The sequence below is a fragment of the Streptomyces sp. NPDC057950 genome (genome assembly GCF_042887295.1).
Lineage (GTDB): Bacteria > Actinomycetota > Actinomycetes > Streptomycetales > Streptomycetaceae > Streptomyces > Streptomyces kaempferi.
Genome location: NZ_JBHVPP010000014.1, coordinates 56,653 through 114,323, shown reverse-complemented (window position 1 = coordinate 114,323; position 57,671 = coordinate 56,653). Strand labels below are relative to the sequence as shown.

Sequence of the window (57,671 nt, the reverse complement as noted above, 5' to 3'; positions counted from 1 at the left end):
GCTATCTGCGGCGGTCGTACCATCCCTCGCAGGAGGGCTCGCTGCGCAGGGCCGCCGAGTATCTGGCGCAGTCGCCCGCGGCGCGGGCGGCGGCGGGGGCGATCGGGCGCGCGGCCGCCTCGTGACGGCCCGGGAGGCCGGGAAGGCAGGGAGCGGTGAGCGACGAGCCGGTCGGTGCCGTGTACCGCATCGAGGACCTGGCGCACCACAGCGGCGCCACGGTCCGGACGATCCGTGCCTACCAGGACCGCGGACTGCTCCCCCGCCCCGAGCGGCGGGGCCGCGCCAACGTGTACGCGGACGCGCATCTGGCCAGGCTGCGGCAGATCGCCGACCTCCTGGACCGCGGCTACACCCTGGCGTCCATCAAGGAGCTCCTGGAGGCGTGGGACACGGGCCGGGGTCTGGGCGGCATCCTCGGGCTGGTCGCGGAGGTCGACGGGCCGTGGACCGACGAGCGGGCGGTACGGATCTCCCGGGCCGAGCTGGACGAGCGTTTCGGGGGCAGGCCGGACGACGCGGCGGTGGCGGACGCCGTGGAGCTGGGTGTGCTGGAGCGGGTGCCCGGCAGCGCGGACTCGTTCCTCGTGCCGAGTCCCCAGGAGCTGTCCGTGGCGGTCGAGTTGTACGCGGCGGGAGTTCCGCTGTCCGCGATCTCCGGCCATCTGCGGGAGTTGAGGGTCAAGGTCGAGCACATCGCTGCGCGTTTCCTGGAGTTCACGACCGAGCACGTCTTCGCGCGCTATCTGGGTGAGCACCCGCCGACCGACGCCGGGACGGCCGAGGCGGCCTCGCTCGTACGTCGGCTGCGGCCGCTCGCGCAGCAGACCGTGGACGCCGAACTGGCCCGTGCCATGCGCCTGTTCGCCACCCGGCGACTGCGTGAACACTTCGACCCGGAGCATCCCCTGGAGCAGCGCGAGGAGACGCGCCCCGTGGAGTTGCCGGCCGCCACAACGCGGGCCGTGGAGCGCTTGGTCGGGACGGAACAGGTCGCGGCCTTCGTCACGGCGGCGGCCGAACGGGAGCTTCGGGCAAGGACTTTGGACCAACTCGCCGCAAATCACGTCGCAAGTGGCATGGTTGACGAAACACCGTAAACGGACGCTCAGTTGTCCACAGATTCGTCAATTCCCCTGTGGATAACCACACTTGGCTGTGGATCAAACCTCCGAACCAAAATCAAATGCGTGATCAGTGTCTCGCCAGGCACCCTGGTCGGATGAATGAAGAGATGAAGGTAGGAATGGATGAAAGACGCACCGTGAAGGTGTCGAAGTACCTCTCGAAGCATCTGCGGCATCAGCCCGAGCGGATCGGGCTCACGCTCGGCGAGGGGGGCTGGGTCGAGATCGACACGCTGATCACGGCGGCCGCGTCGCACGGATTCCGCTTCAGCCGCGCGGAGCTCGACCACGTGGTGGCCACGAACGACAAACGGCGCTTCGCCGTGGAGGGCACCCGCATCCGCGCCAGCCAGGGCCACTCCGTCGAGGTCGACCTGGGGCTGCCCGTCGCGACCCCGCCGTCGCACCTCTACCACGGGACGGTGGCGCGCAGCCTGGACGCGATCCGCGCCGAGGGCCTGCGGCCCATGAACCGGCACGACGTCCACCTGTCGCCGGACCGGGAGACCGCCACCCGGGTCGGCGCCCGCCGCGGCCGCCCGGTCGTGCTCGGCGTGGACGCCGGCGCCATGCACCGCGACGGCCATGTCTTCCGGGTCAGCGCGAACGGGGTGTGGCTCACCGAGGCCGTACCCCCGGCGTATCTGCGGTTCCCCGGCCCGCACTGAGAGGGGACCGCCCCCGGAGTGATCGCACGACGGCGGTCACCACCACCCCCTCCGGCCGGCCACGCGACCTCGGTCCGCTCTCGTCCGCCCGGCACGCGCCCGGCCCCACGGCACACCGGCCGCCCGCACCTCCACGGCTATACTCACGGCCGCATTCGACATGGTGAGAGGAAGTCCAGGTGACGGGTCCGACTGCGCTGAACTCGGTGATCGACGGCAAGGAGGTCCCCGGAAGCGGTGTCACCTACGCCTCCCGCAACCCGGCGCGGCTGAGCGACATGGTCGCCGAGGTCGGGCTGGCCGACGCGGGACAGCTGCGGGACGCCTGTGCGACGGCCCGGCGGGCACAGCGCGAGTGGGCGCGGGTACCCGCCCCGGTGCGCGGACAAGTGGTGGGGGCGTTCGGCCGACTCGTGGAGGCGAACAAGGAGAGCCTCGCCCGACTGGTCACCCGCGAGGTGGGCAAGCCGTACGCCGAGGCCCTGGGCGAGGTCCAGGAGATCATCGACACCTGTGACTTCTTCCTCGGCGAGGGCCGGCGCCTGTACGGGCAGACAGTTCCGTCCGAGATGCCCGACAAGCAGCTGTTCACCTACCGGATGCCCGTCGGGGTGGCGGTCATCGTGACCGCGGGGAACTTCCCGGTGGCGGTTCCGGCCTGGTACCTGGCCCCGGCCCTGCTGTGCGGCAACGCGGTCGTGTGGAAGCCCGCCGAGTACGCCGCGGCGACCGCGCGCGCCCTGGCCGAACTCGCCTGGCGGGCGGGTGTGCCGGCCGGAGTCCTCAACCTGGTCTACGCCGACGGCGAGACGACGTTCGAGGGGCTGGGCACCGCGCTGGAGGACGGCCTGGTGGACAAGGTCGGGTTCACGGGCTCGACCCTGGTCGGCCGGCGGATCGGTGAGCTGTGCGGCCGTCACCTGCAGACCCCGTGCCTCGAACTGGGCGGCAAGAACCCGATGGTCATCGCGCCCGACGCGGATCTGGACCTGGCCGTGGAGGCCGCGCTGTTCTCCGGGTACGGCACGGCGGGGCAGCGCTGCACCTCGCTGGGCACCGTCATCGCGCACGAAGAGGTGCACGACGAGTTCCTGCGCCGGTTCGCTGAGGCGGTGCGGGACGCACCGGTGGGTGACCCCGCGTCCTCCGCCGTCGTCTACGGCCCGCTGCTGGACGAGAAGTTCGCGCACTCCTACGAGACCGCGCTGAGCTGGATCGACGCCCACCACACGGTGCTCGGTTCGAGCGCCGTCGGCAGAATCACGGCCGAGTCGCCCAGGGCGGGGTTCGTCGGTGACCCGTCGGACGGCCTGTACTACCACCCGGTGCTGGTGGACGGTGTCCGCCCCACGGACAAGATCTTCCTGGAGGAGACGTTCGGTCCCCTCGTCGGGGTCACGACCTACCGGACGCTCGACGAGGCGATCGAGCTCGCCAACGCTCCGGGCTACGGACTCTCCGCCGCGGTCTGGACCCGTGACCCGGCCACCGCGTTCCGCTTCCGGCAGGGGATCGGCGCCGGGATGATCAGCGTGAACAACTCCACCTCCGGTGCCGAGGCCCACCTCCCGTTCGGAGGGAACGGCAAGTCCGGGAACGGAAGTCGCCAGTCCGGTGTCTGGGTCCTCGACCAGTTCACCCGGTGGCAGTCGGTGAACTGGGACTTCTCCGGCACCCTGCAGAAGGCGCAGATGGACGTGACGACCGTCGAGTCCGACCTGGACTACCGACTGCCGGCCGCTTGGACCGACGAGGCCTGAGAATGCCTTCGGCGCCGACGGCGGTGATCGTGACCACCTCCGTCGGCGCCACAGCGGCACCCGACCCGTTCAGGACCGGTGGTCCGCCCAGGTGCGCTGGACGACCGTCCTCGCGTGGCCCATCGTCCAGTCCGGCAGGGCCGCCAGGGCCCGGTCGGCGTCCTTCCCGGTCCGCAGGAACACCTGGTCGACCTGGATCTTGACGGGACCCGAGCGTTCGACGGTCACCGTGTGGCCGTCGAAGCGGCCGACGACGTCGACCACCGCCTCGCCGCCCTCGAAGGGCCGGCCGCCGACGGAGAGGCCGGGGCCGGTCACCGTGACCCTGACCAGCTCCGCACGGTTCGCGCCGATGGCGATCCGGACGGGGGCGGTCGGACCGGCGGTGTCGAAGGAGACGGTCCCCTCCGGCACGGACACCTTGCGCGCGGCGAGCCCGCCGTCGCGGACCCGCAGCCCGGTGTCGTGTGCGACCTGGCCGACGATGCCCAGCTTCTGCGGGGTGAGGTAGTCGCGGCCCTCCAGCACGATCCGCGCGCCCTGTCCGTCGGTCTGCTCCTGGAAGAGGCTCACCAGCTTGGGGTGCGCGCTGTCGTACGGCGAGATGAGGCCGACGACCAGCAGCCCGCAGGCGGTGAACGCCGCCAGGACGAGGCCGGAGCGGCGCGGCGGCCGGCCGGCGTGCACGGCGAACGGCGCGAGAATCAGCGCCAGCGGGACCCCGACCAGGGCACAGGCCACGGCGACGGCCGCGTCCATGGGGACGGCGGTCGGCAGCCGGCCCATCATCGGCACCGCCAGCTCGAACAGGTTCCGGGCGAACTGGGCGATCAGCACGAACAGCACGAACGTGCCCACCAGCAGCGGCACCGCCCGCCAGCGGCCGGGCAGCAGCAGGAATCCGCCGATCGACACGACCAGCAGGGCGGAGGCGATCCACAGCAGGTAGCCGAGTCCGACACCGCACCAGGCGGTGAGCGCGCCGAGGACGACGACCGCCCAGGTGTTGCCCAGCAGGGCGGCGCGGGCCCCCGGCCGCCGGCCGCCGTCCGGGGTACGGCGACGGCGCCTGCGCTCCAGCAGCAGTTGGGGGGCCAGCGCGCCGAGAACGATGAGGGGCAGCGTCACCAGGTAGACCAGCCACGGGTGCGCGAACCAGGCGTGCGGGCCCGCCAAGGACTGGGCCACGCCCACCACGACGCCCGTGAGCACGGCCGCCGGGAGGCCCAGCAGGGCGGCACCCGCGGTGGCGGCCACCCCGCCGGGCCGGATGTCCCAGACCCGGCAGGCACGCCAGGTCAGCCCGGCCAGGGCCAGCAGCAGGGCGAGCATGCCGGCCTTCGTGAGCAGCGGGTCGAGGGTCACCCACCACCGCGAGAGCACGTCGAAGTAGTAGGGGGCGGGCTTCCGGTCGCTCAGGTCGGCGGACCCGGTCACGTCGGAGGCGAACCGGACGGTCAGGTCGGTGACCGCCTGCGCCGAACCGGAGCCGATCCCGGCGACCCGGTCGTCCGGCGTGTGGTACCGGTAGCCGTCCTCGAAGAGGGCGTAGTCGAGGCCCGACCAGCCCCGGGCGCGCCACACCCGGCTGTCGGTGTCGGAGTTGATGAGGCCCGCCTGGAACAGCCACTGGCCCAGGACCGAGCCGTAGGGCCGCGCGGTGTCGCCCGCCAGGTCGACCAGCCCGCCGTCGTCCTTGCCGGCCTGGAACAGGATCGGCAGTCCGCCCGACCCGACGGCCTCCAGGTTGAGGAACCAGCGGACGTGCGACGCCCACGGGTGCCTGGTGAACGCGTCCGCCCCGGTGAGGCCGACCTCCTCGCCGCCGTTGAACAGGTAGATGACCGTGCGGTGGTGATCCTGTCCGGCCAGTTGCCGAGCGGCCTGGAGCACCGCGCCGACGTTGATGCCGTCGTCGGCGGCGCCGGGCCCTTCCATCGCCGAGTCGACGTGGACGTTGACCAGCAGGGCGTCGTCGGTGTCGCCCCGCTGGCGGGCGATCACGTTCTCGACGCCGTAGTCGACGGCGCGGTCGTGGAAGCGGTACGAGCCCGAGGCGCGCTGGCGTTCCACCTCCAGGCCCGGAATCGCCTTCAGGTCGCGGGAGACGAGGTCCAGCGCGCCGGCGAGCTGGGGGCTCGCGGCGACGTGCGTGCCGAAGCCCTCCAGCTGCCGGGCGGTGGCCAGCGCCCCCCGGCCGGCCTCCCGGTCGGGGGACGGGCGGGTCGCCCAGTACGCCAGCGAGAAGGACAGGGCCAGGAGCAGGACCAGGACCCCCCAGGTGCGGACGAACCGCCTGGTGTCGGGCCTGGAGGGCCCCGCGCCCACCGCACGCGGTACGGACGACGGCGCGTTCACCGCACGCGGCCGGGACTTCAGCATGCTCACCGCACAGACCTTTCCCTGGTCATTCTCCGGTCCTCCCCATGTCCCGCAGCCACGAGCGCAGTTCACGCTCGACCGTCCGCGGGTGTTCGAGCGTGAGGGCGTGCGCGGCGTCCGGGACCCTTACGAGCGAGGCCTGCGGGCAGGCGCGCTCCAGCTCCTGGGCCATGGCCCGCATGCCGACGGTGTCCGCGTCGCCCACCAGCACCCGGACCGGGCAGCCGAGCTCCGCCAGGCGGCCGGCCGCGGGCTCGGTCTTCACGAAGTCCGGGGTGTCGCGCTGCTGGGCGTAGTTGAGCCGCGACATCTCGGCGACCGCCTCGCGTACGGCAGCGCGCGCGGGCACCGGTTCACGGCCCGGCCCGTCGACGAACAGCCGTACCTCGTGCGCGATGAGTTCCTCGACCGACCAGGCGTCCTCGGCCGCCTCGATCGCGTCGAACAGCGGGCGTTCGTCGTCCGTGACCGGGGTGTCGAAACCCGAGATGTCGGGCGCGAGCAGAAACAGCCCGTCGACCCGCTCGGGATGGGCCAGCGCGAAGTCGATCGCCAGCCGCGCCCCCCGCGACTCCCCCACCAGAACCGCGGACTCGAGTCCGTAGGCGTCCAGTACGTTCCCGAGATCGGCGAGGTCGGAGAACTCGCCGTCCAGCGTCGTCGTGGACCGGCCGAAGCAGCGGCAGTCATAGGCGACGCCGAACACCTCGTCGTCCAGCGCCCGCATCAGCGGGGACCACATCTGCGCGTGGGCTATGCCGGAATGGACCAGGACGACGGCGGGGTTGCCCGGTGTGCCGATGTTGTCGGCCCGGAGCGACCCGCCGGGGACTGTGATGGTGCGCGTTTCCATGTTTCTCCTCCGATCGACTGCAGATGGCAGCCGACCACGAATTCGGCGACTTCTTCGACATGGCTCAGCAGGTACATGTGACCGCCCTGCCACATCCGGGTCGGACAGCCGCCCTGGGACTGCTCCGCCCAGGCCGCGAGGCCCTCGGCGGGCACTCCGGGGTCGTCGGTGCCCCCCAGGGCGAACACCCGCGCCGAGAGCCTCGCGCCCTCCCGGTACCGATAGCCCATCGCCATCCGGTAGTCGGCGCGGATGCCCGGCATGACGAGCTCCAACAGCTCGGGCTGCTGGAAGAACGACGCCGGCGTCGCACCGTGCGCGCGAAGGCCGTCGAGGATCTCGGCGTCCGTGGGCGCGGGCCTGGGGGGCAGGGTCTGCGGCGCCGGCATCCCGGAGGCGACCAGGCAGCGGACCGGGAGCGAGCGCCGTTGGAGCCGACGGGACAGTTCGAACGCGACCAGCGCGCCGAAACTGTGCCCGAACAGGCTGGTCGGCCGCTCGTCCGCGGACAGCTCGTCGGCCAGGGTGCCGACGAGCAGCTCCATGTCCTCCACGGGCGCCTCGAGCATCCGCTGTTCGCGGGCGGGCAGCGAGGGTGCCCACAGCTCCACCTCGGAGGGGAGCCATCTGGTCCAGCTCTCGTAGACCGTCCCGTTGCCGCCCGCGTAGGGCAGGCAGACGATCCGGCTGGTTCCGTCACCGGCGCTGAGCCGTCTGAGCCATGTCATGACGAGTGGTCAGCCCCGCACGCGGCGCGGACGCATGTCGGTCCACACCGTCTCTATGTGGTCCAGGCATTCGTCCTTGCTGCGGGCCGGTCCGTCGGCCAGCCAGCCGGCCGGCAGCTCGCGGTCGCTGCGCCAGATCGAGTACTGCTCCTCGTCGTTGACGACGACGACGTATCCGGTCTCTGCGGTGGTCACGGTCATTGCGTTACCTCTTCGAGTGTCAGGGGTGCGGTGAGGATGGGTTCGGAAGCCGTCGGCAGCCGTCGGCTGAAGATCCCGAAGGCGGTGCTGATCGCGATGCAGGAGAGCGCGATCACGGCCAGGGTCACGGAGCCGGAGGTCGCCTCCAGGGCGATGCCGGCCACCAGAACGGACAGGGGTTTCAGGCTGAACGCCGCGACCTGCGCGGTCGTGGTCACCCGGCCGAGGAGTTCGTCCGGGGTGAGCCGCGCCCGGAGGGTGCTGTAGAGGATCGCGGAGAGGGACTCTCCCCCGCCCGCGAGCAGGACGACGCCGAGGGCCAGCGGCAGCGACGCGGTGCCGCTCAGGACGAGCAGCCCGACGCCGCCGAGGACCGTGCCGGCGCACATCACCGCGATGGACGCCTCCTTGATCCGGGAGGCGAGCACGGCGCCGGCGATCGCGCCGACCGCGTAGACCGCGATGATCGACCCGAGGACGCCGGGCGACCAGCCGAGATCCTCACGGATGAAGTACGTGGCACAGATGATGACCGGCGAGGTGAAGAACGTGATCGCCGCCCAGTAGAGCAACGCCGCCCGCAGCAGCCGGTGCCCGGCGATGAACCGGAAGCCCTCCAGGACCTGCCCGCGCATCGGAACGGGCGCATGCTCCCGCGGGGCCTGCAGCGGGCGGCGGATCAGCATCAGGGTGGCCGCCGACGCCGCGAAGGTCAGCGCGTCGGCCCCCAGGGTGCCGGCTCCGCCCACGCCCGTCACCAGCAGACCTGCCAGCGCCGGCCCGACGATGTAGCCGAGCGCGTTGCCGATCGACAGCAGCGAGTTGGCCTCGCCGAGCCGTTCCCGGCCGACCAGCGACGGCACGCAGGACAGGCACGCCGCCTCGAAGACGGCGAACAGCGCGCCGACCGGCACGGCGATCGCGTACAGCACCGGCAGTACGGGCACGCCGAGCACCGCGGCCAGCGGGACCGCGCCGACCAGCAGCGTGCGTCCGACGTCCGCCCAGAGCATCATCCGCCGCCGGTCGAAGCGGTCGGCCCAGGCGCCCGCGGCGACGCCCAGCACCACCATGGGCAGCGCCGACAGCATGGCGATCAGGCCCATGTGCAGTCCGGAACCGGTGAGGGCCAGGACCAGCAGCGGAAGGGCGGTCTTGCTCAGCGCGTCGCCGAGTGCCGAGGCGCCCTGCCCGCCCGCGAACAGCAGGAAGTCGCGGTCCTTCAGCAGGTGGGGGCCCACGGGGGCGGAGGTGCTCGCAGGGGTGCTCACCGTCAGGCCCAGTCGTCCCAGTCCTTGGCGCCGGTCACGTTGCGCAGACCGCCCTGGGACTTGAAGTACATCTGGGCCAGGTAGCGCTCGGGGATGCAGGTCAGCCAGCCGAGGGCGTTGTCCTCTCCGACGATCTGGTGGCTGTAGGAGATCGAGGTGTCCATGGCCTCGATGGCGTGCCAGTAGCCGCTGGGGACGTACAGCGTCTCGCCCGGGTGCAGGACGGTCTCCTCCACGACCACGTCACGGAAGCGCGGGTGGCGCGTCAGGTCGGGGCGGCGGTAGTCGACCTGCGCCATGCCGAACTGGCGGCGGAACGAGCGCGGGTACAGCTTCTCGTGCTGGTCGGGGGAGACGAAGTAGCAGCGCTTGCGGCCGACGACCTGGCTGAGGTAGGCCGCGGTCTGCATGCCGTCGCTGTGGAAGGGAGTGACGGTGCCCTTGCTGCCGACGAACATCACCGCCGCGACGCGCGAGGACACGGTCGCCCGTGGAGCGGGCTTGTCGCTGCCGCGGTTGAGGAAGGTCTTGGCGAGGTACAGCCCGAGCAGCCTGGCCGGGTTGGCCGTGCCGGTCCTCCAGTCCGCCTTGAAGCGGATGTCGGCCCAGTTCGGCGCCAGGTCGGGGAGGTCGTAGTCCTCCGCGAGCCGCGGGTAGTGCTCCAGCATCCGGTGGACGGGGTAGGCGCGCAGGTAGAAGGCGCGGCCGGGGTCGGTGTTCTTCTCTATCTCGTCGAGCAGGGCGGCCAGCTTCATTCCGCGGAAGCCGCCGACGTTGCCGAGGATCAGCTCGTTGTCGAGCCGCTGGAGGTTGGCGTGGATGTCCAGGTCGCCGAGGTGCTCGCGGAAGTAGTCCAGGTTCCAGCGCTCCATGGCCGGCCAGGAGTCCATCAGGCCGGTGATGACGGCGGGCTTGCGCTTGTAGACGTACTCGCGCTTGAACTCCTCGGGGGAGGGCGCGTGGATCCGGTCGATCGCGTCGGTCCTCACCGTGGCCTCGGAGAAGATCGTGCCGGCGACGGTCGCGTCCTGCTCGGCCGGGTTGATGGTCATGACGGTTCCTGTTCCTCTGTCCTGTGGGATGGGGATGTCGGGAGTGTCGGGAGGGTGGGCGGCGTCAGCGGGACAGCGCCGTGAGCAGGGCCTCGTGGATCAGCTCGCAGCCGCGGCGGAGCACGTCGGGCTCCATGGTCAGCGCGGGCAGCAGCTTGAGGACGGCCTTGTCACGACCGGTCGACTCCACGATCAGACCGCGCGCGAAGCAGTGGGCCACCACGTCGTCCGCGGCCCGGCGGCCGCCCGCGTGGGTCAGGTCGATGCCGATCGCGTGGCCCTCGGAGCGCACCTCGACACCGGGCAGCGGGTGGTCCTCCCAGAAGGTGCGCAGCAGTTCGGCGCCGCCGCGGGCCCGGTCCAGGAATGCCTGGTTGCGCCACAGGTCGAGGGCGGCGCAGGCGGCGACGAACGCCAGCTGGTTGCCGCGGAAGGTGCCCGGGTGGTCACCGGCCTCCCACGAGTCGAAGCCTTCGCGGATGAGCAGGAGCGACATCGGCAGGCCCAGGCCGCTGATGGACTTGGAGACGGTGATGAGGTCGGGGACGACCCCGGCCTGCTCGAAGGAGAAGAAGCCGCCGGTCCGGCCGCAGCCGGCCTGGATCTCGTCGGCGATCAGCACGATGCCGTACCGGTCGCAGAGGTCGCGCAGATGCCGCAGGTCCGCGTCGGGGATCCGGTAGACGCCGCCCTCCATCTGGACGACCTCGAGGATCACCGCGGCGGGCACGTCGACCCCGGACAGGTCGTCGGTGAGGTACTGCTCCAGGAGGTCCATGGTCGGGAACGAGCCGCGCGGGCCGACCGGGAAGGGCAGGTGGGTGACCTCGCCGAGGGCCGTCCCGGCCACCTTGCGCAGCGACAGGTCGGCGGTCGCGGCGAGGCTGCCGCGGCTGACGCCGTGGTAGGCGCCGGAGAAGGCGATGACCTGGGACCGGCCGGTGTGCTTGCGGGCCAGCTTCAGCGCGGCCTCGACGGCGTCGGTGCCGGTGCTGCCGCAGAACTGGACCCGGTGGCGCAGGCCGCGCGGCTCCAGGATCTCCCGGCCGAAGCGCTCCAGGAACTCGCGCTTGGCCGCCGTGTGGAAGTCGAGCGCGTGCAGCAGACCGTCGCCCTCCAGGTGCGCGACGACCTGGCGCTTGATGTGGTCGTGGTTGTGGCCGTAGTTGAGTGCGCCGGCGCCGGAGAAGAAGTCGGTGTACTCCGTGCCGTCCTCGGCGACCAGCGTGGTGCCGCGGCCCGAGGTGAGAAGGGTGGGGAACGCGCGGCAGTACGACCGGACAGCGGACTCTCTGGTCTCGAACACCTGGGTGGACGTGGCGAGATCTGCCAGAACCGTCATCGGGGTTCTCCAATCGGAAGGTGGGAGAGCGGGAGTACCTGGCCGACGGTGGCGGCAGGTGTACGGGCGACGGCGGCGAGCAGCGCGAGATAGTCGTCGAGCAGCTGCCGGGCGTCGGCGTCGGCGATGCGGTCGCCGTAGTACGACAGGGCGACACGGGGTTCGGCGTCGTCGGTGATGTCCAGGCGGAGCGCGTACTCGGTCTGGTTGCGGGTGCCGTCGCTCTCGGCACCCCGCTGCACGCTCGCGGACTGCTGCGCGCGCAGCGCCGAGGACACGGGGTAGTTGGCGACGACGACGACCGAGTCGAACAGCGGTCCGTCGTCCGCCCCCATCCGCTGGAGCGTGCCGGTGGGGACCGAGGTGTGCTCGGCGCCCTCGACCCGGGCCAGCTGGAAGCGGTCGAACAGGGCGGTCAGGGTCTCGTCCCGGGTCACCTGGACCCGGACCGGCAGGGCGGCGATGAACAGGCCGACCGCGCGTTCCAGGCCGTCGACGGCCCGGTCGCGGCCCGCCGAGACCACGCCGACCGTGACATCGGCGCGCCCCAGGCGTGAGGCGGCCAGCAGGGCCCAGCCCGCGCAGGCCAGGGTCGAGAAGGTGTGCCCGTGCCCGGCGCCCCGCTCGCGCAGCGCGTCGGCGATCGCCGGGTCCACCCGGTCCGCCACCCGGCTGAAGCGGGAGGGACCCAGCCGGCCCCGCTCCGCGGCCAGCCGCGACGGGAGCGCCCCGGCCAGCTGGTCCTGCCAGAAGGCGCGGTCCGCCTCGGGGTCGGTGTCCTCGGCCGTGTCGAGTTCGGGGACCGGCGGGAGGTCGGCCGCACGGCCTTCGAGAGCGGCGAGGTAGAGCGCGAGGAGTTCGTCGAGCAGCACCAGGTTCGACCAGCCGTCGGCCAGCAGATAGCTCTGGACCTGCCCCAGCCACCAGGTGGACGGCCCGCGCACCAGCCACACCCGCCACAGGGGCGGTGCGGACACGTCGAAGGGCGTGACGCGTTCGGCCTCCAGCAGGTCGATCAGCTCGTCGGCGACCGCGTCGGGCTCGTGGCCGCTCCAGTCCAGCACCTCGATCACCGGGTCGAGCCGGTCGGCGACGACCGGGGTCCAGGTGCCGTCGCCGTCGCGCCGGAAGCCGGTGCGCAGAGCGGGGTGGCGGGCGTTGAGCTGGTGCCAGGCGGCCCGGAAGAGGTCGGGGTCGATCTCGAAGGGCAGCTCGGTCGTGGACTGCATCTGGTACAGGCCCGGCACCCAGGCGCTCTCCAGCACGTCGAGCATGTGGTGCTGACCGGGCGTCACCGCGGGTTCGGCGGACCGGGACCGGCCTCCCCGGGCGGTGGCAGCGAAGGCGCCCCCCTCGTCGACGGCCTTCGCGAGGGCCTCGATCGTCTGGTGGGCGAACACCATCCGCGGCGTCATCTCGAGACCCGCGCGGCGGGCGGCGCTCACCATGCGGATGACCGCGATGGAGTTGCCGCCCAGGGCGAAGAAGCCGATGTCGACCGGGACGTCGTCGCGGCCGAGCGCCTCGCGCCACAGCGCCGCCAGAGCCTGCTCGGTCCCGGTGCTCGCGGCGCGCCCCGTGACGGCCGTTACCGCGGGCGCCGGCAGCTCACGGCGGTTGACCTTGCCGTTGTGGGTGAGCGGGAAGGACTCCATGCGGACGAAGGAGGCCGGCACCATGTGCTGGGGCAGCCGGGCCGACAGCTGCCGCTTGAGCTCGGCGTCGCCCGGGATCTCCCCGCCCGAAGGCGCCACCAGGTAGGCCACCAGCGTCTTGGCGCCGTCGCGCGGGCCGTGCGCCGCGACCAGGCAGGAGCCGCCGCCGATCACCGTCCGCAGGGCCGCCTCGATCTCCCCGGTCTCGACCCGGTAGCCGTTGATCTTGACCTGGAAGTCGATGCGCCCGAGCAGTTCGAGATTGCCGTCCGGCATCCAGCGGGCACGGTCGCCGGTGCGGTACATGCGGGCCCCGGGCACCGCGCTGAACGGATCGGGCAGGAAGCGCTCACCGGTCAGCCGGGCCCGGTAGTGGTAACCCCAGCCGACACCGACGCCGCCGAGGTACAGCTCGCCGGGCACGCCGACGGGCAGCGGGGACAGCGACGCGTCGAGGACGTACGAGGTCTGGTTGGCCATCGGGGCGCCGTAGGGGATGCTGCGCTGCTCCGGCAGGACCTCCCCGATCAGGTGGATCGTCGAGTCCATGGAGACCTCGGTGGCCCCGCCCATGCTCACCAGCTGCGCCGAGGCGATCAGCTGCGCGGCGGCCCGCTGCGGGAGCGCCAGCGGGATCCAGTCGCCGCCTAGCAGCGCCAGCCGGATCGGCAGCCGCCCCCCGCCGCGGATCTCGCACTCCTCGACCAGCAGCCCGAACAGCGCCGGTACCGAGTGCCACACGGTGACGGACTCGCGCTCGATCGTCTCGATCCAGCGGTGCGGGGAGCGTTCGTCCTCGGGCGCCGGGAACACCACGGTCGCGCCCGCCATGAGCGTGCCGAACACGTCGTACGCGCTCATGTCGAAGGCCAGTGCCGAGACGCCGAAGACCTTGTCCCCGGGGCCGACCTGGAAGCGCCGGTTGAAGTCGGAGAAGTTGTTGACGCGGCCCCGGTGGTCGAGCAGCACGCCCTTGGGCAGACCGGTCGATCCCGAGGTGTAGATCAGGTACAGCAGGTCGTCCGGGCGGACGTCCCGTTCCGGCCGGGTCGCGGGGAAGGCCCCGGCACCGGCGGGGTCGACGGCCGCGACGCCGTCGCCGGCCAGCCGGTCGTCACGGGTGACGACCACCCGGGCGCCGGAGTCCGACAGCATCCACTGGAGGCGCTCGGCCGGGTAGCCCGGGTCGAGCGGGACGTAGCCCGCGCCCGTCTTGGCGATGGCGAGCTGGGTGACGACCAGGTCGATGCCGCGTTCCAGGCAGACACCGACGCGCTCGTGGCGGCCGCAGCCCTGTTCGATCAGCAGGTGGGCGAGCCGGTTGGCGCGCTCGTCGAGTTCGGCGTAACCGACCCCCTCGTCGCCGCAGACCACCGCGACGGCGTCCGGCTCCAGGTCCGCCCGCTGCTCGAACAGCCCGTGCGCGGTGGCGTGTTCGGGATACTCCTCGCCCGTACGGTTCCACTCCTCGACGACCAGTTCCCGCTCGGCCGGGGTGAGCAGGTCCGCGTTGTCGACGTGGACGTCCGGGGTCTCGCAGAGGCCGGTGAGCAGCCGTCGGTAGTGGCCCAGCAGGCGTTCGGCGGCGGCGGCGTCGAGCACCGACTCGTCGAACTCCAGCGACACCATGACCTCGCCGTCCGTCACCGCGCAGGACAGGTCCAGGGGGAACTTGGCCGTACCGGAGTGCAGATGGGTGGGGGTCAGGGACAGGTCCCGCAGCCGCAGCTCGTGGCCGGGGCCGTTGTTGAAGACGAACATGGCCTCGAACAGCGGGCTCTCGGCCAGCGTGCGCTGCGGCGCGACCTTGTCGACCAGCACGTCGAAGGGGATCTGGTGCTCCTGCGCCCACAGCGACTCCCGGGTGATCCCCGCCAGCACGTCCCGCAGGCTGCCGCCCCCGTGGGACAGGTCGGCCACCACGGGGACGGTGTTCGCGAAGTAGCCGACCAGGCGCTCGGTCTGCCGGTTCCGGTTGGCCATGACCGTGCCGACGGCGAACCGGGAGGTGCCCGTGTACCGGTTCAGCAGCACCGCGAACGCGGTGAGCATCACGTTGAAGACGGTCGTACGGTGTGCCTCCGCGGTCCGCTGGAGCTCGCGGCCGAACTGCCCGTCCCACTGGCACCGGATGCGCCGGCCGGTGCGGGCCGTGCCCCGGTCCCCGTTCGGCGACAGCCCGAGCGGCTGGGCCCAGGCCAGCTGCTCGCGCCACTGCGCGGTCAGCCAGCCGTAGTCGTCGGGCTCCTGGGCCCGCTCGTGGGCGGCCGCGTCGGCGTAGTCGATGCCGAGCTCGGGCAGCCGGGACGGACGGCCCTCGCGGGCCGCGTCGTACAGCTCGGCGAGGTCCTCCAGCAGGACGCCCACCGACCAGGCGTCGGTCGCGATGTGGTGCACGATCAGCGCCAGCAGGTGGTCGTCGGCGGCGATCCGGAACAGCCGTCCGTGGATCACGGGGCCGGCCGCCAGGTCGATCGGCCGGGCCGCCTCTTGTTGCGCGGCGGCCACGGCGGCCTCCTCGTCACCGGCCTCCTCGACCGGCAGCGCCACCGGCTCGGCCGGCAGCACCACCTGCTCCAGGCCGCCGTCCGGCCGCTGCCGGTAGACGGTCCGCAGGACGGAGTGCCGGGCGACGAGCCCGTCGAGCGCGGCCCGCAGCGCGGTGACGTCGAGCGCACCGCGCAGCCGCACCCCGTAGGGGACGTTGTACAGCGGCCGGCCGTCCGCGAGGGACTCGGCGACCCAGAGCTGCTCCTGGCCGCGGGAGAGCAGGCAGGGCTTCGCGGGATCGCGGCGGCGGACGGTGCGGGCCGCGGCCCGCTGCCTGCCGCGGGCCAGCAGGAGCGAGGCCATCAGCTCCCGCTTGGCCGCGGACAGGCTCTCGAATGCCTCCCGCTCGGTGGCGGTCTCCCGGATCATGCGTCCCTCTCCTCGCCGGCCGCGAGAAGCTCGCGCGCCTGGTCGTCGGTCACACCGTCGAGCAGCACCTCGAGTTCGAGGAGCTCGGACTCGCTCAGCCCGGCCATCTGGAGCTCCTCCAGGGCCTGTGCGACGCCTCGCACGGTGGGCTGCTCGAAGACCGTGCGCAGCGGCAGTTCGATGTCCGTCTGCGCGGCCAGCTCGGCCACCAGGCGGGTGGCGAGCAGCGAGTGGCCGCCCAGGGTGAAGAAGTCGTCCAGCGCGCCGACCGCCGGGGTGCCGAGGAGTTCCTCGAACACCGAGGCGACGAGCCGTTCGGTCGGGCCGGACAGCTCCTCGAAGCGCCGGCGGACCCGCTCGACGATCACGTCGTCCCGCTGCAGCGCGGCCCGGTCGACCTTGCCGTTGGGGGTGCGCGGCAGCCGGTCGGCGAACACGTAGCCGGTGGGGACCATGTAGCGCGGCAGCCGGGTGCCGACCGCGGCGGCCAGGACGGCCGGGTCGCGTTCGGTGCCGACGACGCAGGCGACCAGGGTGGGTTCGCCGTCGCAGTCGCGCAGGACGACCGCCGCCTCCCGCACGGCCGGCAGTTCGCACAGGGCCGTCTCGACCTCGCCCGCCTCGATGCGGAAGCCGCGGATCTTGAGCTGGTCGTCGAGCCGGCCGAGGAACTCCAGCCGGCCGTCGGCGTGCAGCCTCACCCGGTCGCCGGTGAGGTACAGCCGCGCACCGGGGACCGCCGCGTACGGGTCGGGGACGAACCGCCTCGCGGTGGCCCTCGGGTCACCGAGGTAGCCGCGGCCCACCACGGGCCCGCCGATGGCGAGCTCGCCCGGCACGCCGAACGGCACGCGCCGTCCCTGCGCGTCGAGGACGTAGGAGGTCACTCCGGCGACGGGGCTGCCGAGCGGGACCGCGCGGTCGGTCGGCGGCGGTGTGGTCAGCACCGCGAGGTGGGTGTCGTCCGAGCATTCCGCGGGGCCGTAGGCGTTGACCATCGGGATCCCGGGGAAGCGGCGCAGCCAGTCGGCGGCGAGGTCCGGCGGCAGCGCCTCGCCGGTGGCGATCAGGAAGCGCAGGCTCGCCAGGTCGCCCGCGTCGGCTCCCTCCCAGCCCGCCCGGCCCGCGTGTTCCAGCAGCGCCCTGATCATGCCGGGCACCAGCTGCAGCACGGTGACGCCACGGTCCCGGACGAGGGCGAGCAGCGCCTCGCTGTCCCGGCTGGTGGCGTCGTCGCTGACCACGGTGGCCGCGCCGCGCGTCACCGCGACGAGCATCTGCCAGACGGAGATGTCGAAGGACTGCGAGGCCGTCTGCGCGATGACGTCGCCCGAGGACAGTTCCAGGTCGTGGGCCATCAGCTCCAGGTGGTTGAGGAGTCCGCCCTGTTCGATCTCCACGCCCTTGGGCTCACCGGTCGTACCGGAGGTGAAGATGACGTAGGCGCGCTGGGCCGGGTGCGTCGTGCGCGCGTCGAGCGGACGGTCCGCCGAGGCGGAGTCGTCCAGCACGAGGTGGGTGCCGCGGGCCTCGCCGAGCAGGGCGGCGACGCGGGCCGCCTGCTCGTCGTCGGTGACCGCGACGACCTCGCCCAGCCGGTCCAGCATGGCGGCGATCCGCCGGTCCGGGACGGCCGGGCTGACCGGCACATAGGTCGCGCCGACCGCTCCGCAGGCGAGGGCGGCGGCGATGTGCCGGGCCGAGCGCCCGGCGCACACCACCACGGCCGGCTCCGGGCCCGTGGTCGCCGTGGACAGCCGCTCGGCGAGTGCCGCCACCCGGTCCCGCAGTTCGCGGTACGTCCACACGGTGCTGCCGTCGATGACGGCGGGGGCGTCCGGGGTGTGCCGCGCCCAGTGCTCCAGCGCCTCGGCCGTGGTCCGCGGCGTGAAGGCCGGCGGACCGGCGCTCAGGGCGTCCTGAGCCGCGGCCTCGGCGGCCGGGCGCAGTTCCAGGTCGGCCACGGCCCGCCGCGGGGCGGCGACGATGCTGCCGAGCAGGACCTCGAAGTGGTCCAGGAGCTGCTCACCGGTCGCCTCGTCGAACAGGTCGCCGTTGAGCTCGAGCGTCGCGTGCAGCCCGTCCTTCTCCTCGGCCAGGTCCAGGCTGAGGTCGAACTTGGCGGTGCCGGCCGGCGCGTGCAGCCGCTCCAGCCTGAGATCGCCGAGGTCGATCTCCGAGTAGGGCGCGTTGTGCAGGGTGAACATGACCTGGAACAGCGGGCTCATGCTCAGGTTCCGGCTCGGCTGGAGCGCGTCCACCACGCGGTCGAAGGGGACGTCCTGGTTGGCGTAGGCGGCCAGCGTGGTGGACCGGACGCGTTCGAGCAGTTCGGTGAAGGACTCCTCCGTGGAGAGTTTGTTGCGGAAGACGATCGTGTTCACGAAGAACCCGACCACGTCCTCGATCTCGACCGAGCGGGTGGACACCGGGGTGGCGACCGCGATGTCCGCGGCGCCGCTGTAGCGGTGCAGCTGGCAGTTGAACGCCGCCAGCAGGGTCATGAACAGGGTCGCGTTGTGCTCGCGGCCCACCTGCCGGACGCCGCCCACCAGTTCGGCGTCGATCAGCCGGCGGACCGTCAGGCCGCGGTTGGTCATCGCCGCGGGCCTCGGCCGCTGCGCGGGGAACTCCAGCAGCGGCGCCGGCTCGGCCAGCGTCTCGCACCAGAAGTCGAGCTGCGCCTGATGGTCGCCGCCTTCGACGCGGTCGCGTTGCCAGCTCGACCAGTCGGCGTACTGCACCTCCAGTTCGGGCAGCGGGGAGGCCGTGCCCTGGCGGTGCGCCCGGTACAGGGCCGCGAAGTCGCGGACCACGATCTGCAGGCCCCAGCCGTCGGCGACGACGTGGTGCACGGTGAGGACGAAGACGTGGTCCTCGGCGGAGAGCCGGATCAGGGTCGCCTGTTCCAGCGGGGCCACGGCCAGGTCGAAGCGGTGCCGCGCGGCTTCGTCGACGAGTCGTGGCCAGCGCTGCTCGGCGCTCTCCGGCGGCTCGCCGCTCAGGTCGACGAGCGCGAGCGGCATGGTGACCTCGCCGACCGGCTCGACGATCTGGCTCACCCTGCCGTCGTCCATGACCAGCCGGGTGCGCAGCACCTCGTGCCGGGCGACCAGCTCGTCCAGTGTCGCGGACAGGGCCTCGGTGTCCAGCGGGCCGCGCATGCGCACGACCGTGGCGCTGTTGTACGCGCCGGTGTCGCCCTCCAACTGGTCGAGGAACCAAAGGCGTTCCTGGCCGTAGGAAGCGGGCAGCGGGCCGGTGCGGGGCAGGGCGACGACCGGTTCCGCGATGCTGCCGCCGCCGGCGACGCCGTCGATGTACGCGGCGAGTTCCCGCACGGTCTGCTTCTCGAACAGCGTGCGCAGCGCGATCTCGCAGCCGAACACCCGGCGGATCCGCGACACGACCTGGGTCGCCATCAGGGAGTGGCCGCCGAGGTTGAAGAAGTTGCCCTCGGGACCCACCTTGGGTGCGCCGAGCACGTCCTGCCACAGGCCGGCCACCAGTTCCTCGGTGGGGGTCAGCGGCGAGCGCGGTCCGTCCTCGTGGCCGCCGGTCACCGAGGAGGGCTCGGGCAGCGCCGCCCGGTCGATCTTGCGGTTCGGGGTCAGCGGGAAGGCGTCCAGCGCGACGACGGACGCCGGGACCATGTAGTCCGGCAGCCGGTCACGGACGAAGGCCCTCACCTCGTTGCCGGCCACCTTGGCGCCGGGCCGCGCCACCACGTACGCGACCAGCGAGTTCTCGCCACTCGCGTCCGCTCGCGCCATGACCAGGGCGTCCTGGACGTCCGGCGCGGCACAGATCACGTGCTGCACCTCGTCGGTCTCAACGCGGTAGCCACGGATCTTGACCTGGTTGTCGGCTCGGCCGAGCGGGGTGACGGAGCCGTCGGGCAGATAGCGGCCGAGGTCGCCGGTGCGGTACATGCGGTCGTCCTCGGCGTCGCCGAACGGGACCCGCACGAACTTGGCGGCGGTGAGCGGCTCGTCGTGGGCGTAGCCCAGCGAGAGGTGCGGGGAGCGGATGACGATCTCGCCCGGCTCGCCGATGCCGGCCTGCTGCCCCGCCTCGTTGAGGACCAGCAGCTGGACGTCCTTCATGCCGCGGCCGAGCGGATAGGTGACACCGGGGTCGGTGTCGGCGGTCCCGTGGGCCGCGGGTACCACGTAGTAGCCGACCGCGCGCTGCGTCTCGGTCGAGCCGTACAGGTTGACGCAGGTCGCCGAGCCCGCCATGCGGGTGATGGCCCGCACGTCACGGCTGGTCAGTGTGTCGCCGAGGAAGAACACCCGCTCCAGCAGCGGCAGTGTGCCCGGAGCGACCGACAGCTGGTCGAACAGCCGCGCCATCGGGGGCGTGAGGTGGCTGACCGAGACCTGGGCGGTGCGGTACCACTGTGCCAGCCGGCCCGGGGTCTCCACGTCGAGCCGGTCGGGCACGCAGATCGTGGCGCCCGTGACCAGCGGTGTGAACACCTCGCGGTGCAGCGGGTCGTGGCTGATGCCGGAGAGCAGGCTGTAGCGGTCGGTCTCACGCAGCCCGAACGTCTCCACCATCCAGGGCACGAAGTGCGTGAGGGACCCGTGCGCGCCCCGGATGCCCTTCGGCCTGCCGGTGGAACCGGAGGTGAACGCGATGTACGCGCAGTCCTGCGGCCCGACCTGGACCGCGTCCGCCGGCTCCGCCCCCTGCGGCACCAGGTGCCGGGCGTTCTCCAGCCCGGACGGCAGCTCGAAGCGGCAGCGCAACGAGAGTTCCTGGAGGGCGCTGTCCACCGCCAGCGGCACGGCCCCGGCACCCTCCAGCTGGAGGAACGCCCTCGGGCGGGCCACCGCGAGGCAGTCGGCGATGCGGTCGGCCGGATAGCTCGGGTCGAGGATGGCGAACGAGGCACCGGCGCGCAGCACGGACAGGATCGCCCAGACCAGCGACGCGCTGCGCTCGCCGTAGATGGCGACCACGTCGCCCTTGGCGACGCCCTGCTGGGTCAGCAGGCCGGACAGCGCCGCCGTCGCCCAGGCCAGGTCGCCGTAGGTGAGTTCCTGGCCCGGCTCGCTGATCGCGATCCGTCGCGGTTCACGGGCGGCCCGCCGCTCGAACTGCTCGACCACCGACCCGTACCAGGTCGTGTCCAGTGGCGCGGCCGGGTCGGGCAGCTCGCGGCGCGCCTGCGGCGTGTCGAGCCGCAGCGAGTCGATCGGGCTGCCGCTGTCGGCGACCACCTGCTCGATGACCCTGCTCCACTGGGCGAGCAGTTCGTGCATCGTCGCCTCGTCGAACCGGTCGGCGGCGTACATGAGATCGAGTGACAGACCCGGCTGCGCGGGGTCGACGTAGAAGGTCAGGTCGAACTTCGCGCCCAGGTCCGGGACGGCGAAGGTGTCGACCGTGAGGCCCGGCAGCTCGGCCTGGTGCGGCGGGATGTTGAGCAGGTTCAGATAGACCTGGAACAGCGGTGTGGTGGTCAGGTCGCGCTCGGGGGCGAGCTTGCCGACCAGCGTCTCGAACGGGACGTCCTGGTGCTCGTACGCGTCGAGGGTGGTGGTGCGGACCCGCTCCAGCAGCTCGGCGAAGGTCGGGTCGCCCGAGAGGTCGGCGCGCAGCACCAGCGAGTTGATGAAGAAGCCGATGAGGTCCTCCACCTCGCGGTGCCGGCGGCCCGCGATGGGTACGCCGATCGCGAAGTCCCGCTGGCCGGCCAGGCGTCCGAGGGTGAGCTGGAGGGTCGCCGCCAGCACCATGAACAGGGTCGCCCCGGACTCGTTGGCGAGCCGCTCCATCGCCTCGCGCAGCTCCGGCGTGACAGACGCCCGCACCCGGTGGCCCCGGGTGGCCGCGGGCTCGGAGCCGCCGCGCGAGATCGGCAGGGTGAGCGGGGGCAGCGCGTCGAGCTGCTCGCACCAGTACGCGACGGAGGCGTCGAGTCCGCCGGAGTCGAGCTCGTGGCGCTGCCAGCGGGAGAACTGCTCGTAGGTGGCCTTGAGCGGGGGCAGCGGGGTGCTCGGCTCGTGGCCGGTCTCCTCGACGTAGAAGTGCGTCAGGTCCCGCTTGAGGATCTCCATCGACCAGCCGTCGCCGACGATGTGGTGCAGGGTCAGCACCAGCACCGCGTCGTCGTGGCCCAGCTGGAGCAGCCGGACCCGCAGCAGCGGGCCGGTGGAAAGGTCCATCGGCTCCGCCGCCTCGCGTTCCACGAGGGCGAGGGCCTCGGCCACCCGCTCCTCGGCGGTCGCGCCGGTGGGCTCGGTGGGCGCCAGCGTGACGTCGGCGCTCCCCAGGACGGTCTGCGTCAGCACGCCCTCGTGGTGGGAGACCACCGTGCGCAGTGTGGTGTGCCGGTCCACCAGGCGGGTGACGGCCCGCTGGAGGGCGGCCTCGTCGAGCTCGCCGGTGAGCCGGATCGCGCCGGCCAGGTGGTAGCGCCCGGTGGTGGCGTTCCGGCCGGAGCCGTTCTCGATCTCCTCCAGCAGCCACAGCCGCTCCTGCATCACCGACAGCGGGGCGCCGCTCCCGGTGGAGGCGTGCGCCACGATCCCGCGGGAGGTGTCCCGGGCCGCCGCGGCGTCGCACAGCGCGGCGTAGTCCCGGAGCACGGGTGCCTCGAACAGGGCCCGCAGCGGGACCTCCCGGCCGAGCTCCTCGCCCACCTGGGAGGTGATCACGGTCGCGAGCAGGGAGTGGCCGCCGATGGTGAAGAAGTCGTCGTCGGCGCCGACCACGTCGACGTCCAGCACCTGCGCCCAGACCCGGCCGACGATCCGCTCGGTCTCCGTCTCCGGTTCGGCGAAGTCGGCGTGCGCGAAGTCGGCGCGGCGCGGGCGCTCGAGGCGGCCCGGGTCGATCTTGCCGCCGGGCAGCCGCGGCAGTTCCCCGCGGACCACGAAGGCGGCCGGAACCATGTGCGGCGGCAGCTCGGCCGCGCACAGTTTCGCCAGTGACTGCGGGGTCAGCTCCGGTTCGGTGGCCTCGACATGGGCCACCAGCACCCCGTCGGCGCCCCTCACCACGGCCTGCGTCACACCGGCCAGGGCCAGCAGCACCGACTCGATCTCGGCCGGCTCGATCCGGTAGCCGCGCAGCTTGATCTGGCTGTCGCGACGTCCGCAGTAGTCCAGGGTCCCGTCGGCGCGCAGCCGGACGAGGTCGCCCGTGCGGTACATCCTGGCGCCGGGAACACCGGAGAACGGGTCGGGCAGGAAGTGGTCGGCGGTCAGCGCGGGCCGGTCGTGGTAGCCGAGGGCCAGGCCCGCGCCCCCGACGTACAGTTCGCCGACCGCGCCGGTGACCACCGGCCGCAGTTCCGCGTCCAGGATGTACGCCGTCCCGCCCGGCAGCACCGCGCCCAGTGAGGCGGGCCGCCCCGGCTCGCACTCGGCGGCCGTGATGACGACGGTGCACTCGGTGGGCCCGTACGCGTTGACGAAGCGCCGGCCCGGCTGCCACTGCTCGACCAGCTCGGCGCGGCACGCCTCGCCGCCCGACACCAGGGTCTTGAGCCGGGGCAGTTCACGGACGGGCAGGGACGCGATCACCGACGGCGGCAGCAGGCACACGCTGACGGCGCGCTCGGCGAGGACGCCGGCCAGTGCCTCGCCGACCAGCGCGTGCTCACGGCCGACGACACACAGGGTGCCGCCCGCGGCGAGCGTGGAGAAGATCTCCCAGACGGAGGCGTCGAAGCTCAGGCTCGCGAACTGGAGCATGCGCGAGTCGGCGTCGATCCCGAAGACACGCGCCTGGGTCGCCGTGAGGTTGGCGAGCGCGCGGTGGGAGACCAGCACGCCCTTGGGCCGGCCGGTGGAGCCCGAGGTGTACATGAGGTAGGCGGGGGCGTCCGGATCGGCCTGCGGCAGCACCTCGTCCTCGGTCCGGGCGGGTGCCTCGCGCAGCGCCTCCTCGACGAGGTCGCGGGTCACCAGACCACGCGCCCCCGAGTCGGCCAGCATGAAGTCCTTGCGCTCGGCCGGGTAGGCGGGGTCGATCGGCAGGTACGCCGCTCCGCAGCGCTGCGCCGCCAGTACGGCGACGACCGCCTCGACGGACGGTTCGACGCCCACGGCGACGACGTCCCCCGGGCGCACGGCGAACCGCCGCGCGACGACCCGGGCGACCTGGTCCACCCGCGTGCGCAGCTCTCCGTAGGTGAGCGCCCGCTCGGTGCCTTCCAGCGCGACCGTGTCGGGGCGGCTGTCGGCGATCCGCTCGAACTGCGCCCAGAAGGTGTCGGGCTGCCGTTCGGCGTCCGGCTCGGACGGCCAGTGGTCGAGGGCGGCCGCCGAGAGGGTCTCGACGCGCTCGTCCGGCCGCCGCGCCATCGCGCGGGCCGTCTCGCCGAAGAGGCGGGCGATGAGCTGCGCGGTCTCGGGCCGGAACAGGTCCGAGTTGAACTCGAGCCAGCCCGTCAGCGGGCCGCCGTCGTCGGTGATCTCGAAGGTCAGGTCGGTCTTGGCGGTGCCGGTGTAGAGCGGCGCCGTCTCGACCCGCAGGCCGGGCAGCGCCGGCGAGGGCAGCGCGCCGCTGCGGACGTCGAGGATCGCCTGGAAGAGCGGGCTGCGGCTCGGGTCCCGGTCCTGCCCGCTCGCCTCCACGATCGCGGAGAACGGGATCCACTTGAACGGCATCGCCTCCAGCGTGGTGGTCCGGGCGCGGTCGACGAGGCCACGGCCGGTGGCACCGCCCGGCACCTCGAAGCAGAAGGGGACGGTGTTCACGAAGAACCCGACGACGTCGTCGTACGCGCCGTCGGCGGTGCGGTTGGCGTCGGGCACGCCGATGACCACCCGCTCCTGACCGGTCAGGCGGGAAAGGGTCGAGGACATGCAGGCGGCCAGCGTCATGAAGACGGTCGCCCGCTGGTCCCGGGCGAGGGAGCGCAGCAGGTCCGAGTCGGCCTGGCTCAGCGTCAGCGGCACGCGCATGCCGTCGAAGGTCTGCACGGCCGGCCGGGGCCGGTCGAAGGGCAGGTCGAGGGCGAGCGGCGCACCACTGAGGTGCCCGGTCCAGAACTCCAGGCCGCGCCGGCCCTCCGCAGACGCCAGCCGGGCGCTCTCGTCGACCGCCCATCGGGCGTACTCGTGGACGACCGCGGGCGGTTCGCCGTCACCGGCACCCGAGCCGTGCGCGTACAGCTCGGCCAGCTCACCGGCGATGATCTCCATGGAGCGGCCGTCGGAGACGATGTGGTGGAAGGCCAGGAGCAGGGCGTGCTCGTCGGGCCCGAACTCCACCAGGGCCGCCCGCAGCAGCGGCGGCTCGTCCAGGGCGAAGGGCCGCCGGACGTGGCTGTCGACGAGTCCGGCCAGTTCCGCCTCGCGCCGTGCGGGCGTGACCGCGGTCCGGTCGAGCACCTCGAAGGGGCAGGCCAGGCCGGTCCCCACGAAGGGCGCAGGCCGGCCGCCCTCGTCCTTGAACCCGGTGCGCAGCGCGGGGTGCCGCTCGACGATCGCGTCCAGCGCGCCGCGCAGGACGGCCTGGTCGAGCTCCCCGTACAGCCGCAGCACACCCGGCACGACGTAGGCGCAGGAGCCCGGGGCGAACTTCTCCAGGAACCACAGCCGGCGCTGGCCCAGCGACAGGGCGGGTTCGACCGCGGCGGGCGCGGCGTCCGCGGGGACGTCGGCCGGTGCGGTGGCGAGGAGCTCGGCGATGCGCGCCGCCTGGGCCCGTACGGTGACGGACTCGAAGAACATCCGCAGCGGCGGCTGTACGCTGAACTCCCGGCGCACCCGGGTGCTGAGGTCCGCCGCGCGCAGCGAGTGGCCGCCGCGGGCGAAGAAGTCCTCGTCGGGACCGACCCCGGCGACCTCGAGCACCTCGCACCAGATGGCCGCGAGCCTGCTCTCCACCGGCGACATGGCCGCCGTCCCGGCCGAGCGGGACGCCTCCAGGGCGAGTTCACGCAGCGCGTGCGCGTCCACCTTGCCGTTCGAGGTGAGCGGGATGCGGTCCAGGACCAGCAGCCGGCTCGGGATCATGTAGCTCGGCAGTTCACGGTTCAGCCAGTCGCGCAGTCCGTCGGGGCTGATGCCTTCCCCGGTGACGGCGGCGATCAGCTCCGTCTCGCCCGCGCCGCGGGAGGCGACCACGGCCGCCTCGGCGACCTCGGGATGACGACGCAGCGCCACGTCGACCTCACCGAGTTCGATGCGGTAGCCGCGTACCTTGACCTGCTGGTCGGCGCGGCCGACGTAGCGCAGCTCGCCGTCGGCGGAGCGGCGCACCAGGTCCCCGGTGGCGTACAGCCGCCGGCCCGGCTCGGTCGCGAACGGGTCCGGGACGAACCGCTCGGCGGTCTTGCGCGGCGCCGACGCGTAGCCGCGTCCGACACCCACGCCGCCTATGTAAGCCTCCCCCACGAGGCCGTCGGCGACGGGCCGCAGCTCGGCGTCGAGGACGTGGATCACCGCGTCGGTCATGTCGGCGCCGATGGACACGTCCCGGGCGCGGGAGACCTGGCCCGACTCCGGGCCGAGGCGGGCGACGGTCGAGCACACCGTGGTCTCGGTGGTGCCCCAGCGGTTGTACAGCTCGACGTGGCCGCGGTCGGACGCGAACCACTGCGCGAGCTTGTCGGGGTGCGCGGCCTCGCCGCCGATGAGGATCGAGCGCAGCGTCGACGGCACCTGGGCACCGGCCTCCAGCGCGGTGACCAGCACGTGGAAGAAGGCCGTGGGAATGTCGAGCAGGGTGAGCCGCTGCTCCTCGCACCAGGCCCAGAACCGCTCCGGCGAGCCAAGCACCGACTCGTCGCGCTGCACCAGGGTCGCGCCCCGGGTCCAGGCGGAGAAGATCTCCTCCAGGCAGGGGTCGAAGGTGAGCGGCGCGAACTGCAGCACCCGGTCGCCCTCCTCGACGTCGAACGCGTCGAGGAAGGACAGCAGGTAGCTCAGCAGCGACCGGTGCTCGATCTGCACGCCCTTGGGGCGGCCGGTCGAACCCGAGGTGAAGATGACGTACGCCAGGCTGTCGCCGGTGGTGAGGAGCGCGGGGCGGTCCTCGGGAAGGCCGGCGCCGGGCTCCTCCTCGACCCGGATCGCGGCACCCAGGGAGCCCGCGAGGTCCGCGGTCGCGGCATGGCACAGGATCCGCGCGCACCGCGCGTCGCCGACCATGTCGGCCAGACGGGTCCGTGGCAGCGTCGGGTCCAGGGGCACGAACGCGGCCCCCGACTTCATGACCGCGAGCATCGCGACGATCAGCTCGGGGGAGCGCTCCAGGCACAGGCCGACGGTGTCCTCGGGCCCGAGGCCGTCCTGCCTCAGCCGGTGGGCGAGGCGGTTCGCCGCGCGTTCCACCTGGGCGTACGTCAGCTCCGCGGCACCGGCCGCGAGGGCGATCGCGTCGGGGGTGCGGTCGGCCGTCGCCTCGAACAGCTCGTGCACGGAGGTGATGCCCGGCAGGGTGCGGGCCGGGACGTCGGCCCGGCTGAGGGACTCGGTGGTGCCGGCCAGCCGCAGCGCGGAGACCGGGGACTCGCCGTGCGCGACGATCTGCTCGAGCAGATCAAGGAACTGCCGCCCCAGCTGGCCGGCCAGGGCCTCGTCGAAGCGGTCCGAGCGCACCAGCATGTGCGCGAGCAGGCCGCCGTCGGCCGGAATGGCGTGCAGGGTGATGTCGAACTGGGTGGCCAGTTCACCGGCCGGGAACTGCTCCAGCCCGAGGTCCCCCAGCACCGCGTGGTCGCGGCCCGCTCCGAAGAGCACCGAGGTCACGTCGTCGGCGATCGCGTTGTGCGGCCGTTCGAAGACGACCGCCGTGTTGATGGCCGCCGAGGTGTTGCCCTGGGCGCGCAGCAGCTCGACGAGCCGGCTGACCGGGAAGTGCTGGTGCCCCAGCGACTGCCGCAGCTGCTGCCCGGTGCTGCGGATCAGCTCGGTGACACTCGTGTGGGCGCCGGGCTCGGCGCGTACCGGAATGGTGTTGGCGAAGTAGCCGAGGGTGTTGCGGAAACGTGCCTGCGGACGGCCGGCCGTGGTGGCGCCGACGACGAAGTCACGCGCGCCGCTGTGTGCCGCGACGAGGATCTCGAACGCCGCCATCAGCACCGAGAACACCGTCGTGCCGCTGTCGCCGGCGACCCGCTCCAGCTCGGCGAGCAGCTCGGCGCGCACCGTGACCCGGTGGCTCGCGATGCCCTTGTCCGGCTGCGGACGCTCCCGCACCGGAAGCGTCGGCGCCTGTACGTCACCGGCCAGCAGGTCGAGCCAGTAGCGCTCGTCGGCCTGCCACTGCGCGGAGCGCTCGTAGTCCTGCTGCCAGCGCACGAACTCCTCGTAGTCGACGGGTTCCGGAAGCTCGGAGGTCCGGTCGTGCAGCAGGTCGCCGTAGACGGTGGCCAGCTCGTCGAGCAGGGTCACCACCGACCAGAAGTCCGTGATGGCGTGATGCTGCGCGAGTGCCAAGACCGGTGCGCCGCAGCCGGTGAACAGCTTCGCGCGGGCGACGTCGCCGTGCTCGATGTCGAAGGGGGCGAGGGCACACTCGTCAACCCTGGCGCGGAGCACCGGCTCCGTCTCGCCCGTCAGGTCGACGACGTCCAGCTCGAACGGAACGGCGGGGTCGATCAGATGTGCGCGCCGGCTGCCGTCGGTGCCGAAGCTGGAGGTCAGGATGGGGTGGCGGGTACCGATCCGGCGCACTGCGGCGGACAGCACCGCGACGTCGACCGGCTCCCGCAGCCGGACCGCCACCGAGACGTTCTGCCGGCAGTCCGGGCCTTCGAGCTCCCGCATGAACAGCAGCGACTGCTGACCGGCCGACAGCGGTACGGCACCGCCGCGCTGTCCGGCGTCCTGCCGGTCCCGCCGTACCGGTGCCTCGGGGAAGGTGCGCGTCCGCTCCTCGATCGCCGCGGCCACCTCGCGCAGGCTCGTCGGCTGGAGCAGCAGGCTCGGGTCGGTGACCGCACCGAGCTGCTCCTCGATCCGGAAGGCGAGGTCGACGGCCGCCAGCGAGTCGAGGTCGAGCTCGGCGACCATGGTGGCGGGCGTGTCGCCCTCACCCCGGCCGAACAGGCTCAGAGCGCGTTCGATCTCGTCGACGCGCCGCTCGCGGGAGAGCGTCAGCAGTTCGGCGCGCGGCGGGAACGTGAGCTGTCGCTGTCCGCGGCGGGCCGGGGCGGCCGTGGCACGGCGGTACAGCTCACCCTCGACCTCTCCGGCCGTGTACGCCGTCCGGCCGGCCAGGCGCTGGATCTTGCCGCTGGAGGTCTTCGCCAGGCTGCGGGCGCTGAGCAGGACCACGTCGAACAGAGCGATGCCGTGCTCGTGCTGGACGGCCGCGGCGATCGCGTCGGCGATCCGCGGGAGTTCCTCCTCGGGAGTGGCGGCCGCGACCTCGTGCAGGATCACGCACTCCTCGCCGTTCCCGGTCTCCACCGAGAACGCCGCGCCACAACCGGGGCGGGCCCACTTCGACGCCGCTACGGCGGTCCCCTCCAGGTCGTGCGCGTAGAGGTTGCGGCCGCGCACGACCATCATTTCCTTCAGGCGGCCGGTGACGTAGACCTGGTCGTCCAGGACGAAACCGAGGTCGCCGGTGCGCAGGTAGGGCCGCGGGTCGTCCGCCAGCCGGGCACCGAAGGTCGCGTCGGTCGCGGCCTCGTCCTCCCAGTAGCCCGAGGCGACGGAGGTACCGCGCACCCACAACTCGCCCACGCCGCCGGGAGCGACGCGTTCACCGGACCCCGGGTCGACGACGGTGAGTTCGTGCCCGACCGCCACACCGCCGGAGGACACCACACGGTCCCCGTCCGCGAGCGGCTCGGCGCGGCCCTGCTCCAGCGCCGCGCGGTCGATCCGGGTGCTGTGCGCGCCACTGCCGCGGCCGGCCCCCGCCACGAACAGGGTGGCCTCGGCGAGGCCGTAGCAGGGCAGCAGCGCGGACCGGTCGAAGCCACTGCCGGCGAACGCCTCGGCGAAGCGCTCCAGCGTGCGGTGGTGGACCGGTTCGGCTCCGCAGAAGGCGACCCGCCAGGAGGACAGGTCGAGGTTCTCCCGCTCGGCGGGGGTGCTCTTGTTGACGCAGAGGTCGAAGGCGAAGTTCGGGCCGCCGCTGACGGTCGCCCCGCGGGAGGCGATGGCCTCCAGCCAGCGCAGGGGCCGCCGCATGAACTCCAGCGGGGACATCAGGACGTTGGACATGCCGGAGAGCATCGGCTGCAGCACGCCGCCCAGCAGGCCCATGTCGTGGTAGAAGGGCAGCCACGAAACGGTCAGGTCGTCCGTGGAGAGGCCGAAGTTGTGGGCGATGGCGGAGCCGTTGGACAACAGGTTCTGGTGCGTCACCACGACACCGCGCGGCGTGCCGGTGGAGCCCGACGTGTACTGGAGCAGGGCGATCGAGTCGGAGGTGAGGGCGGGCCGCCGCCAGTCGTCGGCGCCCTCCAGCATCGCCTCCTCGGTGACCACCCAGGGCAGCCGGGCCAACTCGGGTGCCTGGTCGAACAGTTCGTGGGTGAAGGCCTGCACCAGGCTGTCCGAGAGGACGATCTCGGCACGGGAGCTGCGCACCACCGCGCGCAGCCGGGGCAGCGTACGGGCCACCCGCATGGGGTCCGGCGGGTACACGGGGACCGCGACCATGCCGGCGTAGAGCGTGGCCACGAAGCCCACGACGAAATGCTCGCCCGGTGGATACAGCAGCATGACCCGCGCACCCGGCTTCGCCCGCTCCAGCAGGGAGACGGCTATCGCCCGCGCACGCCTGTCGATCTCGATCATGCTGAGCTCGGTGTCGACTCCGCCGGCGTCGGCGAGGAATTCGTAGCTTACGGCGGCACCGCGCTCGGAGACATTGCGGCGGATGACATCAACGACAGAGTTGTTTGCGTACATAGACCGTTCTCGCATCGGCGTGGAGTTCTGGAGCCCGGACGGGGTCGAGCAGGCTTGCGGGCACACCGCGGAGACGGAGCCGACGGCACGGAGAGGGCCGTCGGGTCCGCCCGGGGGAATCGCGGTCAGTAGCCGGCGATGGGCCGGCGGTGGCAGATGGCGCGGACCCGCTCCTGCACACGTGCCTGTACGGCGGGGTCGAGCGCGTACGTGGTGTTGGACGTGTTCTCGGTGGTGGTCAGCACCTCGATGACGAGGTCGGCGACCTCCGCGACGTCGGCGGCGTCCAAGCCGCGGGCCGCCATGCTGTTGCTGCCGAACCGCACGCCCGACGTCACCATGGCGGAGTGGGCGTCGCCGACGATCCGGTTCTTGTTGACGAGAACGCCGCACTGTTCGAGCGCCTTCTCGGCATTGACGCCGGTGATGCCGAACGACGTCAGGACGTCGGCCACGACGATGTGGTTGTCGGTGCCGCCGGAGATGACCCGGACGCCCCGGCCCACGAGGTGCTCGGCGAGGGCGGCCGCGAGGGAACGCACCCGGTGGATCGTCTCGGTGAAGGCCGGCGTGGTCGCCGCCCCCAGGGCGTAGGCCTTGGCCGCGATGCTGTTCACCACCGGCGCGCCCTGGATCAGCGGGAAGAGTCCGCTCTGCAGGGTCTGCCGGAGCGTGCGGCCGTTCGGGAGCACGGTGTCGGCCGAGTCGCCGAGCAGGATCAGGCCGCCGCGCGGACCGTAGAGCTGCTTGTGCGTGCAGGTGGTCACGACATGGGCGTGGGCCAGCGGCGACGGGTGCAGGCCGGCCACCACCAGACCGGCGATGTGGGTGATGTCGGCGAGCAGATACGCGCCCACCTCGTCGGCGATGGCACGGAACGCGGCCCAGTCGAGCGTGCGGGGGTAGGCGGTGGTCCCCGCGATGATCAGACGCGGCCGGTGCAGATGGGCCTGTGCCCGGACCTCTTCGTAGTCGATCAGTCCGTCGGGCCCGAGGCCGTAGCTGTGCGCCTCGAAGATCCGGCCCGAGATGTTGACCGACGCACCGTGGCTGAGGTGGCCGCCGGCGTCCAGGTCGAGGCCCAGGATCGGGTCGCCGGGCTTCAGCAGCGAGTTCATGACCACCTGGTTGGCGGTGCTCGCCGAGTGGGGCTGGACGTTCGCGTAGCGGGCGCCGAATGCCTGCTTGGCACGCTCGACCGCGAGCTCCTCGACCTTGTCGACGTTCACGCAGCCGGCGTGGAACCTCCGGCCCGGGTACCCCTCGGCCGTGACGTTGGCGAAGAAGCTCCCTTCGGCGAGCAGCGCCGCGGGGGTCACCGGGCTGCACGAGGCGACCAGGGCGAGGGTCTCGTGCTGTCGGTGGAGCTCGTCGTCCAGCAGCCCGTACAGGGCCGGGTCCCCGAGTTCCATGGCGTGCAGGGCGTTTTCGTAGAAGGACGACAGCGGAGCGGTCGGGGCGGTGAGCGTGGGCAGACCGACGGCCTGGGTCATGGAGTCGAATCCAAACTGTGAGAGTGGCGGTCGACAGGCGACAGGGGAGGGGTCGTTCAGAAGTTCGGCGTCGAGAGCATCGCCGCGACCTTGCGGTCCGGGTCCTCGAAGCCGCGCCGGCCGTGCATCACGCGCTTGTTGTCGATCATGACGATGTCGCCGGCCTCCCACTGGAGGTCGACCCGCACCTCCTCGGTGGCGTCGAGCGCGTCCCAGCGGCAGTGCTGCGGGATGGTCGACCCGTCCTCGAAGGACACGATCGCGCCGGAGCCCAGGTAGCTGTTGCACAGCGTGGGCGCGTCCACGTAGGGCGCCTGCGGGACCGCGGAGACGGTCCACTTCCAATCGAGGTTCCCGGCGTCGTCGAAGTCGTACTCGAAGTCGTCGAACGTGGCGAACAACGCCTCCAGCTCGGCGCGGTCGGCCGTGCCGAACACGCGCTCCTGGTGTTCCGGGGCGGTCGGGAACGGGAGGCGCCAGGTCAGCCGGAGCTTGTCGAACAGGTCCCGGGTCTCCTTCGCGAGCCGCTTGTACGCCTCGACACCGTCGTAGACCGTCGTCTCGCCGTCCTCGTCGGCCGGCCGCACGCAGTAGAACCACTGGAGGTCCGGGTGCAGCGGGCAGTAGCTCATCTCGGAGTGCGCCGGAATGGGATTCCGGTGTGCGTCGACCAGCAGCACCGCGCCGTCGTCGGAAATCGTCTCGCGGTTGGGATTCTGATGGAAGAAAAGCTTCGACGAAAACCTCTGCACGAGTTCGCGGAAATCGTCGGAGGTGGCGCCGAAACCGCGGAACATCAGCGTTCCGTGCTGCTTGAAGAGATCAGCGATCTCGGAGTGCGGGAGTTCGGCGAGAGGGAGATCTGCGCTCTCGATCACCAGACCGTGGTGATCGGAAAGGGGAGTGGTTTTGAAGGGGGTTGTCGTCATGAGATTCCTACGTTGGGAGGGGCCCTGACTTTCGATCACGACCATGACGCTAGACGGGCTCCAAGCCGGTGAGCAATATCGGGATCATGGACGGATCCGGTCAATGAAGGGGTCACGTAATTCCGTCCATGGATTGCTCCGCGCACTGTCCCCTGAACAGGTGTCACGGCTTTCGGGGGCGTGTGTCCGCGGCGTACCGCCGTGAACATGGGAGGCCGGCTGGTACACGCGGTACCTCTCCGTTCCCGGCATGGAAGGCAATGCGGTGAAGGATGACCTCGGGCTCGACGCCATACGCGGCCGGCTCGCAGAGATCTGGTGCGAGGCGCTCGCCATGGACCACGTCGGGGACGACACGGACTTCTTCGTCGCCGGCGGCCGCTCCCTGCTCGCGGTCCAGGTCTGCGCGCGGGCGGCCGATGCCTTCGGGGTCGAGGTGAGAAGCAGCGACCTGGCCCTCGACGCCCTGTTCGGCTCCATGGTGGAGCGCGTCGGAGAATCTCTGCCCTCGGCCACGGGGAGAGCACGTGCTGCTTGACGCGCCCCCGGTGGTCCCGGTGCTCGGTCCGGCCGACTGCCACATCTGGTGGGCCGATCCGGCCACGGTCACCGACGACTGCGTGGCCCTGCTCGACGGGGCCGAACAGGAGCGGATCCCGCAGCAGCGCAGGGCGGAGGACCGCCGGCGGTTCATCGCCGGCCGGGCCCTGCTGCGTACCGCCGCGGCTGGCTATCTCGGCCTTCCGCCGCGGCTGCTGGAGGTGGTCGCCCGCTGCCCCGACTGTTCCAGGAACCACGGCAAGCCCGAACTCCCGGGCACCGGGCTCCAGGTGTCGGTGTCGCACTCGGGCGCCCGGGTGGCCGTCGCCGTCACCCGGGCGGGTGCGGTAGGGATCGACGTGGAGGAGATCGGCACGTCGGTGTCGCCCGCGGAACTGCTCCCCCATGTCATCGGACCGACCGAACCCCGTACCCCCGCCCACGCCACCGCGAGCGGCTTCCACCGGATGTGGACCCGGAAGGAGGCCGTGCTCAAGGCGACGGGCCAGGGACTGCGGGTGCCGTTGTCCGACGTCGGGGTGTCGGCTCCGGAGGAGGCCCCGAGGGTGCTGTTCCTGAGAGGTCCGGGGGCCGGGCCGACCGAGGACTTCGTACTGGCCGACCTGGAGGCGGGTGCGGGCTGTGCGGCCGCGGTCGCGGTGATCGGCGGCGGCCCGCTGGTCTTCACCGCCTACTCCCGGAGCCGTCCCTCGGCCGCCGCCTTCAGTACGGGGCCGCCGCGGGCCGCGGCGACCGGGCGCTGAGCGGCCTCATGTCCGTCCACACCCGCCGGACGTCATGTCTCCACCTGCTGTCGTGCTCGGGACTCGGGATGCGCGGACTCAGAGCGCGACGTGGTCAGGGCGGCGCGGACCAGCTGCGCCTTGTTGTGCGCGCCCAGCTTGGAGCGGATGCGCTTCACGTAGGTGTCGACCGTGTGCTGGCTGATGCCGATCCGCCGGGCCGCCTGGTCATGGGTGCAGCCCTCGACGAGATGCCCGAGCACCTCCCGCTCCCGGGGGGAGAGGGTGGCGACACCCTGTCGGACGACGGCCCCGGTCCTGGTCCCGGCCCCGGCCGGCCCCGGTCCCGGGCCGGCCACCCGCCGGATGGCGTCCACCAGCAGCAGGGGCGCGTCGTCGAACGGATGCGTCTCGCCCGCCCGGTCCGGGCTCCGTTCCCGGCGGGCGGCCGCCCCGTCGGCGGTCAGCAGGACCGTCCGGGCGGCGGGCACCCCGGCCGTCCCCCGCGCCGGCTCGGGCAGCTCGTCGACCAGGTCCAGGTCCAGGACCAGACAGTCGACCGTGCCGGCCGGCACCTCGAAGGGGGCGCCCGTGGCGAACGCGACCTCGATGTCGGCCTCCGCGTCGAGCAGACAGCGGATGCCCAGCAGGGCGAGCTGGTTCCGGATGAAGATCCCGGCACGAACCATGTCGACTCCCCGTCTGCGCTGGTCCCGGTCCACTCCGGCGGTACGAGGCCAATCTCCATGATCGGCGCACCGACCGGAAGGTCGCTCCGGTGGCCCGTTGGGGCCCTGGACACAAGGGGACATCCGGGTTCCGGCGCGGACCGGCCGAGGGCGGGGTACGGCGGGACGACCGGCGCACGACGGGACGACCCGGGTACGACGACGAGACGCGGCCGCGTGCGGACACCGACACCGCGGGGCGCGCGAACCGCCGGCGGCCGTCCCGGGCGAAGGCGGGCGGCTCGGTCGCGGCAGGCCGTCGAGCCGGAAGCGGGCGGCTCGCGCACGGGCGGGTCGTACCGCCGGAGGCGGGCAGTTCGGTCGCGGCAGGCCGTCCCGCCGGAGGCAGGCGGCTCGGGCACAGGCGGGTCGTTCGACCGGAGGCAGCCGGCTCGGTCGCGGCAGGCCGTCGAGCCGGAAGCGGGCGGCTCGCGCACGGGCGGGTCGTACTGCCGGAGGCGGGCAGTTCGGTCGCGGCAGGCCGTCCCGCCGGAGGCAGGCGGCTCGCGCACGGGCGGGTCGTTCGGCCGGAGGACGGGAAGAGGGGCTGTCCGCGGCGCGGACGACGGTTCAGCGGTGCTCCGAGAGCCAGCCGTTCTGCACCGCTCGAACGCCCGCCTCGAACCGGCTGCGCGCTCCGAGCCGGGTCATCAGCTCGGAGGCCAGCCGCCGCGCGGTACGCGGCGACACCCCGAGCCGCTTGGCGATGGTCTCGTCCGTGTGCCCCTCGGCCAGCAGGATCACGACCATGGCCTGCTGGTCGGTGAGCCCCTGGTCGTCGGCCCTGCTCTCCTCGTTCAGCGGCCGGGCGCCGTTCCAGACGCTGTCGAACAGCGCGCACAGCGCGGTCAGCGTGCCGTGGCCGGTCAGCACCACCGCGCCCTCGGCACTGTTGTTGCTGTTCACGGGCATGACGGCCGCCTTGCGGTCGACGACGATCATCCGGGTCGGCAGGGTCGGCACCGTACGCACCTCGCCGCCCAGCTTGGACAGCCAGCTCACGTACTGGAGGGTGTGCGGGCTGTTGCAGGCGCTGTTGAGGTAGACCGTCCGCATCCGGACACCGCGCTCCAGCAGCTCCCGGTTGAGCGGCTTCGCTGCCTCGATGTGCTCCGGCCGCTGGGGCCCGTCCGGGGCGAAGGTCATGACCTCCTCCCGCGTCTCCCGGGTGAGTGCCGCGAGCCGGTCGCGGATCTGGTCGATCCCGGTCAGGCGCTCGCTGTGCGGGCCGGTGTCGGCCGGTCGTGCCTCCGCGTACTCCGCGATCAGCCGGGCCGCGGCCGCCCGCGACTCCTCCAGCTGTTTCTGATGCGCCGCGAGCTCGGCCTGCTGACGCGCCATCAGCACCTGGAGACCGACCTCGGGCGACACGGGCCACAGCTCGCCCTCCCGGTCGTAGGAGGGTCTCAGCAGGGCCAGTTCGCTGAGCGTGTCCAGTCCGTGGCGGGCCTGCTCGGGAGTGAGTCCCAGTCGCTCGGCGAGATCCGCCACGCCGTCACGCGGCCGTGCAAGGAGACCTCGGTAGACGGCCTCGGCAATGGAATCGAGACCAAGCGACTTCAGCACGGCACATCTCCCCCCGGAGGTCTTGCTGCAAAGACACCTACATCATCACACGTGTGGCGCGGTTTCCACAGAAGGCCACCTGGACTGTACCGGCCATTGCCGGAATGGGACTTCTGGTGCTCTTCTCCCGTGTTCGCCCTTTTGGGAAAATGCGAGGCGTGTATCTCGTTCACACCGAACTCCTTAACAGGAAGGCGGACTCTTGCATCCCCCAGAACCTCGCGGATCTCCTTCACGCCCTGGCGCACCCCGACGACGGCGTGGAACATGTGGTCATTCATCCCCATCCGGGACATGGGCTGACGGTGGGCGTCTACCTGCTGGCTGACCACCTCCGGAGTGCGGAGGAGACAGCGGCGAGACTCTGCCGACACGCGGTGGCCGAGATCGGACCACTGCCGGGATGGCAGGTCGGGCGCTCCGAGGTACCGCTGCTGGCCCCCTACGGCCTCGACGACCTCATCGACTGAGCCCTGCGATGCGGCCCGCTGACCTCTTCGGTCCAGGGCCCGTTCCGTCCACCAGAACTCTCTTCCGAAGGTCTTTCTGCTTGGCGAAGCTTTGTCGCACAGAAGGAACAACTCACCGACTTCGGAAGGGATTCCTACGTTGCTGCGCTTTCATCCCGCCCGCTGGGCTGCGATTCTCCTGACGGCCTTCGCTCTCCTGACCCCGGTGTTCGAAGTGTCCGGCGACACCACGGAGTCCGTGGTCGCCGGCGCCCCCGCGCCGGACGACATGATCTGGGGCTGACACCGCCTCGACGCCGCGGCGTCGACCGGTGGCGCGGGATGCGGGTGCCCGAGGCGCCCTTTCCAGAATGTCGGACGGCACCGAGGTCATCGGGCTTCGGTGCGGTCTCGACCTTCACGCGCGGGAGTCACCGCACACGGCGGCCCGACGCGGCACCGGCGTGGACGACCGGTGACCGAATGACCGGGTGACCAGGTGACCGGGGCAGGATTTCGAGTCCTGGGTCAGAGCCACGGCAAAGTCCGGTCCGGCGATATCGCCGACTCCGCGCGTCACGAGCGCGGGATATCCGGCCTCCTGACGAATATCGTCCATACGACCGACCGTTTTCTCCGCGTCCTCCGTCGGCTCCACATTCTCCCGGCGGGCGGGCGGCCTACGAACTCGCCCAGCACCTGCCGTATGCCACCGGCCCCGCCGCGGCCGTGGTCATGACCGGTATCGGCGACGCCGCCGCCGGCGCGTCCGCCCTCGCCCGCGGCGTCCGCTCCGCCCTCACCCCGCCCCTCCGCGCGTCCGCGTTTCCTGTCTTCTCCGTGCCCTCCCTGTCCTCCCTGTCATCCGCGTGTCCTCCGTGTCCTCCGCGTGTTTCTGCGTGCTCCACGTGTTTCGCGTTTCGCGGGCCGACCCACCGACCGGGCTTCAGCGGCAGCCCACGACAGCGGGCGGTGACCCTACCGGTGAGGACGGTGACCACTCACCTGTGCGGACCTCCGCACGGCCGTGCGGGCATATGCGCCAGAATGGCTCGGTGACCCCAGCGACCCGACAGCCCGAGCCACCAGCCCCCCGCGCCTCCCGCACGGTCTCGACCGCGCTCGAACAAGGAGGTACCTCCATCGTCCCGCCCCGCCTGATCGCGACCGACCTCGACGGCACCCTGCTGCGTGACGACAAGTCGGTGTCCGAGCGCACGGTCGCCGCCCTCGCCGCCGCCGAGGAGGCCGGCATCGAGGTCTTCTTCGTCACCGGGCGCCCGGCGCGCTGGATGGACGTCGTCAGCGACCACGTGCACGGCCACGGCCTGGCGATCTGCGGCAACGGCGCCGCCGTGGTCGACCTGCACGGCGGGCCCGGTGCCCACCGGTTCGTCAAGGTGCGGGAACTCGCACGGGAGAACGCGCTCGACGCCGTACGGCTGGTACGGGAGGCCGCGCCGGGCACGGTGTTCGCCGTGGAACAGACGTACGGCTTCTACCAGGAGCCCGCGTACCCCAAGCTGCACCTGGAACTGCCGGACGCCCTCGGGCCCGCCGAGAAGCTGCTGGCACCGGACGCTCCCGGCGCGGGTGAGCCGGTGCTCAAGATCCTCGCCTTCCATCACGAGCTCGAACCCGACGTCTTCCTCACCGTGGCGCGCCGCGCGGTCGGCGGCCGTGCCACCGTCACCCGCTCCAGCCCCAGCGCGCTGTTGGAGATCAGCGGCCCGGACGTCTCCAAGGCCAGCACGCTCGCGCTGTGCTGCGCCGAGCGCGGTATCGCGCCGGAGGAGGTCGTCGCCTTCGGGGACATGCCGAACGACGTCGAGATGCTCACCTGGGCGGGCACGTCGTACGCGATGGGCAACGCCCATCCCGACGTGATCGCCGCGGCCTCCGGCCGTACGGTCGCCAACAACGAGGACGGGGTGGCGGTCGTCATCGAGCGGATCATCGCCGACCGGCTGTAACCACGGGACGCAGAAACGATTCGAGCAGGCATCACGGTCCACCGGACCGCGACCCCGTACCGGGCCGGCCACAGCAACGGACCGACGGCCGGGCCCGGTGGCGGGTACCACGAAGTCCTGCCCAGGTACGGCGGTGGGCCCAGCGCTCGCCGCCGCTGCCGAGGAACGCGGAGATCGTTCCCGTCGTACACCCGGGGGGACACGCCCCCGGACGACGTCCTTCTACAGCGAGCCGGCCCGCGGATCGTACGGCGCCTGCCACACCACCGTCGTACCGCCGCCGCCCTCGCCGAGTCCCGGCCCGTGCCGGCTCTCACCGCCCAGCGCCTCGGCCCGCCGCCTGAGATTCGTCAGACCGCTGCGCCGGCCACGGTCGGGGATGCCGACACCGTCGTCCGCGACGCTCAGGCGCACCCCGCGCCGCCCGTCCCGCAGGGTGACGGACGCGTCGACGACGACATCGATGCGGGAGGCCCCGGAATGCCGGAAGGCGTTGGACAGGGCCTCCCGCAGAGCGGCGATGAGGTTCCTGGCGGTCAGCTCGCCGACAGCCGTGTCCACGGGCCCGACGAAGCGGTGACCGGGCTTGAAGCCGAGGGGCACGGCGGCCATGTTGATCTCGCGCAGTACGCGGGTCCGCAGACCGGACGGGACCTCGGCGGGGCCCTGTTGGAGCGCGAAGATGGCGGTACGGATCTCCTGGATGGTGACGTCGAGCTCGTCGACCGCCTTGCCGACGCCCTCCCGCACCTCGGGCACGCCCGAGCACCGCTGGGCGCTCTCCAGCATCATCCCGGTCGCGAAAAGCCGTTGGATGACGAGATCGTGCAGGTCACGGGCGATCCGATCGCGGTCCTCGTAGACCGCGAGCCGCTCCCGGTCGCGCTGCGTCTCGGCCATCATCAGGGCGAGCGCGGCCTGCGCGGCGAATTGCGCGGCCAGGGTGTGCTCGGCCTCGGTGAACGGGCGGGCGCCCCGTTCCCGGGGAGTGACCAGGGCCCCCAGCAGGCGGCTCCCGCCCTGCAGCGGGAGCATCATCATCGGACCGTACTCGCGGCCGAATTCGGTGAGCACGCGCGGATCGGTGGCCGCGTCGGCGAGGAACACCGCCTTGCCGCCGAGGAGTTCGGCGACCAGCTCGCTCTCCGGGGGGATGACCACACCGAGCGCCTGGGACGGGCGGTCCTTCGCGACCGCGGTGATCTCCAGACCGCCCTCGTCGGCGGGCAGCAGCACGATCCCGGCCGCCGCGCGGGAGAGCCGGCGCGCCTGTTCGGCGACGACCTGGAGCGCGTCCTCGGCGTCGCCGCCCGCCAGCAGCGCCGTGGTGACGGCCACCGAACCGTCGATCCAGCGCTCACGCTGGTGGGCCGCCTCGTACAGCCGGGCGTTGCCGATCGCGATGCCCGCCTCCGCGGCCAGCACACGGACCATGTCGAGATCACCGTCGCCGAACGGGCCGCCGTCGCGTTTCTCGGCCAGATAGAGGTTCCCGAAGATCTCACCCCGCACGCGGATCGGAACCCCCAGGAAACTGCGCATCGGCGGGTGGTGATCGGGGAACCCGCACGAGCGGCCGTCCTCGTCCAGATGCGTGAGCCGTACCGGCCCCGGGTCGTGGATGAGCGCCCCGAGCAGCCCTCGGTGCCCGTCGGGCAGCTGCCCGATCCGCTGGGCGGTCTCCGCGTCGATCCCGTGGTAGGCGAAGTCCACGAGCCCCTCGCCGCCGTCCTCGACGACCCCGATCGCCGCATAGCGCGCGTCCGTCAGCGCCGCCGCCGTCTCGCAGATCCGGTCCAGCGCCGCGTGCAGCTCCAGCTCCGCCCCGACCGCCCGCATCGCATCCAGGAGGCGCGGCACGTCCGGACCACCGTCCGGGTCGGGCGAGGCGGAAGCCTCGGAAGCCACTGACATGCCTTGAGCGTAGTTAGTCGCTTTTACTACCGAAAGTCGGGTACGGAGCCCACGGCGTCGCGTCCACTAAGGGACCCGGGGTCGGACCCGGGGTCCGACCCGGCCTGGCTCGCCACCGATCCGGCGAGCAGATCCCCCGCAGCCTCCCGCTCCACCATCTCCCGCAGCGGCCCCTCCACCACGGACAACTCGGCGTACGCACCCCGCTGCGCCACCCGGCCGTGTGCCAGCACGATCACCTCGTCCACCGCTTCCAGCCCAGCCAGCCGGTGGGTGATCAGCACCGTCGTACGGCCCTCGGTCGCGGCCAGCAGGTCCGCGGTGAGCGCGTCGGCCGTCGGCAGGTCGAGATGTTCCGCGGGCTCGTCCAGGACGAGGACGGGGAAGTCGGCGAGCAGCGCCCGAGCCAGTGCCAGCCGCTGGCGCTGACCGCCGGACAGTCGCGCTCCGTGCTCGCCGATCAGTGTGTCGAGTCCGTCGGGCAGATCGTCCGTCCATTCCAGGAGCCGGGCTCGGGCGAGCGCGTCGCGCAGCTCGGTCTCCGTGGCGTCCTTCCTCGCCAGCAGCAGGTTCTCCCGCACGCTGCTGTCGAAGAGGTGCGCGTCCTGGGCGCAGAGCCCGACCAGCCGGCGTACGTCGTCCCCGTCCATGCCGTAGGCGTCGGTGCCGTCCAGCGTGTACGTCCCCGCATCCGCGTCCAGGAAGCGCAGCAGCACCTGTGCCAGCGTGGTCTTGCCGGAGCCGGAGGGGCCCACGACGGCGATCCGGCGGCCCTGTTCGAGGGTCAGGTCGAGGCCGGCGAGCGCGTCCCGGTCCTGTCCGGGGTGACGGGCCGTGAGGCCGCGCACCCGCAGGGGGAAGGGTGAACCGGGTGCAGAAAGCGGCCGCTCGGGTTCGCGTACAGGGTCGGGGGCGTCCAGGATCTGGTAGACGCGTCCCGCGCTCTCCCGCACCCGCTGCCGGTGCTGGACGGCGAGCGGCATCCCCACAACGGCCTCGAACGCGGCCAGCGGGGTGAGGACGACCACGGCCATCGCCACGCCGCTCAGTCGCCCGCTCGCGACCGCCTGGGCGCCCACGAAAGCGGTCGTGGCGACGGTCAGGCCGGTCACCAGTGCGGTGAGTCCGTCGCCGAGCGCGGTCGCGGTCGCGGACCGGGAAGCGATGCGGGTCAGCACGGTGTCGGCCCGCCGGGTCTCGGCGGAACGGGCTGCCAGCGCGCCCGCGACCGTCAACTCGGCCGTGCCGGTGAGCAGATCGGTGACGCGGGTCGCCAGGACGCCGCGGGCGGGGGCCAGCCGCCGCTGCGCGCGGCGCGCGACGGCCCCGGTAACGAGCGGCACGCCGGCCCCGGCCGCCAGCAGCCCGGCCGCGAGGGCGGCTCCGGCCTCGGGCAGGAGCCATGCGGTGAAGCAGACGGAGGCGGTGGACACCAGGACCGCCGCTCCGGCGGGCAGCAGCCACCGCAGCCAGTAGTCCTGCAACGCGTCCACGTCGGCGACGAGCCGCGAGAGCAGATCCCCCCGCCGGGTCGTGCGCAGTCCCGCCGGCGCGAGACGCTCCAGGCGCCGGTAGACGGCGACGCGGGTGTCAGCCAGCATCCGCAGCACCGCGTCGTGCGACACGAGCCGCTCGGCGTAGCGGAAAACGGCACGGCCGATCCCGAACGCCCGCGTCGCCGTCACCGCCAGCATCAGATACATGACCGGCGGCTGCTGGGACGCCCGCGAGATGAGCCATCCGGAGGTGGCCATCAGGCCGACGGCGCTGCCGAGCGCGAGACCGCCGAGCAGGAGCGCGAGCGCGAAGCGACCGCTGCGGGGACCGGCCATGGCACGGATCCGGGCGAGGACGTCGTCGCGTCCCCCGGATACCGCGAGGGATTCTTCCGGGGCGACCGCGTGCACACCCTCCGGCTCGGCCCGACGGGGCAGCGCCGTGGTCCCGGTGTGTGCGGGACCGGCCGCCGTGGTCGGCGCCCCGGGCTCGAGCCGGACCACCCGGTCCGCCACTCCCAGCAGCGCGGGCCGGTGCACGATCAGCAGGACCGTCCTCCCGACGGCAAGCCTGCGCACCGCCGCCACGACCTCCGCCTCCGTCGTGCCGTCGAGCGAGGCCGTCGGCTCGTCGAGAAGCAGCACCGGCCGGTCCGCGAGGAACGCCCGCGCCAGGGCGAGGCGTTGGCGCTGCCCGGCGGAGAGGCCGATGCCGTCTTCGCCGAGCATCGTGCGGGCTCCGTCGGGCAGCGCGTCCACGAACTCCAGCGCCCCCGCGTCGGCCAGCGCCCGCCGTACCGCCGCGTCGTCGGCGTCGGGGCGTGCCAGCCGCACGTTCTCCACGATCGAAGCGGCGAAGAGGTGCGGCCGCTGCGGCACCCAGGCCACCCGTGAGCGCCACTCCGTCACGTCACATCCCGCGAGATCGGCTCCCCCGACCCGCACCCGGCCCGCGGTGGGTTCCACGAACCCCAGCAGGACGTTCAGCAGGGTCGACTTGCCCACACCGCTCGGTCCGACGAGTGCCACCGTCTCGCCCCGCGCGACCTCGAAGGAGACATCACGGACCGCGTCCCCAGAGCGTCCCGGATAGCGGACCGTCACCGCGTCGAAGGTGATCCCGCCTTCCGGCACGGGAAGCGAGCCGCCGGCCGGCAACGGGGTCTCCAGCACCGAGAAGATCTCCTCGGCCGCGGCGAGACCTTCGGCGGCGGCGTGGTACTGCGCCCCCACCTGGCGCAGCGGCAGGTATGCCTCGGGCGCGAGGACGAGGACGACGATCCCCACGTACAGATCCATGTCGCCGTGGACGAGCCGCATCCCGATGGTCACGGCGACCAGCGCGACCGAGATCGTGGCGAGCAGTTCCAGGGCGAAGGAGGACAGGAAGGCGATCTGCAGGGTCCGCATGGTCGCCTGGCGGTACTCGCCGGTGATCCGCCTGATCGACTCGGCCTGGGCCTTGGCCCTGCCGAAGATCTTGAGCGTGGGCAGTCCGGCGACCACATCCAGGAAGTGTCCCGAAAGGCGTGACAGCAGCCGCCACTGACGGTCCATCCGCGCCCTTGTGGCCCATCCGATCAGGACCATGAAGAGAGGGATGAGCGGAAGGGTGACGACGATGATCCCCGCCGACACCCAGTCTTCGGTGACGATCCGCGCGAGCACCGCCACGGGCACCACGATCGCGAGGCCCAACTGCGGGAGGTAGCGCGAGAAGTAGTCGTCGAGCGCGTCCACTCCCCGCGTGGCGAGGGCGACCAGCGACCCGGTGCGCTGTCCACCCAGCCATCCGGGACCGAGCGCGGCGGCCCGCTCCAGCAACCGTCCCCGCAGTTCCGACTTGACCTCCGCGCTCGCGCGGTGCGCGGCGAGTTCGGTGAGCCATGCGACGAGTGCCCGCCCCAGGGCGACCAGGACCAGCAGGAGCAGGGGGGTGCGAAGCTCCGGAGCCGAATGACCGTGCTGGAAGGCACCGACCACGACTTCGGCGATGAGCATCGCCTGGGCGATGACCAGCGCCGCGCCGACCGCGCCCAGCCCCACGACCGTCAGCAGGAAGACGCGGGTGGCGCGGGCGTACCGCAGCAGACGCGGATCGATTGGTTTCACGTGAAACACACCCCTGGCTCATCCGGCATGTTTCACGTGAAACATGCCCTTACATCGGATTCAGTGCGCGATATCCGCGATGTGATGTGTACCGATCCGCTTGCGGAACACCCAGTAGGTCCAGCCCTGATAGAGCAGGACGATCGGTGTGGCGATCCCGGCGCACCAGGTCATGATCCTCAGGGTGTACGGGCTCGACGAGGCGTTCGTGACCGTCAGGCTCCAGTCCGAATTGAGCGAGGACGGCATGACGTTCGGGAAGAGCGTCAGGAAGAGCATCGCGACGGCGGCCACGATGGTGAGGCCCGACAGGGCGAATGCCCAGCCCTCCCGCCCGGCGCGCGCCGCCACCAGGGCGGCGACCAGAGCGGCCACGGCCACGATCATCGCGGCCAGGGACTTGCCGTCGCCGTTGTCCACCTGGGTCCAGCTCAGGAAGGCGAGCGCCAGCACCGCGGCGACCGGGCCGACCTGGAGCGAGAGCCCACGCGCCCTCTCCCGAATGTCCCCCACCGTCTTGAGCCCGACGAAGACGGTCCCGTGGAAGGTGAACAGTGACAGGGTGACCAGACCACCGAGGATCGCGTACGGGTTGAGCAGGTCGCCGACAGTGCCCACGTACTCGAAGCTCTTGTCGATCTTCACTCCGTGGACGATGTTGCCGAAGGCCACGCCCCACAGGAACGCGGGGATCAGGGAGGTCCAGAAGATCGCCGTCTCCCAGTTGCGCTGCCAGTTCTCCTCGGGCCGCTTGGCGCGGTACTCGAAGGCGACACCGCGCACGATCAGACAGACCAGGATGAGCAGCAGCGGCAGATAGAAGCCGGAGAAGAGCGTGGCGTACCACTCGGGGAAGGCGGCGAAGGTCGCGCCGCCCGCGGAGAGCAGCCAGACCTCGTTGCCGTCCCAGACGGGGCCGATGGTGTTGATGAGGACACGCTTCTCGGTGCGGTCGCGGGCCAGCAGCCCGGTGAGGACGCCGACCCCGAAGTCGAAGCCCTCCAGGAAGAAGTAGCCGGTCCACAGGACCGCGATGAGGACGAACCAGACGTCGTGAAGTTCCATGACTCAGCAGCTCCCTGGGCCTAGTAGGAGAAGGCCATCGGCTTGTCGGCGTCATGGGAGTCGCCGCCGATCCTGGTGGGCGGGTTGAGGTCGGCCTCGGTGAGCTCGGGCGGCCCCTGCCTGACGTACTTGAGCATCAGCTTCACCTCGATGACGGCGAGGACCGCGTAGATGAGGGTGAACACGATCAGCGAGGTCAGTACCTCACCCTGGGAGACTCCCGGCGACACCGCGTCCTTGGTCCTCAGCAGGCCGTAGACCACCCAGGGCTGACGCCCCGTCTCGGTGAAGATCCAGCCCCAGGAGATACCGATGAGCGGGAAGATCAGCGTCCACTGGGACAGCCGCCACCACCAGTCGCCCAGCCTCGGTGTCAGCTCCATGCTCTTGGTGAGCATGAGCTTCGGCACCTCCTCGTCCCCGGTGCGGTGTTCCGGCGCCAGCCAGAGCTTCCGCCGGGTCAGCCAGAGGCCGGCCGTGCACAGGGCCATCGAGACCCCTCCGAAGCCGATCATCCAGCGGTACGCCCAATAGGCGGTGGGGATGTTGGGGCGGTAGTCGCCGGGTCCGAACTTCTCCTGCTCGGCCTTGTTGATGTCGTTGATGCCAGGGATCTTGGCGTTGAGGTCGTTCTTCGCGAGGAAGGAAAGAACCCCGGGTATCTCGATGGCGACCGTGTTGTGGCCCTTGGCGACGTCCCCGTACGCGAAGAGCGAGAAGGGCGCGGGCTGCTGCGAGTCCCAGAGGGCCTCGGCCGCCGACATCTTCATCGGCTGCTGCTCGTACATCACCTTGCCGAGGGTGTCGGCGCTGACGACGGTGAGGAGCGTGCCGACAAGAGCGGTGACCAGACCGAGCCGCAGCGACATCCGCATGGTGCGGATGTGCCGCTTCTTGCGGAGGTGGAAGACCGCGATGCCGGTCATGAAGGCGCCGCCGACCAGGATGGACGCGCTGATGACGTGCCAGAAGTTGACGAGCGCCGTCTCCTGGAAGAGCACCTTGGGAAAGTCCGTGAGTTCGGCCCGCATCGAACCGTCCGCCTTCTTCACGAGCCGGTAGCCGACCGGATGCTGCATGAAGGAGTTGGCGGCCATGATGAAGTACGCCGACAGGACGGTGCCTATGGAGACCATCCAGATACAGGCGAGGTGGATCTTCTTCGGCAACTTGTCCCAGCCGAAGATCCACAGTCCGATGAAGGTGGACTCGAAGAAGAAGGCGATCAGGGCCTCGAAGGCGAGCGGGGCACCGAAGACGTCGCCGACGAAGCGCGAGTAGTCCGACCAGTTCATGCCGAACTGGAACTCCTGCACGATGCCGGTGACGACACCCATGGCGATATTGATCAGGAACAGCTTGCCCCAGAACTTGGTCGCCCTGAGGTAGTGCTCCTTGCCCGTCCGCACCCAGGCGGTCTCCAGGATCGCCGTGAGAGCGGCGAGCGAGATCGTCAGGGGGACGAAGAGGAAGTGGTAGACGGTGGTGATGCCGAACTGCCATCGCGCCAGGGTCTCCGGCGCCAAAGCCAATTCCACGTCGTCAGTCTCCTAACGCCGCCTTGCTGAAGCGGCAGTTTGCCCCTTTTGTCACACGCATCACGGGGCAACCGGGACACGCTTGTGAACGCGTTCACATTCACAAGCAATTATGACGCATGGCTGTTCGAGACGGGACAGGTGGGGGGTCCCTAAACGAGAACCGACCGGCTCCCCCTGCGCGGGAGCCGGTCGGAACCTTGATCGGAGCGGACTAGGACTCCTTGTGGAAGCCCTCGGTCACCTTCAGGAAGATGTCGTTCGCCTCGGTCTCGCCGATCGTCACGCGCACCCCTTCGCCGGCGAAGGGCCGCACGACGACCCCGGCCTGCTCACAGACGGCCGCGAAGTCGAGCGTGCGCTCCCCCAGCCTGAGCCAGACGAAGTTGGCCTGGGTCTCGGGCACCGTCCAGCCCTGGTCCCGGAGCGCCTCGACCACCCGGACACGCTCGCACACCAGTGAGCCGACCCGGCCGAGCAGCTCGTCCTCGGCGCGCAGCGAGGCGACCGCCGCGTCCTGGGCGAGCTGGCTCACGCCGAAGGGCACCGCCGTCTTGCGCAGCGCCGCCGCCACCGGCTCGTGGGCGATCGCGAACCCGACCCGGAGGCCCGCCAGCCCGTACGCCTTGGAGAAGGTGCGCAGCACACAGACATTCGGCCGGTCACGGTAGACCGCCACACCGTCCGGCACCTCGACGTCACGGATGAACTCGCGGTAAGCCTCGTCCAGGACCACCAGCACATCACTGGGCACCCGGTCGAGGAACCGCTCCAGCTCGGCCCGGCGCACCACGGTGCCGGTCGGGTTGTTCGGGTTGCAGACGAAGATCAGCCGGGTCCTGTCGGTGATCGCGTCGGCCATGGCGTCCAGGTCGTGGACCTCGTCCGGTGTCAGCGGCACACGCACCGAGGTGGCTCCGCTGACCTGCGTGATGATCGGGTACGCCTCGAAGGAACGCCAGGCGAAGATGACCTCGTCGCCGGGACCGCAGGTCGCCTGCAGCAACTGCTGGGCGACCCCGACCGATCCGGTGCCGGTGGCCAGGTGCGCGAGAGGGACCGCGAAGCGTTCCGACAGCTCGTTCATCAGGCCCGTGCACGCCATGTCGGGGTAACGGTTGAAGGAGGCCGCCGCCGCGGTCACGCTCTCGATGACGCCGGGGAGGGGCGGGTAGGGGTTCTCGTTCGAGGACAGCTTGTACGCCACCGCACCGGCCACGGCGGGCTTGCCGGGCTTGTAGGTGGGGATACCCTCCAGCTCGGCACGCAGCTTGGGGCTCGTCTCGCTCACCGCAGTCCTCCTCGCGATCACCGCTGGTTCATGACCACCAACGGCTACCAATACTTCTCACCTTATGAGGATTCGGCGCCCCTGCGAATGGGCCGTGGACAACCTCCTGCGACGTCACTCGGCCGACGGCACACACGTACACCCCGGCGATCATCCTCGTACGCCCCGTTGACCACTCCGAGATGCCCCGACGTGATCACCCAGGGTGTGCGACGAGGGTCACACACACCCGGCGGTCATCTTCGTACGAAGGCGTACGAATCGGGGGGCGCGCTCTCCAGAACCGTGCGCGCCGGTGGCTCACGCCGTGGCGCGCATCACCCGTGAAGGTGAGTTGAGACCTCTTCGAAACATGGCCCACTTGGCAGGCCCATGCGCGCCGACAAGTCACGTAGTGCCATTGTATCGTTCAACTTTCTTTGTTTCCAAGGCACTTGGGCTGTTTTGATCATGCAGAAACGTGCCTGTCAACGCGTGCATATGCGTCCGCACTACCCCACCGCATGAGCCCTACTATCGGCTCGCCATGACAGCAGCAGGGAAGCACCAGGTGAGCCGGGCCGACACCACCCGCCGAGGCGGTCGACCGGGCCGGGCGGGTATCAGAGACGTGGCCGCGGCCGCGGGGGTCTCGATCACGACCGTGTCCGATGCCCTCAACGGCAAGGGCCGGCTCCCGGACGCCACCCGACGCCACGTCCGCGAAGTCGCCGACCGACTGGGATATCGCCCATCGGCCGCGGCCCGAACCCTCCGTACCGGAAAGTCGGGCCTCATCGGCCTGACGGTGACGACATACGGGGATGAACCTTTCACCTTCACGGAGTTCGCGTACTTCGCGGAGATGGCCAGAGCCGCCACCTCGGCCGCACTCGCCCGGGGCTACGCCCTGGTCATCCTCCCGGCGACCTCCCGCCACGACGTGTGGTCGAACGTCGCCCTGGACGGAACCGTGGTCATCGACCCCTCCGACCAGGACCCGGTCGTCAGTGAGCTCGTCCGCCAGGGCTTACCGGTCGTCTCCGACGGCCGCCCGGCGGGCACGCTCCCGGTCACCGCCTGGGTGGACAACGACCACGAGGCCGCGGTCCTCGGCATCCTCGACCATCTCGCGGACGCCGGCGCCCGCCGGATCGGCCTCCTGACCGGCACCTCCACGGACACCTACACCCACCTCTCCACCACCGCCTATCTGCGCTGGTGCGAGCGGGTCGGACAGGATCCGGTCTACGAGGCCTACCCCGCCCACGACCCGTGTGCGGGTGCCGTCGCGGCGGACCGCCTACTGGCCCGTCCCGACCGGCCAGACGCCGTCTACGGCCTCTTCGACCCGAACGGCACCGACCTGCTGGCCGCGGCCCGGCGCTACGGCCTGCGCGTACCGGACGACCTGCTGCTGGTCTGCTGCAGCGAGTCCACCGTCTACGCCAGTACCGAACCGCCCATCACCACGCTCTCGCTCAAACCTCGCCGGATCGGCACCGCCGTGGTCCAGCTCCTCATCGACGCCATCGAAGGCGTCGACTCGGACCAGCCGGTCGAGCAGGTGATACCGACGGAGCTCATCGTGCGGACGTCCTCCGAGCGGCGGTCGCCCCGCACGACGGTCAGCCCACCCCGGTCGCCCGAACAGGGGTGAACCCGGCGTCGGCACGAGAAGTCGAGTCCGGCGTCGGCACGCGGGGGTAACCCGGCGTCCGCCGGGGTTGACGCCCGGTGGACGCGCCACGGGGCGTCCACCTGCGCGAGCCCTGCCCAATTCGGGCGAAAACCGTGGCGAACAGGGCTCCTGCTCCGATTCACCACCCCTGGGTCATCACATGGCGCGATCCGCATTCCTATGATGGGCCCACGACACCGCGGGCCGCTGCGACCAGGCAGTCCGATCCGGTGCAGATGCGGCGCGATGGTGGTGGAGGGGTCGATGACTCAGGGGGCCGGTCAGGGACCCGAGGTGCTGCGGACGGAGACGTTGCGCGACTTCCGGGTACCCGCGTACGTCCACGAGACCGGTCCGTACGTGCCGAGCACGCCTCCGGGCGAGCCTCTCGGCGCGGTCGACGGACTCGCCGAGGAACCCGACGGCTACACGCCGACACAGCGCGACCTGCCCATCATCAACCGGGGTGACACGGTTCAGGTCGCCGTCGGCCCCGAGGCCGACCCGGCTCCGCAGCCGGCCGAGGGCCCGGGGCCGCTGTACGTCGTCGGCGATGTACACGGCTATCTCGACCAGCTGATCGCCGCGCTCCAGGAGCAGGACCTCCTCGACGCCGCGGGCAACTGGTCCGCCGGGACCGCCCGCCTCTGGTTCCTCGGCGACTTCACCGACCGCGGCCCGGACGGCATCGGTGTGATCGACCTCGTGATGCGGCTGTCCGCCGAGGCAGCGGCGGTCGGCGGCTACTGCAAGGCGCTGATGGGCAACCACGAGCTGCTGCTGCTCGGCGCCAAGCGGTTCGGCGACACGCCGGTGAACTCCGGCGCGGGCACGGCCACCTTCCAGGCCGCCTGGCTGCTCAACGGCGGCCAGAAGACCGACATGGACCGGCTCCAGGACCATCACCTGCAGTGGATGGCCCGCCTCGACGCCATGGAGGAGGTCGACGGCCACCTCCTGATGCACTCCGACACCACCGCCTACCTCGACTACGGCGACTCCATCGAAGCGGTCAACGACACCATCCGCGAAACCCTCACCCGCAACGACGCCGACGAGTGCTGGGACCTCTTCCGCAAGTTGACCAGGCGCTTCGCCTTCCGCGACGACGGCGGCGCCGAAGCCGTGCTCTCCCTGCTGGACACCTACGGCGGCACCCGCGTCGTCCATGGGCACAGTCCCATTCCGTACCTGCTGGGCGAGGTCGGCTCGGAGGAGGGCGAGAACAGCCCGAGCCCCGTGGTCGAGGAACCCCATCTTTACGCCGACGGACTGGCCATCGCGATGGACGGCGGAGTGACCATGGCCGGAAAGCTGCTGGTCCAGCAGCTGCCCCTGGGCAGCTGAGCGCTCACCGGTCAGGCGTCCGCCACAAAGGACCACGCCGGCCAGGGGGCAATTTCTTGAAACCCCCTGTCACGGCGTGCCGTCACCGCTCTACCATCGGCTTATCCGTAGCAGGCTCCCCTCCGTTTCTGCCCAACGGCTCGTCAGCGTGCGAGCCATCAGCCCTACGGAGCATCGGGGGATGCAGATGAACAGCGTTCCGCAGCACCTGCTGAGTGAGGACCGCCAGGAATACGAGCGGATCCTCGATGAGGCGCTGCGCTCCGCCCCGTACCGCCCGGAACTCGCCGCTGTCGGCCGGCGGCTCAATCCCGAGCAACTGCGCACCATGGCGCTCAACGCCACCGCACTCATCACGGCGGCCGCGACGACCGAGTACGCGCACTACGTGAAGGTCCGCGAGGAACTGCGCCATCCGGCGCCGTCCACCCCAGCCGTCAGCGAGGAGATCGGCTCCACGGAGCCGGGCGTCGCCGCGGTGGGGCTCGCCACCACCATGGGAGAGGTCACCGAGACCGCCGGAGCCGGCGCCATCGCGGTCATCGCGGTGCTCGCTCCCGTTCTCGCCGGAACAGCCGCGGTGATCTTCCTGCTCGTCGGCTATCTGCTGAAGGTACTCGATCCCGAACAGACGTTCGCTCAGACTCTCCTGACCACCGGGTGGGTCTTCGGCGCGGTCACGGCGGCCGCGATATTGGTCGCCGCGGTCGGGCTGCTGCTGACCGCACTGCGCAACGGCTCGTCCTCACTCCAGGCGGGAGCGCACGGCGAGCTCGACGAGGAGGTGGACCGGGCCAGGGAAGCCTGGCGGGATGCCCTGCTGGAGCGCGGCATCATGCCGTTCCTCCGGCACGCCCTCGCCGATCCCGGCGCGGCTTCACTCGACCGTCCGTCACCGACGCCCACCACCGGCCGCATGCCGCATCTCGGCTACAACCGGCCGGGGTTCAGCAGCCCCGACGACGGGCCCGCGGCGGGCCCCCGGCCGAGCTTCTCCAGCCCGGACTTCACGAGCCCTGACTTCGGGGGGCCCGAGCACCAGCCGGAGTGACCCCGGCGGACGACACCGGGGGTGGCATGAGGAACCGGGCCCGCGCCGCCGAAGCGCGGGCCCCGATCGGTGCCCGGCATGCCCGCGTACGGGCCACCGGCGCGGTGGGCGGGATCAGAGGATGCCCTGTCGCCGGGCCGCCGTGATCCAGGAGGGAAACTCGGAGAGCAGCCGGTCGTACAACTCCGCGTCCGGAAGGCCGCCGATGTCGTCCACGGCGAAGAAGCCGACATTGTCGACGCGGCGGCCCGGCAGGGTGTCGAACCGCTCCAGCACCCCGTAGTCGGACCGGCCCAGGCCCACGAACTGCCAGAAGATCGGCTCGTCCACCGCTTCCCGCAGTTCCCGCTCGATCTCGTTGTTGCGATAGACGCCACCGTCGGAGAAGAACAGCACCAGGGTGGGATCGGCGGCCGGATGCTCCCTGACATACGTACGCACTTCGGCGATCGCCTTCTGCTCCTCGTTCTGGATGCCGACCGTCCGCATGTCCACCTGCCCGGCCAGCAGCCCCTTCCGCGGCTTCCTGCTCCGTCGGAAGAGGCTCAGCTCACCGACCCGGACGTGGAGCTTGAGCCACTCGGGCAACTCGCCGAGGGTCAGATCCGGCAGCCGGGCCGCGTGGGAGGCGAACGTCCACGCCTGCATCGCGCCGTCGTCGTCCACCTGCGCGGCCACGGCGGCCATCCGCTCCACCACGTCGGCCACGACGCCCTTCGCGTAGAGGAAGGACATGGACCCGGACGCGTCCAGGATCAGCACCACACGTGCCGTGACACCCTCCGCTCCGTGCTTCCGCAGGCTGACCGCCACCTGTTCCTTGCGCAGGGAGAGCCGCTTGCGCATGTCCACGGGCAGCCGCTCCTCCCCCTTGCTCGGACGCGCCGCGGAGGCCGGGGGCGCCGGTGATGCCGAAGGTGCCGGGGGAGTCCGGGATGCCGGGGGAGCCGGAGGGGCCGGAGGGGCCGGAGGGGACGGAGGGGCAGGCACGGCGGCGGGCGGCGCCACCGGCGCCGAGGCGGGGAGGCCGGGCTCCTCGTCCACGCTGATGCCGAAGTCGGTGGCCAGACCCGCGAGCCCGGACGCGTACCCCTGTCCGATCGCCCGGAACTTCCACTGTCCGCCGCGCCGGTACAACTCGCCGCCGATGAACGCCGTCTCCGTCGTCGCCTCCATCTCGAAGCGCGCGAACTCCCGCCGCGTCCCGGCGTCGAGCAGCCGCAGGGTCAGCCCGGACAGCTGACCGAAGGTGCCGCCGTCGGCCGAGGCGCCCAGCACGACCCGCTCGATCTGCGGTTCCAGCGAGCGCAGGTCCACCTCGACCGTGTCGGTCGTGACACCGGCGTCCCGCCGCTTCCCCAGGTGGCGTACGGCACCGGAGGCGTGCCGGGGCTGGTTGTAGAAGACGAAGTCCCCGTCGTCCCGGACCCGACCGTCCGCACCGAGCAGCAGGGCCGAGGCGTCCGCGTCCGGCGCGCCGGGACCCCCCGTCCAGCCGAGCACGGCCCGTACGGCCCCGACGGCCACCGGAAGGTTGGCGCCCTTGCTCATGGGTGTCGATGTCATGGGCTCAGTCTGCCGACGGAACCCGGCCGTCCGCAGGGGGAGGTCCCGAGACATACCGGCCCGGCGGACGGTGCCGTCCTCCGCGGTCTTGGGGGAAGTGGTGCCCAGGGTGCGCCGGACCCTGGGCACCACTTCCCCGGAGCGTCGGTGCGTCAGTCCGCCAACGGCAGGTACACCCGGTTCCCGCCCGCCGCGAACTCCTTCGACTTCCGGAGCATCCCCTCGGCGATCTCCTCGGGCGAAGCCCCCTCGGCCGCGGAACCACCGAACTGCTCCGCGATGCTCTGGCTGATCTTCATGCTGCAGAACTTCGGGCCGCACATGGAGCAGAAATGCGCTGTCTTGGCGGGCTCGGCCGGCAGTGTCTCGTCGTGGAACTCACGTGCCGTGTCGGGGTCGAGGGCCAGGTTGAACTGGTCCTCCCAGCGGAATTCGAAGCGGGCGTCGGACAGCGCGCCGTCCCATTCCTGCGCGCCCGGGTGTCCCTTGGCGAGGTCCGCCGCGTGGGCGGCGATCTTGTAGGTGATGACGCCGGTTTTGACGTCGTCACGGTCGGGCAGGCCCAGGTGCTCCTTGGGCGTGACGTAGCAGAGCATGGCCGTGCCCCACCAGGCGATCATCGCGGCACCGATGCCGGAGGTGATGTGGTCGTACGCCGGCGCGACGTCCGTGGTCAGCGGGCCGAGCGTATAGAACGGAGCTTCATCGCAGATCTCCTGCTGAAGGTCGATGTTCTCCTTGATCTTGTGCATCGGGACATGTCCCGGGCCCTCGATCATCGTCTGTACGTGGAAACGCTTCGCGATCGTGTTGAGTTCCCCGAGCGTCCTCAACTCGGCGAACTGGGCGGCGTCGTTGGCGTCCGCGATCGAACCGGGCCGTAGCCCGTCGCCGAGCGAGTACGTGACGTCGTAGGCGGCGAGGATCTCGCAGAGCTCCTCGAAGTTCTCGTAGAGGAACGACTCCTTGTGGTGGGCCAGGCACCAGGCCGCCATGATCGAGCCGCCGCGCGAGACGATGCCGGTCTTGCGGTTGGCGGTGAGCGGTACGTACGGCAGCCGCACGCCCGCGTGGACCGTCATGTAGTCCACGCCCTGCTCGGCCTGTTCGATGACCGTGTCCTTGTAGATCTCCCAGGTCAGCTCCTCGGCGCGGCCGTCGACCTTCTCCAGCGCCTGGTAGAGGGGCACCGTGCCGATGGGAACGGGGGAGTTGCGCAGGACCCATTCCCGCGTGGTGTGGATGTTCCGGCCGGTGGACAGGTCCATGACCGTGTCGGCGCCCCAGCGGGTCGCCCAGGTCATCTTCTCGACCTCTTCCTCGATCGAGGAGGTCACCGCGGAGTTGCCGATGTTGGCGTTGACCTTCACCAGGAACCGCTTGCCGATGATCATCGGCTCGATCTCCGGGTGGTTGACGTTCGCGGGCAGCACCGCGCGGCCGGCGGCGATCTCCTCGCGGACGACCTCGGGGTCGACGTGCTCGCGGACCGCCACGAACTCCATCTCGGGGGTGATCTCGCCGCGGCGGGCGTACCCGAGCTGGGTGACCGCCTCTCCGGGGCGGCCCCGACGCGGCTGACGCGGCCGGCCCGGGAAGACCGCGTCGAGGTTGCGGAGGCCCCCGCGCGGCGACGTGTGCTTGATCCCGTCGTCCTCGGGGCGGACCGGACGGCCCGCGTACTCCTCGGTGTCACCCCTCGCGACGATCCAGTGCTCGCGCAACGGAGCGAGTCCCCTGCGTACGTCCGTGTCGACGGTCGGATCGGTGTACGGGCCGGAGGTGTCGTACAGCGTGACGGACTGACCGTTGGTGAGGTGCACCTGACGGACCGGCACCCGCAGGTCGGGGCGCGAACCCCCGACGTATGCCTTGTGCCACCCGATGGACTGCCCGGCCCCCGTGGGCTCTTCGCCCGGGGACACGGCCGACGGCTCGTCCGTCTGGCTGGAGGCAGGCGTGCGTACGTCCTTGTTGGTCATGAGACCTACTCCCTACGCCGGCATTACCCGGTAACAGGTTCAGCGGTCGACGCAGCGGTTTCCGTCCGCCGATGTTTCATGTGAAACATCGCTGAGACGGAGGTCAGCGCCCTCTCAGCCCGGTGCTCCGAGCTCCCGCGTGTGCAAAGGTGCTTCCACGCTAGCGTCATGTCTGGCGCGGTGAACAGAGGGCCCTCGCCGTTCTTGCGATGATCGGTCGGTGACCACGATGCAGCAACCCCCGTTCCCGCCGTCCGAGCCGCGGCGCGGCTCCGGTCCCGGCGACGGCCACGGGCAGGGGCAGGGGCACGGGCATGGACAGGGCTCCGGAAACGGCCGCGGGCACGCCCACGGGCCGGAGGGTGGCAATGGGCACGGACCCGGCCGCGGACACGGACCGGGCGGCGGCAACGGGTCGGGGGAGGGGCGCGGGCCGGACACCCATCTCGGGCCGGGGCACTCGCACAGCCACAGTCATGGCCCCGCCGCGCCCGTCTCCAAGCATCTGCGCAAGGTCATCGCGGCGGTGCTGATTCCCTTCGCCGCGGCGGTCGTCGTGGGTCTCGTGGTGCTCTGGCCCGGCGGCGCCCCGTCACACGAACGCACGGGTGTCGGCTTCGACCGGCAGAGCCAGCAGGCCACGGTCACCCAGGTCGTCCAGGTGGACTGCAAGTCGGTGAACGCCTCGGGGGACACCCCGACCGGCGACACCTCCACCGCCGAGGGTTCCTCCGCCCAGCGGCAGGCGACGGGCGAGTGCAAGAAGGCGACGGTCCGGGTGGACACCGGCAAGGACAAGGGGCGCACGTTCACGGAGATCGTCCAGCCCGACCAGTCACGGCAGTTGCACCAGGGCGAGAAGGTCGTGGTCGCGTACGAGCCCTCGGCGCCCAAGGATCTGCAGTACTCGGTCACCGACGTGAACCGGAAGTTCCCGATGGCGCTCCTCGCCGGGATCTTCGCACTGGCCGTCGTGGTGGTCGGCCGGATGCGTGGGCTCATGGCGCTGATCGCGTTGGCCGTCAGTTTCCTCATCCTGACGTTCTTCATCCTGCCCGCCATCCTGGAGGGGGCGAATCCGCTGGTCGTGGCGGTGGTCGGGGCGAGCGCCATCATGCTGATCGCGCTCTACATGTGCCACGGCCTGTCGGCCCGTACCTCGGTGGCCGTGCTCGGCACACTCCTCTCGCTGATCCTGATCGGTGTGCTCGGCTCGGTGTTCATCGGCTGGGCCGCCCTGACCGGCAACACCGACGACAACACCGGTCTGATCCACGGCCTGTATCCCTCCATCGACATGAGTGGTCTGCTGCTCGCGGGCGTGATCATCGGTTCGCTCGGTGTGCTCGACGATGTGACGGTGACGCAGACCTCGGCGGTCTGGGAGCTGCACGAGGCCAATCCCACCATGGGCTGGCGCGGCCTGTACC

Annotated in this window: 33 protein-coding genes and 1 riboswitch (2 of these 34 only partly in view); of the genes, 13 read left to right on the top strand and 20 right to left on the bottom strand. The window is 71.5% G+C overall.

From position 1 onward, the window contains the following. From ACFVTC_RS23350 to ACFVTC_RS23335, 4 genes are all read left to right on the top strand, one after another. Window positions 1–125, top strand: partial view of a metal-dependent hydrolase gene (locus ACFVTC_RS23350; protein WP_390129953.1) — the 3' portion only. It extends 778 nt beyond the left edge of the window; the window shows 125 of its 903 coding nt (coding positions 779–903); its start codon lies off the left edge, out of view; the stop codon is at window positions 123–125. A 30-nt stretch (window positions 126–155) separates the two neighbouring features. Further along, on the top strand, window positions 156–1,100 hold the full coding sequence (locus ACFVTC_RS23345) for a MerR family transcriptional regulator (protein ID WP_390129951.1): 945 nt from the start codon (window positions 156–158) through the stop codon (window positions 1,098–1,100). A 146-nt stretch (window positions 1,101–1,246) separates the two neighbouring features. Continuing rightward, window positions 1,247–1,795: an RNA 2'-phosphotransferase gene (locus ACFVTC_RS23340; RefSeq protein WP_390129950.1), complete on the top strand. Its 549-nt coding sequence runs from the start codon at window positions 1,247–1,249 to the stop codon at window positions 1,793–1,795. Window positions 1,796–1,974: 179 nt separating this feature from the next. Next, complete coding sequence (locus ACFVTC_RS23335) at window positions 1,975–3,555, top strand: aldehyde dehydrogenase family protein (RefSeq protein WP_390129948.1); 1,581 nt, start codon at window positions 1,975–1,977, stop codon at window positions 3,553–3,555. A gap of 69 nt (window positions 3,556–3,624) precedes the next feature. Here ACFVTC_RS23335 and ACFVTC_RS23330 read toward each other — a convergent pair whose 3' ends face one another. From ACFVTC_RS23330 to ACFVTC_RS23280, 11 genes are all read right to left on the bottom strand, one after another. Beyond that, window positions 3,625–5,937 carry a M28 family peptidase gene (locus tag ACFVTC_RS23330; RefSeq protein WP_390130165.1) on the bottom strand — a complete coding sequence of 771 codons (2,313 nt, stop codon included), beginning with the start codon at window positions 5,935–5,937 and terminating at the stop codon, window positions 3,625–3,627. A gap of 25 nt (window positions 5,938–5,962) precedes the next feature. After that, entirely contained in the window at window positions 5,963–6,790 is an 828-nt protein-coding gene (locus ACFVTC_RS23325) for an alpha/beta fold hydrolase (RefSeq protein ID WP_390129947.1), read from the bottom strand. Continuing rightward, complete coding sequence (locus ACFVTC_RS23320) at window positions 6,691–7,518, bottom strand: thioesterase II family protein (RefSeq protein WP_390129946.1); 828 nt, start codon at window positions 7,516–7,518, stop codon at window positions 6,691–6,693. The genes ACFVTC_RS23325 and ACFVTC_RS23320 overlap by 100 nt, the downstream gene beginning before the upstream one ends. A gap of 9 nt (window positions 7,519–7,527) precedes the next feature. Beyond that, window positions 7,528–7,719, bottom strand: a complete 192-nt coding sequence (locus ACFVTC_RS23315; RefSeq protein ID WP_390129944.1) for an MbtH family protein — start codon at window positions 7,717–7,719, stop codon at window positions 7,528–7,530. Then, window positions 7,716–8,990, bottom strand: coding sequence for an MFS transporter (locus ACFVTC_RS23310; protein WP_390129942.1), 1,275 nt, complete (start codon window positions 8,988–8,990; stop codon window positions 7,716–7,718). The genes ACFVTC_RS23315 and ACFVTC_RS23310 overlap by 4 nt, the downstream gene beginning before the upstream one ends. A 2-nt stretch (window positions 8,991–8,992) precedes the next feature. Then, window positions 8,993–10,042, bottom strand: coding sequence for a cupin-like domain-containing protein (locus tag ACFVTC_RS23305; protein ID WP_390129940.1), 1,050 nt, complete (start codon window positions 10,040–10,042; stop codon window positions 8,993–8,995). Window positions 10,043–10,106: 64 nt separating this feature from the next. Continuing rightward, a complete protein-coding gene (locus ACFVTC_RS23300; protein WP_390129938.1) occupies window positions 10,107–11,384 on the bottom strand; it encodes a diaminobutyrate--2-oxoglutarate transaminase in 1,278 nt (425 codons plus the stop codon). Further along, window positions 11,381–15,958 (bottom strand): amino acid adenylation domain-containing protein, encoded by a 4,578-nt coding sequence (locus ACFVTC_RS23295; protein WP_390129936.1) that lies wholly within the window; start codon window positions 15,956–15,958, stop codon window positions 11,381–11,383. Before ACFVTC_RS23295 ends, ACFVTC_RS23300 begins: the two co-directional genes overlap by 4 nt. Continuing rightward, on the bottom strand, window positions 15,955–30,798 hold the full coding sequence (locus tag ACFVTC_RS23290) for an amino acid adenylation domain-containing protein (RefSeq protein ID WP_390129934.1): 14,844 nt from the start codon (window positions 30,796–30,798) through the stop codon (window positions 15,955–15,957). The genes ACFVTC_RS23295 and ACFVTC_RS23290 overlap by 4 nt, the downstream gene beginning before the upstream one ends. A 125-nt stretch (window positions 30,799–30,923) precedes the next feature. Beyond that, window positions 30,924–32,291 (bottom strand): serine hydroxymethyltransferase, encoded by a 1,368-nt coding sequence (glyA, locus tag ACFVTC_RS23285; protein ID WP_390129933.1) that lies wholly within the window; start codon window positions 32,289–32,291, stop codon window positions 30,924–30,926. Window positions 32,292–32,347: 56 nt separating this feature from the next. Further along, window positions 32,348–33,220 carry a TauD/TfdA family dioxygenase gene (locus tag ACFVTC_RS23280; RefSeq protein ID WP_390129931.1) on the bottom strand — a complete coding sequence of 291 codons (873 nt, stop codon included), beginning with the start codon at window positions 33,218–33,220 and terminating at the stop codon, window positions 32,348–32,350. A 265-nt stretch (window positions 33,221–33,485) separates the two neighbouring features. Between ACFVTC_RS23280 and ACFVTC_RS23275 the strand changes: the two genes are divergently transcribed. Further along, the gene (locus tag ACFVTC_RS23275; RefSeq protein ID WP_390129928.1) at window positions 33,486–33,758 is read left to right on the top strand and encodes a phosphopantetheine-binding protein; all 273 of its coding nucleotides are present in this window, start codon (window positions 33,486–33,488) and stop codon (window positions 33,756–33,758) included. After that, a complete protein-coding gene (locus tag ACFVTC_RS23270; RefSeq protein WP_390129927.1) occupies window positions 33,748–34,524 on the top strand; it encodes a 4'-phosphopantetheinyl transferase family protein in 777 nt (258 codons plus the stop codon). Before ACFVTC_RS23275 ends, ACFVTC_RS23270 begins: the two co-directional genes overlap by 11 nt. Before the next feature lie 32 nt (window positions 34,525–34,556). Here ACFVTC_RS23270 and ACFVTC_RS23265 read toward each other — a convergent pair whose 3' ends face one another. Further along, entirely contained in the window at window positions 34,557–35,192 is a 636-nt protein-coding gene (locus tag ACFVTC_RS23265; protein WP_390129925.1) for a LuxR C-terminal-related transcriptional regulator, read from the bottom strand. 609 nt (window positions 35,193–35,801) lie between these two features. Continuing rightward, entirely contained in the window at window positions 35,802–36,797 is a 996-nt protein-coding gene (locus tag ACFVTC_RS23260; RefSeq protein ID WP_390129923.1) for a helix-turn-helix domain-containing protein, read from the bottom strand. A 158-nt stretch (window positions 36,798–36,955) separates the two neighbouring features. Here ACFVTC_RS23260 and ACFVTC_RS23255 point away from each other — a divergent pair, with 158 nt between their 5' ends. The 3 genes from ACFVTC_RS23255 to ACFVTC_RS23245 all read left to right on the top strand — a co-directional run bounded on the left by ACFVTC_RS23255 (window position 36,956) and on the right by ACFVTC_RS23245 (window position 39,219). Beyond that, entirely contained in the window at window positions 36,956–37,267 is a 312-nt protein-coding gene (locus ACFVTC_RS23255) for a hypothetical protein (protein ID WP_390129921.1), read from the top strand. A gap of 139 nt (window positions 37,268–37,406) precedes the next feature. Next, window positions 37,407–37,550, top strand: a complete 144-nt coding sequence (locus tag ACFVTC_RS23250) for a hypothetical protein (protein ID WP_390129919.1) — start codon at window positions 37,407–37,409, stop codon at window positions 37,548–37,550. A 751-nt stretch (window positions 37,551–38,301) separates the two neighbouring features. Next, on the top strand, window positions 38,302–39,219 hold the full coding sequence (locus tag ACFVTC_RS23245) for an HAD hydrolase family protein (RefSeq protein ID WP_390129917.1): 918 nt from the start codon (window positions 38,302–38,304) through the stop codon (window positions 39,217–39,219). A gap of 222 nt (window positions 39,220–39,441) precedes the next feature. Here ACFVTC_RS23245 and ACFVTC_RS23240 read toward each other — a convergent pair whose 3' ends face one another. The 5 genes from ACFVTC_RS23240 to hisC form a co-directional block, all read right to left on the bottom strand. Further along, window positions 39,442–41,133, bottom strand: coding sequence for a GAF domain-containing sensor histidine kinase (locus ACFVTC_RS23240; RefSeq protein ID WP_390129916.1), 1,692 nt, complete (start codon window positions 41,131–41,133; stop codon window positions 39,442–39,444). A 26-nt stretch (window positions 41,134–41,159) separates the two neighbouring features. Beyond that, window positions 41,160–44,741, bottom strand: coding sequence for a thiol reductant ABC exporter subunit CydD (gene cydD, locus ACFVTC_RS23235; protein ID WP_390129915.1), 3,582 nt, complete (start codon window positions 44,739–44,741; stop codon window positions 41,160–41,162). A 60-nt stretch (window positions 44,742–44,801) separates the two neighbouring features. After that, a complete protein-coding gene (gene cydB / locus ACFVTC_RS23230) occupies window positions 44,802–45,806 on the bottom strand; it encodes a cytochrome d ubiquinol oxidase subunit II (RefSeq protein WP_390129905.1) in 1,005 nt (334 codons plus the stop codon). Window positions 45,807–45,826: 20 nt separating this feature from the next. Beyond that, the gene (locus tag ACFVTC_RS23225; RefSeq protein WP_390129904.1) at window positions 45,827–47,344 is read right to left on the bottom strand and encodes a cytochrome ubiquinol oxidase subunit I; all 1,518 of its coding nucleotides are present in this window, start codon (window positions 47,342–47,344) and stop codon (window positions 45,827–45,829) included. A gap of 214 nt (window positions 47,345–47,558) precedes the next feature. Next, on the bottom strand, window positions 47,559–48,635 hold the full coding sequence (gene hisC, locus ACFVTC_RS23220; protein ID WP_390129902.1) for a histidinol-phosphate transaminase: 1,077 nt from the start codon (window positions 48,633–48,635) through the stop codon (window positions 47,559–47,561). A gap of 526 nt (window positions 48,636–49,161) precedes the next feature. Between hisC and ACFVTC_RS23215 the strand changes: the two genes are divergently transcribed. The 3 genes from ACFVTC_RS23215 to ACFVTC_RS23205 all read left to right on the top strand — a co-directional run bounded on the left by ACFVTC_RS23215 (window position 49,162) and on the right by ACFVTC_RS23205 (window position 52,693). Next, complete coding sequence (locus ACFVTC_RS23215; RefSeq protein WP_168529007.1) at window positions 49,162–50,274, top strand: LacI family DNA-binding transcriptional regulator; 1,113 nt, start codon at window positions 49,162–49,164, stop codon at window positions 50,272–50,274. Between the two features lie 285 nt (window positions 50,275–50,559). Beyond that, entirely contained in the window at window positions 50,560–51,642 is a 1,083-nt protein-coding gene (locus ACFVTC_RS23210; protein ID WP_390129900.1) for a metallophosphoesterase, read from the top strand. Between the two features lie 181 nt (window positions 51,643–51,823). Further along, the gene (locus ACFVTC_RS23205) at window positions 51,824–52,693 is read left to right on the top strand and encodes a hypothetical protein (RefSeq protein ID WP_390129899.1); all 870 of its coding nucleotides are present in this window, start codon (window positions 51,824–51,826) and stop codon (window positions 52,691–52,693) included. A 114-nt stretch (window positions 52,694–52,807) separates the two neighbouring features. On the opposite strand, the gene ACFVTC_RS23200 is transcribed toward ACFVTC_RS23205, so the two are convergent. Together ACFVTC_RS23200 and thiC are read right to left on the bottom strand one after the other, a co-directional pair. Continuing rightward, window positions 52,808–54,259 (bottom strand): VWA domain-containing protein, encoded by a 1,452-nt coding sequence (locus ACFVTC_RS23200; RefSeq protein ID WP_390129897.1) that lies wholly within the window; start codon window positions 54,257–54,259, stop codon window positions 52,808–52,810. 152 nt (window positions 54,260–54,411) lie between these two features. Beyond that, entirely contained in the window at window positions 54,412–56,241 is a 1,830-nt protein-coding gene (gene thiC, locus ACFVTC_RS23195; RefSeq protein WP_390129895.1) for a phosphomethylpyrimidine synthase ThiC, read from the bottom strand. Further along, a riboswitch (TPP riboswitch) is annotated at window positions 56,234–56,390 on the bottom strand. Its footprint overlaps the gene before it by 8 nt. Window positions 56,391–56,461: 71 nt before the next feature. Between thiC and ACFVTC_RS23190 the strand changes: the two genes are divergently transcribed. Beyond that, window positions 56,462–57,671 carry the 5' portion of a YibE/F family protein gene (locus ACFVTC_RS23190; protein ID WP_390129893.1) on the top strand. It continues 359 nt past the right edge of the window, so 1,210 of the gene's 1,569 nt are visible here — the first part of the coding sequence; the start codon lies at window positions 56,462–56,464; its stop codon lies off the right edge, out of view.

Bases quoted from the DNA above. Each gene is read 5' to 3' on its own strand.
- ACFVTC_RS23340 (WP_390129950.1), top strand. From the start codon at position 1,247: ATGGATGAAAGACGCACCGTGAAGGTGTCGAAGTACCTCTCGAAGCAT.
- ACFVTC_RS23330 (WP_390130165.1), bottom strand. From the start codon at position 5,937: ATGCTGAAGTCCCGGCCGCGTGCGGTGAACGCGCCGTCGTCCGTACCG.
- ACFVTC_RS23325 (WP_390129947.1), bottom strand. From the start codon at position 6,790: ATGGAAACGCGCACCATCACAGTCCCCGGCGGGTCGCTCCGGGCCGAC.
- ACFVTC_RS23320 (WP_390129946.1), bottom strand. From the start codon at position 7,518: ATGACATGGCTCAGACGGCTCAGCGCCGGTGACGGAACCAGCCGGATC.
- ACFVTC_RS23315 (WP_390129944.1), bottom strand. From the start codon at position 7,719: ATGACCGTGACCACCGCAGAGACCGGATACGTCGTCGTCGTCAACGAC.
- ACFVTC_RS23305 (WP_390129940.1), bottom strand. From the start codon at position 10,042: ATGACCATCAACCCGGCCGAGCAGGACGCGACCGTCGCCGGCACGATC.
- ACFVTC_RS23300 (WP_390129938.1), bottom strand. From the start codon at position 11,384: ATGACGGTTCTGGCAGATCTCGCCACGTCCACCCAGGTGTTCGAGACC.
- ACFVTC_RS23295 (WP_390129936.1), bottom strand. From the start codon at position 15,958: ATGATCCGGGAGACCGCCACCGAGCGGGAGGCATTCGAGAGCCTGTCC.
- ACFVTC_RS23290 (WP_390129934.1), bottom strand. From the start codon at position 30,798: ATGTACGCAAACAACTCTGTCGTTGATGTCATCCGCCGCAATGTCTCC.
- glyA (WP_390129933.1), bottom strand. From the start codon at position 32,291: ATGACCCAGGCCGTCGGTCTGCCCACGCTCACCGCCCCGACCGCTCCG.
- ACFVTC_RS23280 (WP_390129931.1), bottom strand. From the start codon at position 33,220: ATGACGACAACCCCCTTCAAAACCACTCCCCTTTCCGATCACCACGGT.
- ACFVTC_RS23265 (WP_390129925.1), bottom strand. From the start codon at position 35,192: ATGGTTCGTGCCGGGATCTTCATCCGGAACCAGCTCGCCCTGCTGGGC.
- ACFVTC_RS23240 (WP_390129916.1), bottom strand. From the start codon at position 41,133: ATGTCAGTGGCTTCCGAGGCTTCCGCCTCGCCCGACCCGGACGGTGGT.
- cydB (WP_390129905.1), bottom strand. From the start codon at position 45,806: ATGGAACTTCACGACGTCTGGTTCGTCCTCATCGCGGTCCTGTGGACC.
- ACFVTC_RS23215 (WP_168529007.1), top strand. From the start codon at position 49,162: ATGACAGCAGCAGGGAAGCACCAGGTGAGCCGGGCCGACACCACCCGC.
- ACFVTC_RS23210 (WP_390129900.1), top strand. From the start codon at position 50,560: ATGACTCAGGGGGCCGGTCAGGGACCCGAGGTGCTGCGGACGGAGACG.
- ACFVTC_RS23205 (WP_390129899.1), top strand. From the start codon at position 51,824: ATGCAGATGAACAGCGTTCCGCAGCACCTGCTGAGTGAGGACCGCCAG.
- ACFVTC_RS23200 (WP_390129897.1), bottom strand. From the start codon at position 54,259: ATGACATCGACACCCATGAGCAAGGGCGCCAACCTTCCGGTGGCCGTC.
- thiC (WP_390129895.1), bottom strand. From the start codon at position 56,241: ATGACCAACAAGGACGTACGCACGCCTGCCTCCAGCCAGACGGACGAG.